The organism is Methylorubrum rhodinum (genome assembly GCF_014199935.1).
Lineage (GTDB): Bacteria > Pseudomonadota > Alphaproteobacteria > Rhizobiales > Beijerinckiaceae > Methylobacterium > Methylobacterium rhodinum.
Map to the genome: position 1 here is coordinate 225,991 of NZ_JACHOP010000002.1, position 54,877 is coordinate 280,867.

At 72.1% G+C, this 54,877-nt stretch carries 60 protein-coding genes and 1 riboswitch (2 of these 61 running past the window's edge); of the genes, 50 read left to right on the forward strand and 10 right to left on the reverse strand.

Annotated features, from left to right (window positions below; genetic code table 11):
* The 3 genes from HNR00_RS03345 to HNR00_RS03355 all read left to right on the forward strand — a co-directional run.
* On the forward strand, positions 1–1,161 hold the final stretch of the coding sequence (locus HNR00_RS03345; RefSeq protein ID WP_183564872.1) for a hybrid sensor histidine kinase/response regulator. It extends 2,136 nt beyond the left edge of the window; the window shows 1,161 of its 3,297 coding nt (coding positions 2,137–3,297); the start codon falls outside the window, past its left edge; it ends in the stop codon at positions 1,159–1,161.
* 93 nt (positions 1,162–1,254) lie between these two features.
* Positions 1,255–1,476, forward strand: coding sequence for a hypothetical protein (locus HNR00_RS03350; protein WP_183564877.1), 222 nt, complete (start codon positions 1,255–1,257; stop codon positions 1,474–1,476).
* Between the two features lie 3 nt (positions 1,477–1,479).
* A complete protein-coding gene (locus HNR00_RS03355) occupies positions 1,480–1,908 on the forward strand; it encodes a type II toxin-antitoxin system VapC family toxin (RefSeq protein WP_183564881.1) in 429 nt (142 codons plus the stop codon).
* A gap of 15 nt (positions 1,909–1,923) precedes the next feature.
* Here the strand turns inward: HNR00_RS03355 and HNR00_RS03360 are convergent, their stop codons facing one another.
* Positions 1,924–3,105 (reverse strand): YeeE/YedE family protein, encoded by a 1,182-nt coding sequence (locus HNR00_RS03360; RefSeq protein ID WP_183565464.1) that lies wholly within the window; start codon positions 3,103–3,105, stop codon positions 1,924–1,926.
* Positions 3,106–3,229: 124 nt separating this feature from the next.
* Positions 3,230–4,195, reverse strand: a complete 966-nt coding sequence (locus HNR00_RS03365) for a sulfurtransferase (RefSeq protein ID WP_376770348.1) — start codon at positions 4,193–4,195, stop codon at positions 3,230–3,232.
* 448 nt (positions 4,196–4,643) lie between these two features.
* Between HNR00_RS03365 and HNR00_RS03370 the strand changes: the two genes are divergently transcribed.
* Positions 4,644–5,090, forward strand: coding sequence for a hypothetical protein (locus tag HNR00_RS03370; RefSeq protein ID WP_183564884.1), 447 nt, complete (start codon positions 4,644–4,646; stop codon positions 5,088–5,090).
* Between the two features lie 4 nt (positions 5,091–5,094).
* Here the strand turns inward: HNR00_RS03370 and HNR00_RS03375 are convergent, their stop codons facing one another.
* Positions 5,095–5,328, reverse strand: a complete 234-nt coding sequence (locus tag HNR00_RS03375) for a hypothetical protein (protein WP_183564887.1) — start codon at positions 5,326–5,328, stop codon at positions 5,095–5,097.
* A gap of 181 nt (positions 5,329–5,509) precedes the next feature.
* On the opposite strand from HNR00_RS03375, the gene fae reads away from it, so the two are divergent.
* Positions 5,510–6,049 carry a formaldehyde-activating enzyme gene (fae, locus tag HNR00_RS03380; protein WP_183564890.1) on the forward strand — a complete coding sequence of 180 codons (540 nt, stop codon included), beginning with the start codon at positions 5,510–5,512 and terminating at the stop codon, positions 6,047–6,049.
* Between the two features lie 69 nt (positions 6,050–6,118).
* Here the strand turns inward: fae and HNR00_RS03385 are convergent, their stop codons facing one another.
* The 4 genes from HNR00_RS03385 to cobU all read right to left on the reverse strand — a co-directional run bounded on the left by HNR00_RS03385 (position 6,119) and on the right by cobU (position 8,904).
* Positions 6,119–7,351, reverse strand: coding sequence for a type II toxin-antitoxin system HipA family toxin (locus tag HNR00_RS03385; protein WP_183564893.1), 1,233 nt, complete (start codon positions 7,349–7,351; stop codon positions 6,119–6,121).
* Entirely contained in the window at positions 7,338–7,676 is a 339-nt protein-coding gene (locus HNR00_RS03390; protein ID WP_183564896.1) for a helix-turn-helix domain-containing protein, read from the reverse strand. The genes HNR00_RS03385 and HNR00_RS03390 overlap by 14 nt, the downstream gene beginning before the upstream one ends.
* A 98-nt stretch (positions 7,677–7,774) precedes the next feature.
* Positions 7,775–8,374: a cob(I)yrinic acid a,c-diamide adenosyltransferase gene (gene cobO / locus HNR00_RS03395; protein ID WP_183564898.1), complete on the reverse strand. Its 600-nt coding sequence runs from the start codon at positions 8,372–8,374 to the stop codon at positions 7,775–7,777.
* Between the two features lie 8 nt (positions 8,375–8,382).
* Entirely contained in the window at positions 8,383–8,904 is a 522-nt protein-coding gene (gene cobU / locus HNR00_RS03400; protein WP_183565470.1) for a bifunctional adenosylcobinamide kinase/adenosylcobinamide-phosphate guanylyltransferase, read from the reverse strand.
* Positions 8,905–8,995: 91 nt separating this feature from the next.
* A riboswitch (cobalamin riboswitch) is annotated at positions 8,996–9,223 on the forward strand.
* A gap of 41 nt (positions 9,224–9,264) precedes the next feature.
* Between cobU and HNR00_RS03405 the strand changes: the two genes are divergently transcribed.
* The 15 genes from HNR00_RS03405 (at position 9,265) to HNR00_RS03475 (ending at position 24,538) form a co-directional block, all read left to right on the forward strand.
* A complete protein-coding gene (locus HNR00_RS03405; protein ID WP_183564901.1) occupies positions 9,265–9,441 on the forward strand; it encodes a CbtB domain-containing protein in 177 nt (58 codons plus the stop codon).
* Between the two features lie 28 nt (positions 9,442–9,469).
* Entirely contained in the window at positions 9,470–10,228 is a 759-nt protein-coding gene (locus HNR00_RS03410; RefSeq protein ID WP_183564903.1) for a CbtA family protein, read from the forward strand.
* Positions 10,221–10,625 (forward strand): DUF1636 family protein, encoded by a 405-nt coding sequence (locus HNR00_RS03415; RefSeq protein WP_183564906.1) that lies wholly within the window; start codon positions 10,221–10,223, stop codon positions 10,623–10,625. The genes HNR00_RS03410 and HNR00_RS03415 overlap by 8 nt, the downstream gene beginning before the upstream one ends.
* Before the next feature lie 4 nt (positions 10,626–10,629).
* On the forward strand, positions 10,630–11,664 hold the full coding sequence (gene cobW / locus HNR00_RS03420; RefSeq protein ID WP_183564909.1) for a cobalamin biosynthesis protein CobW: 1,035 nt from the start codon (positions 10,630–10,632) through the stop codon (positions 11,662–11,664).
* Between the two features lie 41 nt (positions 11,665–11,705).
* Positions 11,706–12,587: a DUF4349 domain-containing protein gene (locus tag HNR00_RS03425; protein WP_183564912.1), complete on the forward strand. Its 882-nt coding sequence runs from the start codon at positions 11,706–11,708 to the stop codon at positions 12,585–12,587.
* 13 nt (positions 12,588–12,600) lie between these two features.
* The gene (gene cobN, locus HNR00_RS03430) at positions 12,601–16,116 is read left to right on the forward strand and encodes a cobaltochelatase subunit CobN (RefSeq protein WP_183564915.1); all 3,516 of its coding nucleotides are present in this window, start codon (positions 12,601–12,603) and stop codon (positions 16,114–16,116) included.
* On the forward strand, positions 16,113–17,396 hold the full coding sequence (gene cobG / locus HNR00_RS03435; protein ID WP_183564918.1) for a precorrin-3B synthase: 1,284 nt from the start codon (positions 16,113–16,115) through the stop codon (positions 17,394–17,396). Before cobN ends, cobG begins: the two co-directional genes overlap by 4 nt.
* A complete protein-coding gene (locus HNR00_RS03440) occupies positions 17,393–18,025 on the forward strand; it encodes a precorrin-8X methylmutase (protein ID WP_183564921.1) in 633 nt (210 codons plus the stop codon). Before cobG ends, HNR00_RS03440 begins: the two co-directional genes overlap by 4 nt.
* Positions 18,025–18,819 carry a precorrin-2 C(20)-methyltransferase gene (locus HNR00_RS03445; RefSeq protein ID WP_183564924.1) on the forward strand — a complete coding sequence of 265 codons (795 nt, stop codon included), beginning with the start codon at positions 18,025–18,027 and terminating at the stop codon, positions 18,817–18,819. The genes HNR00_RS03440 and HNR00_RS03445 overlap by 1 nt, the downstream gene beginning before the upstream one ends.
* Positions 18,816–19,589, forward strand: a complete 774-nt coding sequence (cobJ, locus tag HNR00_RS03450; RefSeq protein WP_183564927.1) for a precorrin-3B C(17)-methyltransferase — start codon at positions 18,816–18,818, stop codon at positions 19,587–19,589. The genes HNR00_RS03445 and cobJ overlap by 4 nt, the downstream gene beginning before the upstream one ends.
* 278 nt (positions 19,590–19,867) lie before the next feature.
* Positions 19,868–20,263: a hypothetical protein gene (locus HNR00_RS03455; RefSeq protein WP_183564930.1), complete on the forward strand. Its 396-nt coding sequence runs from the start codon at positions 19,868–19,870 to the stop codon at positions 20,261–20,263.
* On the forward strand, positions 20,187–21,491 hold the full coding sequence (locus HNR00_RS03460; protein WP_183564933.1) for a DNA-packaging protein: 1,305 nt from the start codon (positions 20,187–20,189) through the stop codon (positions 21,489–21,491). Before HNR00_RS03455 ends, HNR00_RS03460 begins: the two co-directional genes overlap by 77 nt.
* A 60-nt stretch (positions 21,492–21,551) precedes the next feature.
* Positions 21,552–22,712: a phage portal protein gene (locus HNR00_RS03465; RefSeq protein WP_183564936.1), complete on the forward strand. Its 1,161-nt coding sequence runs from the start codon at positions 21,552–21,554 to the stop codon at positions 22,710–22,712.
* Positions 22,713–22,768: 56 nt separating this feature from the next.
* Entirely contained in the window at positions 22,769–23,239 is a 471-nt protein-coding gene (locus HNR00_RS03470) for an HK97 family phage prohead protease (protein WP_183564939.1), read from the forward strand.
* 33 nt (positions 23,240–23,272) lie between these two features.
* A complete protein-coding gene (locus HNR00_RS03475) occupies positions 23,273–24,538 on the forward strand; it encodes a phage major capsid protein (RefSeq protein ID WP_183564942.1) in 1,266 nt (421 codons plus the stop codon).
* Between the two features lie 69 nt (positions 24,539–24,607).
* On the opposite strand, the gene HNR00_RS03480 is transcribed toward HNR00_RS03475, so the two are convergent.
* The gene (locus HNR00_RS03480; protein WP_183564945.1) at positions 24,608–25,453 is read right to left on the reverse strand and encodes a S1 family peptidase; all 846 of its coding nucleotides are present in this window, start codon (positions 25,451–25,453) and stop codon (positions 24,608–24,610) included.
* A gap of 133 nt (positions 25,454–25,586) precedes the next feature.
* Positions 25,587–26,342 carry a trypsin-like serine protease gene (locus HNR00_RS03485; protein WP_183564948.1) on the reverse strand — a complete coding sequence of 252 codons (756 nt, stop codon included), beginning with the start codon at positions 26,340–26,342 and terminating at the stop codon, positions 25,587–25,589.
* Between the two features lie 32 nt (positions 26,343–26,374).
* Here HNR00_RS03485 and HNR00_RS03490 point away from each other — a divergent pair, with 32 nt between their 5' ends.
* The 29 genes from HNR00_RS03490 (at position 26,375) to HNR00_RS03630 (ending at position 53,811) form a co-directional block, all read left to right on the forward strand.
* Entirely contained in the window at positions 26,375–26,947 is a 573-nt protein-coding gene (locus HNR00_RS03490) for a head-tail connector protein (RefSeq protein ID WP_183564951.1), read from the forward strand.
* Between the two features lie 164 nt (positions 26,948–27,111).
* Positions 27,112–29,679, forward strand: a complete 2,568-nt coding sequence (locus tag HNR00_RS03495; protein ID WP_183564954.1) for a hypothetical protein — start codon at positions 27,112–27,114, stop codon at positions 29,677–29,679.
* An 85-nt stretch (positions 29,680–29,764) separates the two neighbouring features.
* The gene (locus HNR00_RS03500) at positions 29,765–30,109 is read left to right on the forward strand and encodes a hypothetical protein (protein WP_183564957.1); all 345 of its coding nucleotides are present in this window, start codon (positions 29,765–29,767) and stop codon (positions 30,107–30,109) included.
* 114 nt (positions 30,110–30,223) lie between these two features.
* Positions 30,224–30,559, forward strand: coding sequence for a head-tail adaptor protein (locus tag HNR00_RS03505; protein ID WP_183564960.1), 336 nt, complete (start codon positions 30,224–30,226; stop codon positions 30,557–30,559).
* Positions 30,556–30,984, forward strand: coding sequence for a DUF3168 domain-containing protein (locus HNR00_RS03510; protein ID WP_183564963.1), 429 nt, complete (start codon positions 30,556–30,558; stop codon positions 30,982–30,984). Before HNR00_RS03505 ends, HNR00_RS03510 begins: the two co-directional genes overlap by 4 nt.
* Before the next feature lie 34 nt (positions 30,985–31,018).
* On the forward strand, positions 31,019–31,429 hold the full coding sequence (locus tag HNR00_RS03515; RefSeq protein ID WP_183564966.1) for a phage major tail protein, TP901-1 family: 411 nt from the start codon (positions 31,019–31,021) through the stop codon (positions 31,427–31,429).
* Between the two features lie 4 nt (positions 31,430–31,433).
* Positions 31,434–31,760 (forward strand): gene transfer agent family protein, encoded by a 327-nt coding sequence (locus HNR00_RS03520; protein WP_183564969.1) that lies wholly within the window; start codon positions 31,434–31,436, stop codon positions 31,758–31,760.
* Positions 31,757–31,993, forward strand: coding sequence for a phage tail assembly chaperone (locus HNR00_RS03525; RefSeq protein ID WP_183564973.1), 237 nt, complete (start codon positions 31,757–31,759; stop codon positions 31,991–31,993). Before HNR00_RS03520 ends, HNR00_RS03525 begins: the two co-directional genes overlap by 4 nt.
* Positions 31,990–32,583 (forward strand): phage tail tape measure protein, encoded by a 594-nt coding sequence (locus tag HNR00_RS03530; protein ID WP_183564976.1) that lies wholly within the window; start codon positions 31,990–31,992, stop codon positions 32,581–32,583. The genes HNR00_RS03525 and HNR00_RS03530 overlap by 4 nt, the downstream gene beginning before the upstream one ends.
* Positions 32,584–32,714: 131 nt before the next feature.
* Positions 32,715–33,350: a DUF2460 domain-containing protein gene (locus HNR00_RS03535; protein ID WP_183564979.1), complete on the forward strand. Its 636-nt coding sequence runs from the start codon at positions 32,715–32,717 to the stop codon at positions 33,348–33,350.
* 10 nt (positions 33,351–33,360) lie between these two features.
* On the forward strand, positions 33,361–34,254 hold the full coding sequence (locus tag HNR00_RS03540) for a phage/gene transfer agent baseplate hub protein (RefSeq protein ID WP_183564982.1): 894 nt from the start codon (positions 33,361–33,363) through the stop codon (positions 34,252–34,254).
* 10 nt (positions 34,255–34,264) lie between these two features.
* Complete coding sequence (locus HNR00_RS03545; protein WP_183564985.1) at positions 34,265–34,717, forward strand: NlpC/P60 family protein; 453 nt, start codon at positions 34,265–34,267, stop codon at positions 34,715–34,717.
* 301 nt (positions 34,718–35,018) lie between these two features.
* Positions 35,019–38,909 (forward strand): baseplate multidomain protein megatron, encoded by a 3,891-nt coding sequence (locus HNR00_RS03550; protein ID WP_183564988.1) that lies wholly within the window; start codon positions 35,019–35,021, stop codon positions 38,907–38,909.
* A 43-nt stretch (positions 38,910–38,952) separates the two neighbouring features.
* Positions 38,953–40,476, forward strand: a complete 1,524-nt coding sequence (locus tag HNR00_RS25760; protein ID WP_281383223.1) for a DUF2793 domain-containing protein — start codon at positions 38,953–38,955, stop codon at positions 40,474–40,476.
* Positions 40,477–40,524: 48 nt separating this feature from the next.
* Positions 40,525–41,118, forward strand: coding sequence for a lysozyme (locus HNR00_RS03560; protein WP_183564991.1), 594 nt, complete (start codon positions 40,525–40,527; stop codon positions 41,116–41,118).
* A gap of 36 nt (positions 41,119–41,154) precedes the next feature.
* Entirely contained in the window at positions 41,155–41,712 is a 558-nt protein-coding gene (locus HNR00_RS03565) for a hypothetical protein (RefSeq protein ID WP_183564995.1), read from the forward strand.
* A gap of 55 nt (positions 41,713–41,767) precedes the next feature.
* The gene (locus tag HNR00_RS03570) at positions 41,768–42,121 is read left to right on the forward strand and encodes a hypothetical protein (RefSeq protein WP_183564999.1); all 354 of its coding nucleotides are present in this window, start codon (positions 41,768–41,770) and stop codon (positions 42,119–42,121) included.
* A gap of 85 nt (positions 42,122–42,206) precedes the next feature.
* The gene (locus tag HNR00_RS03575; RefSeq protein ID WP_183565002.1) at positions 42,207–42,431 is read left to right on the forward strand and encodes a hypothetical protein; all 225 of its coding nucleotides are present in this window, start codon (positions 42,207–42,209) and stop codon (positions 42,429–42,431) included.
* A 173-nt stretch (positions 42,432–42,604) separates the two neighbouring features.
* The gene (locus tag HNR00_RS03580) at positions 42,605–42,976 is read left to right on the forward strand and encodes a PepSY domain-containing protein (protein WP_183565005.1); all 372 of its coding nucleotides are present in this window, start codon (positions 42,605–42,607) and stop codon (positions 42,974–42,976) included.
* Between the two features lie 81 nt (positions 42,977–43,057).
* Complete coding sequence (locus tag HNR00_RS03585; protein WP_091943659.1) at positions 43,058–43,735, forward strand: response regulator transcription factor; 678 nt, start codon at positions 43,058–43,060, stop codon at positions 43,733–43,735.
* Between the two features lie 418 nt (positions 43,736–44,153).
* Positions 44,154–44,717, forward strand: a complete 564-nt coding sequence (locus HNR00_RS03590; protein WP_183565009.1) for a GNAT family N-acetyltransferase — start codon at positions 44,154–44,156, stop codon at positions 44,715–44,717.
* Positions 44,718–44,745: 28 nt separating this feature from the next.
* A complete protein-coding gene (locus HNR00_RS03595; RefSeq protein WP_183565012.1) occupies positions 44,746–46,161 on the forward strand; it encodes an ATP-binding protein in 1,416 nt (471 codons plus the stop codon).
* 145 nt (positions 46,162–46,306) lie between these two features.
* Complete coding sequence (gene ccmI / locus HNR00_RS03600) at positions 46,307–47,866, forward strand: c-type cytochrome biogenesis protein CcmI (protein ID WP_183565015.1); 1,560 nt, start codon at positions 46,307–46,309, stop codon at positions 47,864–47,866.
* A gap of 216 nt (positions 47,867–48,082) precedes the next feature.
* A complete protein-coding gene (gene ccmE / locus HNR00_RS03605; RefSeq protein ID WP_183565018.1) occupies positions 48,083–48,601 on the forward strand; it encodes a cytochrome c maturation protein CcmE in 519 nt (172 codons plus the stop codon).
* Between the two features lie 46 nt (positions 48,602–48,647).
* Positions 48,648–50,648, forward strand: a complete 2,001-nt coding sequence (locus tag HNR00_RS03610) for a heme lyase CcmF/NrfE family subunit (protein ID WP_183565021.1) — start codon at positions 48,648–48,650, stop codon at positions 50,646–50,648.
* Between the two features lie 200 nt (positions 50,649–50,848).
* Positions 50,849–51,268: a cytochrome c-type biogenesis protein gene (locus tag HNR00_RS03615; RefSeq protein ID WP_246390235.1), complete on the forward strand. Its 420-nt coding sequence runs from the start codon at positions 50,849–50,851 to the stop codon at positions 51,266–51,268.
* Between the two features lie 80 nt (positions 51,269–51,348).
* Positions 51,349–52,011: a DUF1007 family protein gene (locus HNR00_RS03620; RefSeq protein WP_183565024.1), complete on the forward strand. Its 663-nt coding sequence runs from the start codon at positions 51,349–51,351 to the stop codon at positions 52,009–52,011.
* Complete coding sequence (locus tag HNR00_RS03625) at positions 52,002–53,015, forward strand: nickel/cobalt transporter (RefSeq protein WP_183565027.1); 1,014 nt, start codon at positions 52,002–52,004, stop codon at positions 53,013–53,015. The genes HNR00_RS03620 and HNR00_RS03625 overlap by 10 nt, the downstream gene beginning before the upstream one ends.
* A 67-nt stretch (positions 53,016–53,082) precedes the next feature.
* Complete coding sequence (locus HNR00_RS03630) at positions 53,083–53,811, forward strand: hypothetical protein (RefSeq protein ID WP_183565030.1); 729 nt, start codon at positions 53,083–53,085, stop codon at positions 53,809–53,811.
* On the opposite strand, the gene HNR00_RS03635 is transcribed toward HNR00_RS03630, so the two are convergent.
* Positions 53,802–54,395: a histidine phosphatase family protein gene (locus tag HNR00_RS03635; RefSeq protein WP_183565033.1), complete on the reverse strand. Its 594-nt coding sequence runs from the start codon at positions 54,393–54,395 to the stop codon at positions 53,802–53,804. The two genes, HNR00_RS03630 and HNR00_RS03635, sit on opposite strands and share 10 nt — an antisense overlap.
* Positions 54,396–54,637: 242 nt before the next feature.
* Between HNR00_RS03635 and HNR00_RS03640 the strand changes: the two genes are divergently transcribed.
* Positions 54,638–54,877, forward strand: the start of a protein-coding gene (locus tag HNR00_RS03640) for a marine proteobacterial sortase target protein (protein ID WP_183565038.1). The gene runs 1,890 nt beyond the window's last position; only the first 240 of its 2,130 coding nucleotides appear in the window; it begins with the start codon at positions 54,638–54,640; its stop codon lies beyond the right edge, outside the window.

Sequence of the window (54,877 nt, forward strand, 5' to 3'; positions counted from 1 at the left end):
ACCGAGGAGGCGCTGCGCCAGTCGCAGAAGATGGAGGCGGTGGGCCAGCTCACCGGCGGCATCGCCCACGACTTCAACAACTTGCTCGCCGGCATCTCCGGCTCGCTCGAACTGATGCAGACCCGCATCGGCCAGGGCCGGCTCAAGGACGTCGATCGCTACATGGGGGCCGCGCAAGGGGCGGCCAAGCGCGCCGCCGCGCTGACCCACCGCCTGCTCGCCTTCTCCCGCCGCCAGACGCTCGACCCCAAGCCCACCGACGTGAACCGCCTCGTCTTCGGCATGGAGGAACTGATCCGCCGCACGGTCGGGCCGACCGTGACGATCGAGGTCGTCGGCGCCGCCGGGCTCTGGCCGGCGCTGGTCGATCCGCCGCAGCTCGAGAACGCGCTGCTGAACCTCTGCATCAACGCCCGCGACGCGATGCCGGAGGGCGGGCGCATCACCATCGAGACCGCCAACAAGTGGCTCGACCCGGCCGCCGCCCGCACCCACGACATGCCGCCCGGCCCCTACCTGTCGCTGTGCGTGACCGACACCGGCACCGGCATGAGCCCGGACGTCCAGGCCAAGGCCTTCGATCCGTTCTTCACGACGAAGCCCACCGGCCAGGGCACGGGCCTCGGGCTGTCGATGATCTACGGCTTCGCCAAGCAATCGGGCGGGCAGGTGCGGATCTATTCGGAACTCGGCCAGGGCACGACGATGTGCCTCTACCTGCCGCGCCATCACGGGGCGGCGACCGAGCCCGATGCCCACGCCCCCCTGGTCGATGCGCCCCGCGCCGAGCAGGGCGAGACGGTGCTGGTCGTCGACGACGAGCCGACGGTGCGGATGCTGGTCACGGAGGTGCTGGAAGACCTCGGCTACACCGCGATCGAGGCCGCCGACAGCGCCTCGGGCCTCAAGGTGCTGCAATCGGACGTGCGCATCGACCTGCTGATCACCGATGTCGGCCTGCCGGGCGGCATGAACGGCCGCCAGATGGCCGATGCGGGCCGCGTTTCGCGGCCCGAACTGAAGATCCTGTTCATCACCGGCTACGCCGAGAACGCCGCGGTCGGCAACGGCCAGCTGGAGCCCGGCATGGCGGTGCTGACCAAGCCGTTCGTGGTCGAGACGCTGGGCCTGCGGATCCGGGAGATGATCGCGCGGGGGTAGGGGAATGTTTCCCCCCTCGTGTCGGCCCGGTGTCCGATGTGCCTTTCCGATGACGGCTCGAAACCAAATCGCCGGCCTGCTACGATGAGCCCCATGGCAAAGACCCGTTCGACAGCACCCCAGAACCCGAAGGCGAAGCGGGCGCCGGCCGCGACGAAGGTCGTGCGCGACGCGCAGACGGGGGCGTTCGTGACCGTGAAGGGGTTCGAAGCCCTCAAGGGTAGCGATCTCAAGCTCGGCACGGGAATCGACCTTCTGAAGCCGATCGCCGAGCAAGCGTTCACCCCACGACGCGGCCAGCGGACAGACCCGTAGCCGTTGACGGGCGTTCTTCTCGATACGCATGCCCTCTACTGGCTCGTCGGAGGCGCAGAGCCGCTCACCGAGGCAGCCCTTTTCGCCATCGGTGAAAGTCAGGCGGCGGGCCGGCTCTTCGTGTCTCCGATCACGGCATGGGAGTTGTCGATCGCGGCGCAGAAGCCGCCGCACCGGGACCCTCCGCAACTGAACGGTGGCGTATCAGACTGGTTTCGGGCAGCCGTTCGGGCGACGTCTGCCAAGATCGTACCGATCCGGCAGACCATCGCGATCGAGGCGGCGCAGGTTCCGGTCGCGACCGGGCACAGAGACCCTGGTGACTGCTTTCTGATCGCGACGGCCCGCGTGCGGAAGGTCCCGATCGTGACCCGCGACGCGATCCTATGCCGCTTGGCGTCGGAGACTTACCTTGAAGTGATCGTCTGCTGAGGTGCCAGCGCCCTTCTATGCCAGCACCCCCGCCCGCCGCCCGAGCCACAGCGTGCCCGCAGCACCCGCGAACATCGCGACTCCGAAAACCCAGCCCGAGACCGCGCCGGCCATGATGCCGGACAGCAGCGTGCCGACGCTGCAGCCGAGCCCCGTCATCGCGCCCCATCCGAGCAGCAGGCCGCCGGTGAGGCCGCGGACGACCTGTCCCGGATTCGGCAGGGCCGGGCGGAACTGGCCGGCCACCAGCGCTGCGGCGAAGGAGGCCAGCACGAGGCCGCCGACGAACAGACCGTTGGGCGTGAGAGCCGCGTCGCGGACGGCGGTGGCGCAGCCGCGGAAGGTGTCGAGGCCTTCCAGCCGGTCCGGCAGCCACCCGAGCGAGCCCGCCGCCTGCCGCGTGCGGCCGCCGATCTCGGCGGTGACGCCGAGCGGGCCGACCCGGAGATAGGCCAGCGTCCCGAGCGCCCCGACCGCGAGCCCGCCGAGCCAGACCGGCCAGCGCGCCACGAACACGGCGTGCAGCGGATCGGGCCGGGCGGCCGGCGCCGGTGCGGGCAGGCGGCGCAGCAGCGGCCAAGCCAGCGCCGCGAGCAGCGCCAGCGACAGGGCGAGGGTGCCGGCATAGCCGAGATGGCGCGGCAGCCACAGAACCGGCGCCTCCGAGAGGCTGGCGAGGTAGAGCGGGTTCCACGTCAGGAAGCCGAGCACGAAGCCCAGCGCCGTGCCCAGAAGTGCGAACGGCGCCGTCGGCGAGCCCTCGCCGAGGCGATAGAGGTGGGCGCTGATGCAGGAGCCCGACAGGGCCATGCCGGCCCCGAAGGCGAGCCCGGCCAGCACCAGCACCGGCCCGACGGGCCCGATATGCGCGTCCGGGGCCAGCCGCGTGCCCGACGGGTCGGGCATCCAGGCGCCGAGCACCACCGCGTAGCCGGCGACGCCGATGGCGAGCGCGGCCAGGATGCCGAGCATGCCCCGCGGATCGCCGAGAACGAGAAAATCGCGCCACTGGCAGTAGAAGCAGAAGCGGCTGCGCTGGAGCACGAGGCCGAACAGCGCGCCGAAGACGAGGGAGAGGGCGAGCCGGGTGCCGCCCGCCTCGCCCGAGAGCCGCCACGCAAGGGCGGCGAGCCCGGCAACGATGATGCCTGCGAGAGCCGCCCGCACGGGCAGGAAGCGGGCGACCGCGCCGGGCACCGGCGGGCTCGCCGCCAGGGCCGGGACGACGGCCGCCGCCAGGGGCCGGGCCGGCTGGGCGGCGAAACCGACGAAGCCGACCGGCTCCGCCAGGCCGTCGGGAGGCGTCACTTGCTGCTCCGGTTCACTTGCCGCCCCAGACCGTGCCGGCGAGGTTGACCACCGGCACGCCGACCGCGTTGCCGTACTCGGTCCACGAGCCGTCGTAGTTGCGGGCGTCGTAGCCCAGCACGCGGCTCAGCACGAACCACGAATGGCTGGAGCGCTCGCCGATGCGGCAGGTGGTGATGATCGGCCTCGCACCGTCGATGCCGGCCGCCGCGTAGAGCGCCTTCAGCTCGTCCTTGGACTTCAGGGTGCCGTCCGGATTCACCGCCTTGGCCCAGGGGATGTTGACCGAGCCGGGGATGTGGCCGGCGCGGATCGCCAGCTCCTGGATGCCGGCGGGCGCGATGATCTTGCCGCTGAACTCGTCGGGGGAGCGGATGTCGAGGATCTGCTCGTCGCGCTCCTTCTTCGCCACCGCCAGCACGTCGGCGAAGCGGGCGCGGAGCTTGCCCGAGGGCGCCTGCGCCGTGAAGGTCGAGACGGGCACTTCGGCGGTGCGGGTGTCGAGCGGGCGCTTCTCGGCCTCCCACTTCTTGCGCCCGCCGTCGAGCAGCTTGACGTTCTCGGTCAGGCCGTACTGGGCGAACACCCAGGCGCCCCAGGCGGCGAACCAGTTGTTGTTGTCGCCGTAGAGCACGATTGTGGTGTCGCGGTCGACGCCGAGGCGGCGCGCCAGCGCCGTGAACTTGTCCGGGCCGGCGATGTCGCGGCTCACCGTCTCGACGAGGTCGGTGTGCCACGCGACGTTCTGAGCGTTCGGGATATGGCCGCGCTCGAACACGCCCGGCTCGACGCTGACCTCGACGATCCGGACTTTTTTGGAATCGAGGTTCTTTTCCAGCCACTCGGTGGAGACGAGCGGGCTGTCTTGCGCAGCTTTCTCCTTCACGGATCTGGCGGCCGGCTCCTGCGCGGCGGCCGGAGCGGCGGGCAGGAGGAGGGCCGCGGCGGCGGCGAACAGGAAGGCGGATGGGCGCAGCACGAAAAAGCTCCGGAAGGGCAGCAGCGATCGTTCGGAGCGGCCTTGCGCCGCCCCGTCGGGGTCTCGCTTCAGGGAATTGGGCAGATCCGGCGCCGTCCCGGCCGCTCCCCGAAGCCTTCGCTTCCCGGTGGGAACCTTTTTCGGAGAGGGCCGGGTGGGACCGGACCGCGCCCCAATCTCGCTGCCCGGGAGGCGTCCGGTCAACGGAATAATCGTCCGTTGTTCAAGAGCTTAGGCGAGGTTGCTTCTCCCCGCGGCCGCGCTTTCACGAAGGATTATCCCGGGGCGCTCAGCCGTATGGCGGCCACGCCGATCCGCCCCGCGTGCCGGATGCGCCGGGGACACGGTGGGGACATCTCTTGTTCGCACCAGCTTGACCGCACAAGCTCAGCTGTTTCAATGCGCGGGCCCTGCCCTCCGGCCGGGGACGAGGCGCGCGAGGCGGCAGATGGCGACGACGGTCCGGTGGTTCGCGCTTCCGCTCGCTCTCGGCCTCGGCCTCACGGCGTCCGGCTGCACGGGCTTCGCCTACATCTCCAAGACCTACGTCGCCCAGGTGCCGCAGGTCGTCACCATCGGCTGCAACGAGCCCTACGAGATCTACGACAACCGCCAGAAGCGGCGGGTGTTGGTGGTCTCGAACGCTCTGCGCGAGGTGACCGGCTGCGACGTCGGCCGCCTCGGCGCGGGCCGCCCGCCCGCCGAGACGCGGGCCACCCGCTTCCGCACGGCGGCCCGCACCTATCTCGACGAGACCGTGCGCGAGGATTGCACGATCACCGGCGAGACCGTGTTCAGCGATCTCCAGGCGGAGTTCGTCTATGCCTGCGACGCGCCGATCGAGCCGCGCGGCACCCCGGTGCCCCGCCTGCCGGGCCGGCGGCTGTATCGCTGATCGTTCAGGACTCCGCCGGGCCGACGAAGGTCCGCTCGGTCGCATCGCCCGCCGCCGCCAGCAGCGCCCGCGCGAAGGCCCGCGCCTCGCTCCGCTCCAGGCTCAGGACCGCGGTGACGGGGCGCCCGCCGAGATCGGGCAGGCCGAGTTCGAGCCGCACGCCCTCGCCCTCCGCGGTCGCGGACAGGCTCCAGCCGCGCTTGTCGGCGGATGAGCTCCCTTGGCCGGACTCGCTCATCGGGACGAATCCTCCTCACGTTCCAAAGCCTTCACATGGTCGGTTTTCGCAGCCCAGACCAGAGGCTCCCGCCGGGCAGGAGCGCGGAAGGCGCGATTGACGGCTGCCGCGGGGGATGATGTCTCACGCGGCGACCCGCCCGCGGGGCAGGATGTTTCAAGAGAGAGCAGGGACGACCGACATGTCCGAGATCTGGTTCCGCACCGGCGAGGCGACGGTGCTCGCCGCCGACGGGCAGTACACCGATGCGATGCCGGAGGTGCTGATCGGCTCCGTCCGCGGCCCTGTGGGGCAAGCCTTCGCCGGCATGCTCGGCCAAGTGCAGGGCCACACCCGCATGTTCGTGGTGCGCGACCTCAACCAGCTGGTCCGCCCCTCCACCATCATGACCACCAAGGTCACGATCCACACCGCCGAATACGCGGAACTCCTCGGCGGCGTCGTGCAGGCGGCCACGGGTGATGCCATCGTCGATTGCGTGATCGAGGGCATCCTGCCGAAGGACGGCCTCGACGAGCTGTGCATGATCATCACGATCTGGCTCGACGAGCGCTGCGGCAGCCACGAAGACCTCGACCGCAAGGACCTCTACCGCACCAACTACGAGGCGACGAAGCTCGCCATCGGCCGGGCGATGCGCGGCGAGCCGACGATCGACGAGCTGATCGCCAACCGCAAGACGGTGAAGCACTACGCGCTCGAGGGCATCGTCGAGTATTGATTTTTTTGGCTGTTCGGGGCGCGGCTCAGGCCGCGTCCTTGGTGTCAGAACTTCGTCAGCAGTGCCACTTCAGAGCGCGGACGGCCGGTCGAGATCCTTCGAGAAGGCGCGCGCGAGCTGCCCGATCGACGCATCATCGACGCCGTCCGCAGCAAAATCCTGCCGCCAGAGCCGCATGCGGGCGGTGAGGTCGGCGACGATCGCTCGGGCATCGTCCGGCGAGAGGTCGAAATCCCGGGCTCGCGTCAGGCAGTTGCCGGTCGTCGGGTAGCTCCCGGACCGGCCGACCCCGATGGCTTGCTGGGGATCCATATCCGGCTGGGGGACCACGTCGAAGGCCGGGGACAGGCGCCATCCGCCATCACGTCTGAGGAAGGCGTGGTTCTTGAGATGATCGTCCCGGTTGCCGCACAGGACGTTGAACACCATGCGGCGAAACAGTTCGCGGCGGTCGGACACGTGCCGCGCGCCGTGCCGCAGCAGGAACAGGGCAAGATCGGGATAGGAGCCGGAGGCGGACGTCTCGTCCAGTCCAAGCACGGTCAATCCGCTGATGTAATGGCAGGTCGGCGTGTGCGTGGCCGGATCGCGGTCGAAGCGCTTCACCAAGACGACCTTGCGAGGCCCGACGGTGAGCAGATTGGTCTCGGCGGCGTCGATCCCGCACCGGGAGGCGAGGCGCAGGGCCGCGTGCTCGGCGCCGCACTGGTCGTAGGTGTCGTCCCGCCTTTGGAACTTGGCGATCCACAGGGCGCCCTCGTGGGTCACGACCGCCTTCGGCCGGGCGCCGCCCATGCTCGCGCCCGCGCCCCAGAGGCGGGCCGCGAGCCCTTCGACCGCTTCGCCCCGGTCCAGGCGCTCGAATCCGTCCGCGATGTCGTCGAGGTCGGCCTCGGCCGCGTAACTCGGACGCAGCGGTGGCAAGGCCGGGGTCTCGGAGAAGGCAAGGCAGCCGACGCGCTCGTCGCTGGTGGCGAGCAGCCAGTCGCACGCCGTCATCAGGGGACGGCCGGGAGGCCGCCGATATTCGATGAGCCGCCGGCCCCAGCGATCCGGGGTGGTATCGGCCAGGACACCCGGAAGCCGACCGCGGCCGGTGCTTCGGAAGGGACCTTGCTGAAGCGGCAGGTGGTCCGGGTCGAGGGCGAAGGCCCGGCCGTGATCGTTCCTCCGCCAGGACCCGACATAGACGAACTCGCCGTAGGACGACCCGGCCGCCGAAGCGACGAGCCGATACCGGCCGACCAAGTCCGTGGCGCCGTCCGCGTGGCGGGCGTGGATGTAGACCTCAGAGATCGTCAAGGTTCACCTCGCGCGGGCGACGCGCGCGGCTCGGCAAACGACCGGTCTCGATGGCGGCGGCCAAGCGGTCGTTCTCGGGACTGACCGCATCGCGGACGGCCGGAAACAGGCCGAGAACCCAGACGGCCCTGGCGAAGACGCCCCATGAGACCGTCGGATCGCCGTTCTCGAGCTTGCGCAGGGTCGGGAGGGAGACGCCCACGCGGGAGGCGAGGTCGGAGGCCGGCTGGCGTCGGCGCAGGCGCGCGGCCCGGATGGCCTGCCCCATCTCGCGAAGCCCATCCGAGACCTCGAAGGGCGTATGGACCGCTCGCTCGCTCGTCATGCAAGCATCATTGCATGCAGGTCGCCTTATGTGAAAGCAGAGTTTCTCCTTTCAGGTCGCGGTCTTCATCGAAAGGGAATCGTGATGGCGAGGCGCCGTCAAAACTCGATCCCCTCCTGCGCCTTTACCCCCGCCGAAAAATGGTGCTTCACGCTGCCCATCTCGGTGACGAGGTCGGCGGCCTCGATCAGGGCCGGCTTGGCGTTGCGGCCGGTGACGACGACGTGGAGGTCCGGTCGGCGCGCCTGCAACTCGGCGACGACGGCGTCGAGGTCGAGATAGTCGTAGCGCAGCGCGATGTTCAGCTCGTCGAGGACGAGGAGGCGGATGCTCGCGTCCGCCATCAGGGCACGGGCCTGCTCCCAGGCGTTGCGGCAGGCGGCGATGTCGCGGGCCTTGTCCTGGGTCTCCCAGGTGAAGCCCTCGCCCAAAGCGTGCCACGCGATCCGGTCGCCGAAAGTTTTCAGCGCGCGGGCCTCGCCGGTGTCCCAGGCGCCCTTGATGAACTGCACCACGCCGACCCGGTGGCCGCGCCCGAGCATGCGCAGCACGAGGCCGAGCGCGGCGGTCGTCTTGCCCTTGCCGGGGCCGGTATGGACGATGAGCAGGCCCTTCTCGATGTTTTTGGACGCGACCTCGGCGTCCTGCACCGCCTTGCGCTTGGCCATCTTTTCGCGGTGACGGTCGTCGTCGCTCATTGTCGAGGTCATGGGCGGTGTCCCGGATTGTCTGGAGAGGGTTTCACCGTCAGCGGCAGGCCGGCGACGGTGAGGACCACGCGGTCGGCCTCGCGCGCGAGCCGCTGGTGCAGGCGCCCGGCCGCGTCGCGAAAACGGCGGGCGAGCGCGTTGTCCGGCACGATGCCGAGCCCGACCTCGTTCCCCACCAGCACCAGCGGCCCCGGCGCGGCGGCGCAGGCGCGGGCCAGGGCCTCGGTGGCCGTGTCGCAATCGGCCTCGGCGAGCAGCAGGTTGGTGACCCAGAGCGTCAGGCAATCGACCAGAATCGGCCCGGTCGAGGCCGCGACCGCCTCCGGCAGCGCCGTCGGCACGTCGAGCGTCCGCCACCCGGCGGAGCGCCGCGCCTGGTGCTCGTGGATGCGCGCGCGCATCTCGTCGTCCCAGGCCTGCGCGGTGGCCAGATACAGCCAGGGCGCTGGGCAGGCCTCGATCAGCCGCTCGGCATAGGCGCTCTTGCCCGAGCGGGCGCCGCCGAGCACCAGCGTCATCCGGTCGGGAGAGCGGGCATCCATGCGCGCCGGTTTGCACCGGGCGCGCCCGATCACGCAATGGCGCTTTGCAAGGGAGGCCCGCCCGCGTTAGAAGCGGAGAAAGGACGGTGCCCCGGCGACGGGGTGAAAAGGGAATGCGGTGAGGGGAGACCCGAAACCGCAGCTGCCCCCGCAACTGTGAGCGGCGAGTTCCTGCCGAGAGCCACCGGGACCCCTCGGGAAGGCGGCAGGCGCGAATGAGCGTTCTCATCGAACCTGTTCGATGGGGTGCTCGGCAGCCGCGAGCCAGGAGACCTGCCGTCCGGCAAGAAAGTGTCCTCGAACGCCGCCGGTGGGGCGGCCGGAGCCCGTGACCCGATGACGACCGCGACCCTTCAGACCTCCGCCATCCGCTCCGGCGAGGGCGCTCGCGCCCTGCTCGTCGCCGCCTTCCTCGGCCTCGGGCTCGTCTTCCTGGCGGGCTTCGCCCCGGCGAGCGTGCTGCACAACGCGGCGCACGACTTCCGCCACGCACAGAACTTCCCCTGCCACTGATCGCTTTCCGACACCCGAAAGCGGTTCCATGATCATCCGGTTGTTGTCGGCGGCGCTCGTCGCCGGCTTCCTCGCGTCCGTCGTCGCGACGGGCCTCCAGCTCGCCCTGACCTCGCCCTTGATCCTCCAGGCCGAGACCTTCGAGGGCGGGCATTCGCATGCCCACGCGCCCGTCTCGCTCACGCCTGCCTCGCTGATTGTGCCGGCCCACGCGCACGGCCACGGCGAGGCCGGCACGGACGGCGAAAAGTCCGACGCGTGGCAGCCGGCAGAAGGCTTCCAGCGCATGGCCTTCACCGGGCTGGCCACGCTGATCGGCGGCGTCGGCTACGCGCTGCTGCTCGCCGCGGTGATGCTGGCGTTGCGCCGCGAGCCGACCCCGCGTGGCGGCCTTGCCGTCGGCATCGCGGGCTTCCTCGCGGTGGCGCTGGCCCCGGCCATCGGCCTGCCGCCGGAACTGCCCGGCATGGGCGCCGCGCCGCTGGTCCTGCGTCAGACGTGGTGGGTGATGACGGTCGCGGCGACCGGGATCGGCCTCTACCTGATCGCCGTGCGGCGGGTGCCGATCACCATCCTCGGCGGCCTCGTCCTGATCGTCGCCCCGCATCTCGCGGGCGCGCCGCAATCGATCGACACGGTGAGTTCGCAGGTGCCGCCCGCGGTCGCCGCGCAGTTCGTGGCGCGCTCGCTCGCCATCGGCTTCGTGTTCTGGGCGCTGATCGGGCTGGCCTATGGCTGGGCCTGGGGCCTGTTCGGCCGCGAAGCCGGCAGCCGCGCGCATGCCTGAGGAAGCACCCGAGACCGTCCTCTCCGTCTGCACCACCTGCCGGGCGGCGGGCGATACCACCGAGCCGCGGGCCGGCGCCCGGCTGCTGGCCGCCCTGACGGCGGAAGCCGAGCGCGAGCCGGTGCCGGGTCTGCGGATCGAGGGGGCCGAGTGCCTCTCGGTCTGCAAGCGGCCCTGCACGGTGGCGGTGGCGTCAGTGGGACGCTGGACCTACGTCTACGGCGACTTCGACGCGCTGGAGCGCGCGGACGAATCCGCCCGCACCATCCTGGCGGGCCTGCGCCGCTATCAAGAGACCCCTGACGGGATCGTGCCCTGGCGCGAGCGCCCGGAGGCGTTCCGCAAGGGCGTCGTCGCCCGCATCCCGCCGCTGACTCCGACACGAGCGGAATCCTGACTCCATGGCCATCCTCCAAAAAATCCCCTGCACCATCGTCACCGGCTTCCTCGGGGCCGGCAAGACGACGCTGGTGCGCCACACCCTCGAACAGGCCCGCGGCCGGCGGCTCGCCGTCATCGTCAACGAGTTCGGCGATCTCGGCTTCGACGGCTCGTTCCTGGCCTCCTGCGGCGTCGAGGGCTGCGACGAGAACTCCGTGGTGGAGCTGCCCAACGGCTGCATCTGCTGCACAGTGGCCGACGACTTCGTGCCCGCGCTGACCAAGCTGCTCGACCGGCCGGAGCCGCCGGAGCACATCCTGATCGAGACCTCCGGCCTCGCGCTCCCGAAGCCCCTGGTGCAGGCGTTCCAGTGGCCGTCGATCCGCTCGCGGGTGACGGTGGACGGCGTCGTCGCCGTGGTGGACGGCCCGGCGGTCGCCTCAGGTCTCTTCGCCGACGACCCCGACGCGCTCGCCAACCAGCGCGCCGCCGACCAAGCGGTCGATCACGACAACCCGCTGGAAGAGGTGTTCGAGGACCAGATCCTCTGCGCCGACCTCGTGGTGCTCAACAAGTCCGACCTGCTCGACGCGGCGGCCCAGGACAAGGTCCGCGCCGACATCGAGGCGCATCTGCCGCGCGCCGTCGAGATCGTCGCGACCGAGCACGGCCGCCTCGACCCGCGGGTGCTGCTCGGGATCGCCGCAGCGGCCGAGGACGACCTCGACGCCCGCCCCTCGCATCACGGCGAGGGCGAGGACCACGACCACGACGACTTCGAATCGGTCGCGCTCCCCGTCGGCATCGCCGGCAGCCCGGAAGACCTCGCCGCCCGCGTCGAGAAGGCCGCGGAGACCGAGGGCGTGCTGCGCATCAAGGGTTTTGCGGAAGTGAAGGGAAAGCCCATGCGCCTCGTGGTGCAGGGTGTCGGCCGCCGCGTCGCCCACCATTACGACCGCCCGTGGGGGGCTTCCGAGCCCCGCGACGGCCGCCTCGTCGTCATCGGTCTCAAGGGCTTCGATCAGGACGCGGTCGCCGCCGCGCTGAGGGGATGATCTTTTTCGCAGGGCTGCAGGCGCGCCGGCAAGGCAGGCCCATGATGGGCCGGCAACGCCTCGCCTGCGCCTTGCTCCCCGCCTTCGTGCTGCTGGCCGGCTGCTCCGGGTCCGAGCGCAACCGCGCGGAGGGTCCTCCGCCGGCCGCACCCTTCGCCGAGGTCGCCCGGCAGGATGCCAGGGCGCAGGTGAACGGCCCCAAACTCGCCTATCGCCACGACCTCACCGTCGCGCTGGCGCCCGAGCGCGTCGCGCCCCATTTCGCGGCGGCGCGCGACCGCTGCCTCACCGATGCGGCCCTGACCTGCACGCTGCTGCAATCCTCGATCCGCGGCGGCAGCGGCACGAGCCAGCCGCAGGCGATGGTGCAGGTACGCTTAGCCCACGCCTCGGTCGCCGCCTTCGTCGCCGCCGCCACCGCGCCGTTGCCGGGGGAGAGTGCGGACGAGGTCGTGTTGCAGGATCAGGCGACCCGCGCCGAGGACCTGACCCGGGCGCTCGCCGACACCGTGCGGCGCCTCGCCCAGCTCAACGATTACCGCACCCGCCTCACGGCCCTGTCAGAGAAATCCGACAACCGCGCCGAAGACCTCATCAAGATCGCGAGCGAACTGGCGCAGGTCCAGAGCCAGATCGAGGAGGTGGACGGCGAGCGCCGCGGCCTCGACGAGCGCGTGGACACCGAGATCGTCACGGTCAATTACCGCGCCACGCGGGCGCAGGCCGGCGCCTTGGCGCCGGTGCAGGCGGTGTGGGCGCGCAGCGGCCCGATCCTCGGCGAGAGCGCGGCCTCGGCCCTGCGCTTCGCCGTTGCCAGCTTGCCCTGGCTGCCGGTCGCCCTCGTGGCTCTGCTGCTCCTGCGCTTGGTCTGGCGCTTCCGGCGCCGGCGGCGGCGCCCGGCCCGCCTGCGCATCGAGCCGTGAGGGTGCGCGCGCCATGCACCTGATCCGCATCGACACGGTTTCCCTCGACGAGGGCGAGGCGGCGATCGATCTCGGCCAGACCCCCGGCGAGATCGTTTTCTTGTCGTTCACCGATACGGATCTCGCGGCGATCGCGCGGGCCCATGCCTCGGAGCCCGCCCTGCCGTCGCTGCGGCTCGCCAAGATGGCGCAGCTGCGCCATCCGATGTCGGTCGATCTCTACGTCGAGGCCGTGATCGCGCGGGCGAAGGTCTGCGTCATCCGCTGCCTCGGCGGGCTCGATTACTGGCGCTACGGCATCGAGCGCGCGAGCGCCGCCGCCCGCGCCCACGGGGTGCGCCTCGCGGTGCTGCCCGGCGACGACAGGCCCGATTCGCGCCTCGACGCGTTCTCGACCCTGCCGCCGGAGACCTGCGCCACCCTCGACGCGTATTTCCGCGCGGGCGGGCCGGACAATCTCAAGAATCTGCTGCGCCGCCTCGCCGTGGAGGCCGGCCATGCGCTGGCGCCCGAGCCGCCGCTCGCGTTGCCGCGGGGTTTCGCGTGGTGCGCGGGCTGCGGACCGGTCCCGGTCGAGCGGGCCGTGGCGGCCGCCGGGCCGGGGCCGCTGGCGCTGCTCCTCGTCTACCGCTCCGCCGTGCTCTCGGGCGAGACCGCCCCGGCCCTCCAACTTGCCGCAGCCTTGCGCGAGCGCGGGATCGGCTGCCTGACGCTTGCCGTGTCGAGCCTCAAGGACCCGGGGGCGGTCGCCGTCCTGCGCGAAGCGCTCGCCGCCTGCCGGCCCGACATCGTGCTCGCGGCCACCGCCTTCTCGGCCCGCGACGATGCCGGCTTCGTCCTCGACGCCGCCGATTGCCCGGTGCTCCAGGCCTACACGGTCGGCGCCCCGCGCGCCGCCTGGGCCGCCTCGGGCCGCGGTATGAACGCCTCCGACCTCGCCATGCAGGTGGCGCTGCCGGAGTTCGACGGGCGGCTCTCGGGTTTCCCGGTGTCGTTCAAGGAGGAGGGAGAGGCGGTCGAGGGGTTTTCCGAGCGCCGTGCCGTGCCGGACGCGGCCGGGATCGCCGCGCTCGCCGACCGCGCCGCCGCCTGGATTTTTTTGCGCCGCACGCCGCGAGCCGAGCGGCGGCTCGCAATGGTGCTGTCCGATTATCCTGCGCGCGGGGGACGGGTTGGCTACGCGGTCGGCCTCGACACGCCGGAGAGCGCACGCGCCATCGCGGCCGATCTCGCGGCGGCGGGATTCTCGGTGGGTGACCTGCCGGAGGCCGGGGCGCTGATGACGGCCCTGACCGAGGGCGAGGCGGGTTTTTGCGTGCCGCTCGCCGAATACGCGGCGTGGTTCTCGGGGTTGCCGGAGGAACGGCAGGCGGAACTGACCGAGCGCTGGGGCGCGCCGGAGGCCGATCCGCATTGCCGCGACGGTGCATTCCGGTTCCGGATGTCGCGCGCGGCTGCCCTTGCCACCCCCTCTCCCCGCACGCGGGGAGAGGGTCGCGGCGACCTTGTCGTCGTCGCGACAAGCGGTAGCGGGGGTGAGGGGCCTTCGACGAAAGTGGCTTCCCCGCCGAGGCCCCCTCACCATCGGCTGCCGCCTCGCTTCGGCGACGACAAGGTCGCCGAAGCCCTCTCCCCGCACGCGGGGAGAGGGGATGCGCGTGACAGGTCGCGCCGAGACGGCGGCTTGGCCCTCTTCCTTCAACCCGACCGCGGCCGCGCGGCCGACCGCAAGGCCGGCTACCACGATCCCGACGAGCCGCCGACGCACGCCTATCTCGCCTTCTACCTCGGCCTGCGCAAAAATTTCGACGCGCTGATCCATCTCGGCACCCACGGCACCACCGAGTGGCTGCCGGGCAAGGCGGTCGCGCTGTCTCCGACCTGCTGGCCGGCGCTGAGCGTCGGCGCGCTGCCCGTGGTCTATCCCTTCATCGTCGACGATCCGGGCGAGGCCGCCCCCTTGAAGCGCCGCCTCGGTGGCGTCGCGCTCGGGCATCTCACCCCCACCGTCGAGGCCGCCGGGCTGACGCCGGAGGCCGCGGCGCTCCGCGAACTGGTCGAAGAATATTCGGCCGCGAGCGTCCTCGATCCGCGTCGCGCGGGCCTGATCGCCAGCGCGATCCTCGACGAGGCCGCCTCCGCCGGGTTGCTCGCGGGCGCGGGCATCGCGGCCGACACGCCGATGGCCGACGCCCTGACCGCACTCGACGCGCATCTGTGCGACCTCGGCGAGACGCCGATGCGCGACGGCCTGCACGTGTTCGGCCGCGCGGCCGAAGACGCCTCCGAAGCGGTGCGGGCCTCGGCCGAAGCCGAGCGCGCGGCGCTTGTCGCGGCGCTCGACGGCCGCTTCGTCGCGCCGGGCCCCGCCGGCTCCCCCTCGCGCGGGCGCGCCGACGTGCTACCGACGGGGCGCAACCTCACGACGCTGGATCCCCGCGCGCTGCCGACCCGCGCGGCGACGATGCTCGGCGCCAAGGCGGCCGACGCCGTGGTGCGCCGCTACCTGCAGGACGAGGGCGAGTATCCCGCCCGCATCGTCATGGATCTCTGGGCCTCGCCGACGCTGCGCACCGGCGGCGAGGACGTGGCGCACGCCCTCAGCCTGATGGGCGTCCGCCCGGTCTGGGACCACGCCTCGACCCGCGTCACCGGCTTCGAGGTGCTGCCGCTGGCCCTGCTCGACCGGCCGCGCATCGACGTGACCTGCCGCGTCTCCGGCGCGTTCCGCGACACGTTTCCCGAAACCCTGGCGCTCCTCGACCGCGCCGCCCGCGCGGTGGCCGCCCGCGAGGAGGAGGACGAGGACAATCCGCTGGCCGCCGCCCGCCGCCGGGGCGAATCCGCCGCCCGCATCTACGGCGCGGCGCCGGGCCGCTACGGCGCGGGCGCGGCCGAGCAGGCGCTCGACGGGGCCTGGGAAGCGCGGGCCGATCTCGGCGCGGCCTATCTCGCCACCACCACCCATGCCTACGGCGATGCGGAAGGCGAAGACGCGAACTTCGCCGCCCGCGTCGCGGCGGCGGACGCCTACGTCCACGCCTTCGACGTGGCCGAGCGCGACCTTCTGGACGGGGACGCCGCCGCCGACGCCATGGGCGGTTTTTTTGCCGCGGCCGCCGCCGACGGACATACGCCCGCCCTCTACAGCCTCGACGTCTCGAACCCCGAGGCGCCGCGCACCCGCACCGCCCGCGAGGACGTGGCCCGGCTGATCCGGGGCCGGCTCGGCAACCCGCGCTGGATCGCGGCGCAGCTCCGCCACGGCTATCGCGGCGCCCAGGAATTCGCCCAAGGGATCGACGCCGTGTTCGTGCTCGCCGCGGCGACCGACGCGGTCGCGAGCGCCGACCTCGACCGGCTCTACGGCGCCTGGATCGCCGATTCTGAGACCTTCGAAGCCCTGCGCGCCGCCAACCCCGAGGCGACCCGCGCCATCCTCGAACGCTTCGAGGATTTGCGCGCCCGCAACCTCTGGCACAGCCGCCGCAACGCGGCGCCGGCCGACGAACTGATGGCCGCCGAATGAGCGCCCGCCGCCCGCTGCCCGAGGGCGCCCGCCGCGGCTGGTGCCCGTCGCTCGCCCGGCCGATGCCGACCGGCGACGGCCTGCTCGCCCGCGTCCACCCGCCGCTCGGGCGCCTCACCCCCGACCAGATGCGGGCGGTGGCCGAGGGCGCGCGGACCCACGGCAACGGCCATATCGACGTGACGGCCCGCGGCAACCTCCAGATCCGCGGCGTCAGCGAGGCCAGCGCCCCGCGCCTCGCCTGCGCGCTGGCGCAAGCCGGCCTCGGCGACACCCGCGACGACGGCGGCCCGCAGCGCCTGACGCTGACTGCGCCGCTCGCCGGTCTCGAAAGTGAGAACATCGACGTGCCGGCGCTCGCCCGTGCGGTCGAGGCGGCGGGCCTCGCCGTGCCGGGGTTGCCGCCCAAGACGCTTGTGGCGGTCGACGGCGGCGGCGCCTTCGGCCTCGGGCCCGTCGAGGCCGATTTTTTCCTGTTCGCCACGGGCCGGGCCCAGGTCGCCTTCGGTCTCGCAACGGCGGACGGGCCTCTGCGCTGCGGCCTGCTGCCGGAACTCGGCGCCGCCGGGGCGCTCGGCCTCGCGCTCGCGGCCTTCGCCGGAACGGGCAAGCGCCGGATGCGCGACCTCGATCCGTCCGAGCGCGCCCTCGTCGCGGCAGCGGCCGGCTTCCATCCGCTCGCACCGACGCCGCTCGCCCCCGCGCCGTCACCCGCCGCGCCGGGGCTCTCGCCCCTGCCCGAGGGCCGCGCCGCGATTCTGGTCCAGGCGCCGTTCGGGCGCTGCACCGCGGATCGGCTGGAGCGGGTCGCGGCGCTGGCCGGGCCGGAGGGCGCGCGCCTCAGCCCGGAACGCGGCCTCGCCCTCGTTGCGCCCGCGGGCGACACCGTCGCCCTCCAGGCGGCGCTGTCCGAGGCCGGCTTCATCGTCAGCCCCGACGATCCCCGCCGCGCGGTCTTCGCCTGCCCCGGCGCGCCGGCCTGCCGCTCCGGCACCACGCCGGTGCCGGACCACGCCGCCCGGCTGGCCGAGGCGCTGGCGCCGCTCGCCGGCCTCGTGACCGCGCATGTCTCGGGCTGCCACAAGGGCTGCGCCCATCCGGGCCCCGCCGACCTGACGCTGGTGGCCCGCGAGGGCGCCTACGATGTGGTCCCTCGCGGCGAGCCCGGCGGTGAGCCGGCCACGCGTCTCGCTTTCGAGGCGGCGCTGGACCGGATAAGGAAGGCCGCCGCGGCCGGTCGCCCGGCGCTGGATTCGGTTTTTGGAAACGACCTGAGATGAGTGCCCGGCACGACTACATCCGCGACGGCGGCGCGATCTACGCCCGCTCCTTCGCGATGATCCGCGCCGAATCCGACCTCGCGCGCTGGTCGGGCGCGGCCGAGCGCGTCGTCGTGCGGATGATCCACGCCTGCGGCATGACCGACCTGCCCAAGGACGTCGAGATGTCCGAAAACTTCGCCGAGGCCGGCGAGGCGGCGCTGAAGGCCGGCGCGCCGATCCTGTGCGATGTCCGCATGGTCGCCGACGGCGTCACCCGCACGCGGCTGCCGGCCAAGAACGAAGTCGTCTGCACGCTGGGCGATCCCCGCGTGCCGGGCTTGGCGGAAAAACTCGGCACCACCCGTTCGGCCGCCGCGATGGAATTGTGGCGCGAGCATCTGCCCGGCAGCGTGGTGGCCGTCGGCAACGCGCCGACCGCCCTGTTTCGCCTGCTCGAACTCTTGGACGAGGGCGTCGCGCCGCCCGCGGCCGTCATCGGCATTCCCGTAGGCTTCGTCGGCGCGGCGGAATCCAAGGAAGCGCTGGCGCGGGACGGGCGGGTGCCCTTCGTCGTGGTCCATGGCCGCCGCGGCGGCAGCGCCATGACGGCGGCGGCGGTCAACGCGCTCGCCAACGAGGTCGAGTGATGGAGGGCAGCGTGCGCGTGGACGCCCCGGCCGACCCGGACGGCGCGGGCGAGGCCGTCGTCAGCCAAAAAACCGGCACGCTCTACGGCGTCGGCATGGGGCCGGGCGATCCCGATTACCTCACCGTCAAGGCGATGCGCGTGTTGGAGCGGGCGCCAGTGCTCGTCCATTTCTGCAAGCGGGGCAAGCGCGGCAATGCCCGCACCATCGCCGACGCGGTGATGCGCGACCCCGCCCGCGAGTTTCCGCTGGCTTATCCCTACACCACCGAGCTGCCGCCCGATCACCCGGACTACGTTGCCGCACTCGCGGGCTTCTACGACGAGGCCTCCGACCGGCTCGCCGACCATCTCGGCGCCGGCCGGGATGTCGCGATCCTGTCGGAGGGCGATCCGTTCTTCTACGGCTCGTTCATGCATCTGTGGCGGCGGCTGAAGGACCGCTTCCCCGTCGAGGTGATCCCCGGCGTCACCGGCATGTCGGGCTGCTGGACGCGCGCCGGCACGCCGATCACCTGGGGCGACGACGTGCTCACCATCCTGCCCGCGACCCTGCCGCGGGCGGCCCTCGTCGAGCGCCTGAAGGGCACGGATGCCGCCGTCATCATGAAGCTCGGCCGCCACCTGCCGAAGGTACGCGGCGTGCTCGCCGAGACCGGCTTTCTCGACCGCGCAGTCTATGTCGAGCGCGGCACCATGGCGGGCGAGCGGGTGATCCCGCTGGCGCAGAAGCCCGACGATTCCGCCCCCTATTTCTCGATGGTGCTGGTGCCCGGCGAAGGCCGCCGGCCGTGAATCGGACAGATTCCGGGGGAAGCGTCACGGTCGTCGGCCTCGGCCCCGGCGACCCGCGCCTGCTGACCGAATCCGCCCGCGCCGCGTTGGACGCCGCGCAGGACCTGATCGGCTACCACCCCTACGTCGCCCGCGTGCCCGAGCGCGACGGGCTGGTCCGCCATTCCACCGACAACCGGGTCGAGCTCGACCGCGCCCGCCACGCCCTCGAACTCGCGATGTCCGGCCGGCACGTCGCGGTGGTGTCGGGGGGCGATCCCGGCGTGTTCGCCATGGCGGCGGCTCTCTTCGAGGCCGTCGAACACGGTCCGCTTGAGTGGCGCGCCCTCGACATCCGGGTCGAGCCCGGCATCACCGCCATGCTCGCCGCCGCCGCCCGGCTCGGCGCGCCGCTCGGGGGCGATTTCTGCGCGCTCTCGCTCTCGGACAACCTCAAACCCTGGGAGGTCGTGACCGCGCGGCTGGAGGCGGTGTTTCGCGCCGGCTTCGCGGTCGCCCTCTACAACCCGATTTCGTCCGCGCGGCCGTGGCAGCTCGGGCGCGCATTGGCGCTCGCCGCCGAGATCCTGCCCGCCACCACCCCGGTCATCTTCGCCCGCGCCGTGACCCGGCCCGACGAATCGGTGCGCGTCCTGACGCTGGCGGAAGCCCGCACCGCGCCCGCCGACATGGCGACGATGATTTTGATTGGGACTTCGACGACGCGGCTGATCGAGCGGGAGGGTGGGGTGCCGTTCGTCTACACGCCGCGCAGCGTGGCCGGGGCCTGACCTTCGGCCCGTTCGATCCGTCCTGATTCCAATCAAAACCCCTCATCCAGAGGTGCGAAGCGTAGCGAAGCCCCGAAGGAGGGCCCCAGGTCGCGCTCGATCCGCTGGAACCCTCCTTCGAGGCCGCCGACGCGGCACCTCAAGGATGAGGGTGAGGGTTGGACGAACGACCACAGCCTCGGGCATATTTCCCTTCGATAGGAATTTTAGCGTTGACAGCGCGACGCTCCTGAGCTAGAGATATCCCACGCTCAAGAAGTGTGGATGGAGACCCCGCGATGTCGCGACGCTCCGAACCGCAACATGAGCCCGCGGCCGAGCCGCCTCCCAGCCCCAAGCCACGAAAGAAACCGGCTCCGACCGCCAAGCGGCTGCGGGCGCGGTTTCTGTCCCATGTGGAACGCCAGATCGACCGGTTCGATGCCGCCCTCGATGCCGAGGTGACGCCGACGGGGTTCGACTCGGCCAAGGTGCTGCGGGACCTGCGCGGGCTCAAGACCCTGCTCGACGAATTGCGGATGGAGGAGGCGACCGGTCATGGAGCGGGCGGTCCTCTCCTCGACCTCGTGGCGATCCGCGCGGACATCGCGCGCCGCTATGCGGCGTTCGAGGCTGCGGAACCGGACGACGACGTTCCTGGCCACTTTGCCACCGACGTATCTGAAGGCGCTTGAGGGCGATTGGCTCCACTGCGCCCGCAACGACCAGCTTCCCCCGCCGGGCGATTGGACCACCTGGGCGGTGATCGGCGGGCGCGGCTCCGGAAAGACCCGCACCGGTGCCGAGTGGGTGCGGGGGCTGGCGCACTGCGATCCGGTCTTCACCGACGCCGCCGTGGGGCGCATCGCGCTGATCGGCGAGACCTTTGCCGACGTGCGCGACGTGATGATCGAGGGGCCGTCCGGCCTGCTCGGCCTGCCCTCGCTCGGTCACGTGCCGCCCTCGTGGCAGCCGTCGCGGCGGCGGCTGGTGTTCGACAACGGAGCGGTGGCCCTCGCCTTCTCCGCGGAGGAACCGGATTCCCTGCGCGGGCCGCAGTTCGGGGCCGCGTGGTCCGACGAGGTCGCCAAGTGGCGTGAGGCGGAAGCCGCCTACGACATGATCCAATTCGGGCTGCGGCTGGGCCGGCGCCCCCGCGGTCTCGTCACGACGACGCCGCGGCCGGTGCCCCTGGTCCGGCGGCTCCTGTCCGATCCGCGCACGGCGGTGACGCGCTCGCGCACCGCCGACAACGCGGAGAACCTCGCGCCGGCCTTCCTGGAGGAGGTGGTCGGCCGCTATGCCGGCACAAGGCTCGGGCGGCAGGAACTCGACGGCGAGCTGATCGAGGATCGGCCGGATGCGCTCTGGACCCGCGAGGGGATCGAGCGCGCCCGCGTTGCAGCAGCGCCCGTGCTGCAACGGATCGCGGTCGCGGTCGATCCGCCGGCCTCGTCGCGGGCCGGGGCCGATGCCTGCGGGATCGTCGCGGCCGGGTTGGCGGCCGACGGCACCGCCTACGTGCTGGCCGACGCGACCCTGGAACGCGCAAGCCCCGCCGCCTGGGCGCGGGCGGCTTTGGCGCTCTATCACCGGCTGGAGGCCGACGCCCTGGTGGCGGAGGTCAACCAGGGCGGCGAGATGGTCACCGCCGTCCTGGCCGAGGCGGACGCCAACGTGCCGGTGCTGCCGGTGCGCGCCACCCGCGGAAAGATGATCCGGGCCGAGCCGGTGTCGCTGCTCTACGCGCAGGGCCGCGTCCGCCATGTCGGGCCGTTGCCCGCGCTCGAAGACGAGATGTGCGATTTCGGTGCCGGCGGCCTGTCCGGCGGAGGCTCGCCGGATCGGCTCGACGCGCTGGTCTGGGCGCTCACGCACCTGATGCTGGCGCCGACCTTCGAACCGCGAGTGCGCCGCCTGTAACCGCGGTTCTGGCCGCCATGGTTAATTTCACGTGAAACATTCGCTGCCCGGAGAAGACCCATGGCCGGCCTGATCGCACGCCTCGCCCGCTTCGCCGGCTACGCGCCGGCCCAGAAGGCGGCGCCGGTGCTGGCCCTATACGGAGAGGGGAGGGCGGTGTGGACGCCGCGGGACTACGCGGCGCTCGCCCGCGAGGGCTTTCAGCGCAACGCCGTGGTCCACCGCGCGGTGCGGCTGGTGGCGGAGGCTGCGGCCACGCTGCCGCTGACGCTGGCGGGCGCCGACGACGCGCATCCGCTCACAGCCCTGCTCGCCCGGCCGAACCCGCGCGAGGGCGGCGCCGGCTTCCTCGACCGGGTCTACGGGCACCTGCTCGTCTCAGGGAACGCCTATCTCGAAGCGGCCGCCATCGACGACGTGCCGCGCGAACTCTTCTGCCTGCGCCCCGACCGGATGCGGGTGGTGGCCGGGGGCGACGGCTGGCCGGTGGCCTACGAATACAGCGTCGGCGGGCGCGCGGTCCGCTACGAGCAGGACGGCGCGGTGCCGCCGATCCTGCACCTGACCCTGTTCAACCCGCTCGACGACCATTACGGCCTCTCGCCGATGGAAGCGGCGGCGGTGCCGCTCGACATCCACAACGCGGCCGGGGTCTGGAACAAGGCGCTGCTCGACAACGCCGCGCGCCCCTCCGGCGCCCTGGTCTTCGCGCCGTCGACGGGCGCTTCGCTCAGCGACACGCAGTTCACCCGCCTCAAGGCGGAACTGGAGACGAGCTACCAGGGCGCAGGCAATGCCGGCCGCCCGCTGCTGCTCGACGGCGGGCTCGATTGGCGCCCGCTCTCACTCTCGCCGAAGGAGATGGATTTCGTCGAGGCCAAGGCGGCGGCCGCCCGCGAGATCGCGCTGGCCTTCGGCGTGCCGCCGCTGCTGCTGGGGCTCCCCGGCGACAACACTCACGCGAACTACGCGGAAGCCAACCGCGCCTTCTACCGCCAGACGGTGATTCCGCTGGTGCGCCGCACCGCCGATTCCATCGCCCGCTGGCTGGAGCCGTCGCTGGGCCCGGTCCGGCTGGAACCCGACCTCGACGGCGTCGAGGCGCTGGCGACCGAGCGGGAATCGCTCTGGCGCCGCGTTCAGTCGGCCGATTTCCTGTCGGTGGCCGAGAAGCGCACGGCTGTCGGCTACCCGGCGGAAGTCCCGGGGTCCGGGGCCTGAGGCCCCGGCGGGATTCGGGCGGAGCCCGTACTTTCCCCTTTGTCTGAGGTCCTTCGATGGATGGCCATTTCACCGGCTACGCCAGCCTGTTCGGCGTGCCCGATCTCGGTCGCGACACGGTCGCACCCGGCGCCTTTGCCGCGAGCCTCGCCCGGCGCGGTCCGGGCGGGGTGCGGATGCTCTGGCAGCACGATCCGGCCGAGCCGATCGGCACGTGGCTCTCGCTACAGGAGGATACCCGAGGCCTTCGGGTCACGGGCCGCCTCAACCTCGCGGTCCAGCGCGCCCGCGAACTCGACGCGCTGATGCGCGAGCGGGCGCTCGACGGCCTGTCGATCGGCTTCCGCGCCGTGCGCGCGGTGCCGGAGCGCGGCGGGCGGCGGCTCGTCACCGTCGATCTGTGGGAGGTTTCGCTGGTGACCTTCCCGCTCCAGCCCGGCGCGCGGATCGCGCACGCCTCGCGTCCGCGCCTCGCCCGGCCGCTGCCACGCCTGCGCCCCTCCGGGCCCGTGCGCGCCTGCGCCTGACACCCCCTTCACCTTTGCTTCGAGAGGATGACCATGACCGAGACGCGTTTCGAGACCAAGGCCCCGGCGGGCCTGCCCGAGAACAAGGCCGTGCCGATGGGCCACGAGGCCGTGGTCGAGGAGTTCTCCCGCGCCTTCGAGGCGTTCAAGGAGACGAACGACGCCCGGCTCGCCGAGATCGAGGATCGCCTGACCGCCGACGTGGTCACCGAAGAAAAACTCGCCCGCATCGACGCGGCCCTCGACCACGCCAAGAACCGCCTCGACCGGATCAGCCTCGACCGCGCCCGGCCGCACCTCGGCGGAGCGGAGCCGGCGCGGGATGCGTCCGTCACCGAGCACAAGGCGGCGTTCGACCTTTACGTCCGGGCCGGCGAGAGCGGCGGCCTCAAGCGGCTGGAGGAGAAGGCACTCTCGGCGGGCTCCGGCCCGGACGGTGGCTATCTCGTGCCGCCAACCATCGAGCGCGAGGTGCTGCGCCGGCTGGCCGAAATCTCGCCGATCCGCTCCATCGCCACCGTGCGCGTGGTGTCGGGCGGCCAGTACAAACGGGCGGTGAGCGTCAACGGCCCCGCCTCCGGCTGGGTCGCCGAGACTGCGCCGCGGCCGCAGACCGACGCGCCGAGCCTGTCCGAGCTGAGCTTCCCGGCGATGGAACTCTACGCCATGCCGGCGGCGACCCAGACGTTGCTCGACGATGCCGTGCTCGACATCGATGCGTGGCTCGCCGAAGAGGTCGAGACGGCGTTTGCCGAGCAGGAGAGCGTCGCCTTCGTCACCGGCAACGGCGTCGCCCGTCCCAAGGGCTTCCTGACCTACGACACCGTCGCGAACGGCTCGTGGGTGCCGGGCAAGCTCGGCTTCGTCGCGACCGGGGCGGCCGGTGCCTTCCCGGCGAGCAACCCGACCGACATCCTGTTCGACCTGATCTACGCGCTGCGTGCGGGATACCGGCAAGGCGCGAACTTCGTGATGAACCGCCGGGTCCAGAGCGCGATCCGCAAGTTCAAGGATGCGGACGGCAACTACCTCTGGCAGCCGCCGCTCGCCGCCGACCGGGCCGCCACCCTGATGGGTTTCCCCGTGGTCGAGGCCGAGGCGATGCCCGACATCACCGCGGGCAGTCTCTCGATCGCCTTCGGCGATTTCCGCCGCGGCTATCTCGTGGTCGACCGGGCGGGCCTGCGGACCCTGCGCGACCCCTACTCGGCCAAGCCCTACGTGCTGTTCTACACGACGAAGCGCGTCGGCGGCGGGGTGCAGGACTTCGACGCGATCAAGCTCTTGAAGTTCAGCTGATCGCGAAACGAAGAGGGCGGACCCGCTCGCCTCGGGCCCGCCCTCTCATCGTCAAAGAGTGCTTTGCGTTCAGCGCGCCGAGCGTCGTCCCGGCCGGGCGACCCAGCGGGTCTCGCCGGTCTGGGCCGCCACGTCGGCGGGCAGGGCTTCCAGTTCGGCGGCACGGTTGGAGATCCAGCTTGAATGCTCGGCGGTCGGCGTCACGGCGGTGAAGCCGCCGCAGGCGGTGCGGGCGCGCCGGTCCTGGCGCATGGCGCCGCTCGACCAGCTCACCACGCCGACCATCTGGCCGCCGCGCAGGATCGGGCCGCCGGAATCGCCCAGGCACGCGCCCGCGCCCGCGGTCTCGGCCATCCGCCGCGCGTCGGTGACGACGGTGACGCGGTTGGCGACCTGCAGCGAGCCGATCGAGACGAGTTGCGCGGTGCGCAAGGTTCGGGCGGTGCCGCGGCGGTTCTCCGCCAGAACGCCGTAGCCGGCGATGTCGACGGAATCACCCGTGCCGATCGCGCCGCCGCGGGGATCGAGCGGGCGGTAGCCGGCGCCGACCGGGCGCTCCAGCTTCAGCATCGCCAGATCGATGCCGGGCTGCTCCTCCGGCGTGGTGCCGGGGACGAATTCGGGATGCATGGAGGCCGCGACCACGCGCAGGCGGCGCTGGCGGAAATCGGGATCGACGACGTAGACGGTGTAGCTCGCCTTGCGCATCACGCAGTGGGCGGCGGTGAGCACCAGATCCTGCCCGATCAGCGTGCCCGAGCAGATCTCGCCCTGGCTGCTCTCGACGCGCACCACCGAGGCGCGCAGGCCGGAGGGATCGCGGCTGGTATGGCCTTCGACCACGGCCTGGGCCGAGAGCGGCACCAGCCCGATCAGGGCTCCGAGCAGGCAGGCATGCAGGGGGCTCGAAGCCATCGAGATTCTCCGAAGATCCGGGCGTTCGACGCCGGACGCAACTGAAGCGTATCCGAACGCAATTCGCCGGCCAAGGTCCGGTTCCCGGGTAGATCGTACGCAGCGATCAACTTCCGCTCATGAGAGCGTCCCCTCACCATCGCGCGGATGCGCCCCAGGCGGCGAGCGTCCGGTCGATCCAGTCGCGCTGGGGGCCGAGCAGGATGGCCTGGGTGAGCCCGCCGCAGGCATCCTTGACCCAGGCGGCGACCGCCACGACGGCGCCGCCGTCGAGGACCGGGCCACCGGAATCGCCGTTGCAGCCGCCCGCTCGCGGGGCCTGCAGCCAGAGCAGGATGCGGCTTGGCCCGTAGGGCTCGACCACGGAGAGCGTCGCGCCGCGATACCGGCCGATCGAGCGCCGGTCGTTGCCCCGCGCCGCGCCGTAGCCCGCAAGCGTCAGCGCGGCGCCGGCCCGCGGCATCGCCGGGCTCAAGGCGGCCGGCTCGAAGCGGGCCGGCAGGGCCGCGCGGGTGCGCAGCAGGGCGAGGTCGATGGAGCGCGTGCGCCCGCGGATCGCGTCGCCGTCGTAGGCCGGGTGCAGCTGGCGCGAGGCGACCTCCGCCAGCACGGGCTGCCCCGCCTCGTCGCGATAATGGACGCGGTTCTGCGCGATCCCCGCCACGCAGTGGCCGGCGGTCAGAACGGCGTCGGGGGCGACGACGATGCCGGTGCAGACCCCGCCGCCCGCGGTCAGCACCATCACGGCGGAGCGCCCGCCGGGCAGATCCCCGCCCTCGCTGCCGCCGACGATGGCCGCGGCCGGCGAGGCGAGGAAGGCGAGGGCCGCGAGCGCGCACCGGGTGCCCCTCGGTGGGGCGCGGCGGATGGGCGGGTGCGGCGCGGTCATCGGATCAGAAACTTGGCTTCAGGGAGAGCGGCATGACCCCGATACGCGTGGCGGACCTCGGCGTCGAGCCGGTCACCCTGGCCGAGATGCGCGCCGTCCTGCGCCTCGGCTCCGACGAGACCGCCGAGGACGCGCTCGTGCTCGCCCTGATCGCGAGCGCCCGCGCCGCGGTCGAGGCGTCCTCCCGCCGCCTGCTGCGGCCCGCCCGCTTCCGGGTGCTGCTGCTCGGCTGGCCCGCCGACGGCCTGGTGCCGCTGCCGCTGAGTCCGCTGGTGGCGGTCGAGCGGGTTGGGTTGATCGAATCGAACGGTGCCGTGACACCGATCGCCGCGCCGGTCGCTCTCGGTCCCGATCCCTGGGACGCGCCCTGGCTGACGATCGGACGCGACCGGCCCGCTCTGGAGGGCCGCACCATCCTCGTCGAGGTGATCGCCGGCTGCGGCGGCGATGGCCCGCCGGTGCCTGAGCCCCTGGCGCAGGCGGTGCGCCTGACGGTCGCCGACGGGTTCGAGAACCGCGGCGACACCCCCGAGGCCGGCCCACCCCGCGCCCTTCCGTCCACCGCCGCCGGCCTCTGCGCCGCCTGCCGACGGATGCGGCTGTAGTGGTCGCAAACCATTCCGGACAACGGGAGCTCTCCCTCTCGACGGGCTCTCGATCAGTATTGTGCATAATTCAATACTTTATTCATTGCGTATTTCAGTGAAGCATATTGCGCTTCCCGAAAAACAATCGACATCGAAAATATATATCAGATGTGAGGTCAAAAATGAGTGGTAGTCAACAGCCGGGCGGCTTGCGCGTCCTATCGCAGGGCGATCCGGCCATGCCGAATCGTGCCGCCGTCGACAACTATACCGGTCCGAGGGGCGAGCCGCTCTTCGATGGCGATTCTCTACGGTTGCACAACGGTGTCACCAAGGGCGGCATCCAGCTCCTGACGTCCGCGCTCCTCGGCTCTGCGGCGATCCTGCCCGACGGCGCCACCGTGACCTCCGAGGTTTCAGACCTGTTCGGCCGCACGCTGACGGTGCTCGATCGTGGCGCTCGACGGAACGCAACCGTCAACGCGAAAACGGGCGCGGTCGGCAGCACTGACGGGTTCGACAACTCGGCCGTGTTCAATGCCGTCGCGCAACACTGTCTCGACAACGACATCGTGATGGTGGTTCCGCCGGGGGATTATTTCTGTCGGGCGGGAATCACGATCCGATGCGCCTACATGGGCGCTGGCGCTCGACTAGTGTTCCCGAACAACCAGTCGCCTGCCAATAAGGTGACGATCGATATTTTGCCGGGCGACGAAACCTCAATCCATATCGACGAGGTCAAGCAATGGACGGGCTGGACCCGCCGCTCCCGCACGCTCGGCAACCTCGGCGTCGGCTATCCGAAAAAGGATGCCTCGGGCAATATCGTCAAGGATAGCTTAGGCGAACCTGAGATGGTGCCCGGACACGGAAGCCGTAAGGGGCAGTACATCACGGTCGATACTACAGAACAACAGATCATGCCGCGTGTTAGAGAAACCGGCAACACCTCTCTTCAGTTCGGCGAAGGCTTTTATGTCGCCACGGATGCAGGTGGCCTCGCGCACATGCTCTCGGGCAATGCCACTAATGCGAGCTGGACGAGCGCGTCGGCCCTCGCCAAAACGGTTCGCGAGCGCATCACAATCGAGGGTCTGCAAGTCGTCATCGGCGACGACGGGGCCACTACGACTGGCGGGTCGGCTATCGTGAACAAGCGCCCGAACACCACGTTCAGGAACTGCGAAATCAACGTCATTTCGACGAGGGAAATCGAGCAAGGTTTTTCTGACGAAAGAACTTGTTTCGTCACGCACGAAGATGGGCGTGTGACAGGTATTAAGGTTTTCGATACGAACTACGGGTGGAATGCGAATTTATGCGCCGGTATGGTCTATAGAAAGCCCCATGCCACGCACGTCCGGCGTGGTATCGACGCGCATCGTTCGAAGCATATCGATATCGAAAGCCCTCATCTGCCGGACGGGTGGGGCGCTCACTATGCATGGTGGATGGGCTCACGCGGCGGCCTCGTCGGTGCCTCGACCTCGTCCAACCCGCAGGCCCTCAATCTCGCTGGCGGCGGGTTCTCGTGTGTCGACGCGGATATGCCGATCACGGCCGCCGCGAGTTCAGTGGTGCGCGGTCGCGCCGACATGATGGAAATGGGCGACAGCGTCGTTCTTCGTGGCAACCGTATCGTGCTCGACAACGACGGTGACGCTTTCCGTCTGTTCGATCTCCAGGGGTCGACCAGAGGACCGGATAACGGGCGCACGGTCGAGTTTCCGCGCCTCGTGAGCTTCACCGACAATACCGTGACGATCCATGGCGCGGACAAGGTTGTCAGCGTCGTCTTCTGGGGTTACTCGCACAACGCGACGACGTACCCCAAAGGCAATGAAACGAACTCGCACTGGCATTTCGCCGGCAATAAATGGATATTCAGGGACGGGAATCACCTTGATGGTGGCTTCCCTCGTCTTCAAGTCAAATACAACAAGAACGCGACGGCGTTCGGGGATGGCGTGAGTGCTTACTTCGCCGATTTCCCATCGCTGTTCGTGCAAACACTGCACAATACGGGCGGCCATAACAAGGCGGCCCGGTTCTCCGCGGTCATCGAGCGAATCGAGGACTTGGCGTCGATTCGCTACAGCCGCGGTGCGGCGCGGGAGATCGTCGCCGATGCGCCCCGTGTCGACATGGCAGAGAACCCCTACAGCACGAGCCTAGCGTTGCTCGGAGGCGAGTATTTCGCGCCGCGGATTACGTCCCGCCTCGGAATCACGCCCTCTCGTTTCGAGGTCAACCTCGACGGCGGAACCCCGCTCGTCGTGTCCGACGTGGCGAACGTGGTCAACCGGGTGCAACTCACCGGCGGCGTCGCGGGCGCGGGCCCGAAGTTCCAGGCGACGGGGTCCGACTCCAACATTCCGATGGAGTTCGGCACCCGCGGCTCGGGCGCGCACCTGTTCCACACGTCGTTCACGACGCGGCAGTTCGCGATCCTCCACACGAGCGGGGCGGTCAACTACCCGACCGTGTCCGGCGGCGCGGAGGGCGCTGAGTGTACGCTGGGCGTCACCGGAACCGGCACGACCGGCCACCTCGCGCTCACGGCGCGCGGGCCGGCCTCGTCGATCCGGTCCAACCGGCCGCACATGCTGTTTCCCTGCACCTTCAGCACGGTCCCGAGCGCCTCGACGTTCGCGGGCTGTTCGGTCCGCATCGTCGATCGCCAGCATCGCACGGCCGTCTCGGACGGTGGCACGTGGCGCTGGAACGACGGCAACGCGATCAACTGAGTCTTGCCCGCCCGGCGCTCCCGCCGGGCGGGCTTCTCACCGCGCGTGCAGCCGGCAACCGTTCCTCAGAACAAGCGAGATGGCTATGAAAAGCAAAACCGTTCCCTACGAACTGCTCGTGCGCTGGAATGCGGACGGCATCCTCGTCGGCGCGTCCTTCGCCACCCGCACGGTCTACTCGGACGCGAACGAGATCCTCTTCGATAAGATCGCCGATCCAGTCCCCGTCGGCCTCGACGCGGACGCCGACCGTTCGGTGGCGGACGTGCTCACGCCTGAAAACCTCGACGTGATCCGTTCGGTCAACCTGATCGCCGGCGAGCGGGACCAGCTGGCCCGGATGCTGTCGTCGGTCTCTGCGGAACTGGATGCCCTGCGCCGTCAGGCATTTCCCATGCGTGGGGCGCCGATCGCTCTCGACCCCCGATAGGCGGACGATGCCGTGTCGTCGGCTCGAAGCGGTGCTGCGCAATGCACCGACCGCCCGATTCCCGCTCCGCGTCACCGGAGGCGCGGACATCCGCGTCCCTATGGAGCCTCCGCAATGGGCCGACTCACGACAACCCACGTGCCTCTCGGCGCGCGGCGGCGGCGCCTCGTGCTCGAACGGCCGGTGGACGAGCCCGACGGGTTCGGCGGGCGCTTACGCCGCTACGTCGCCGGGCCGGTCCTGTGGGGCGCCCTGGAACCGCTGGGCGCGTCCGCGGGGAGCAATGGGCGCTACCGGGTCCGCCTGCGCTACCGGCCGGGCGTCGCCCCAGCCATGCGGCTCGCCGACGGGGCGCGCCGCTTTTCCATCCGCTCCGCCGACGACCCCGACGGGGCCCGCCGCGCCCTCGTCTGCGAGGTCGAGGAAGTGATCGAGGATTCCTCCGCATGAGCGCCGCCCTGAGCCCATTGCTGGCCCTGCGCGCCGGCATCCTCGCGCGCTTGGGCGGCGACGCCGCGCTGGCCGCGCTGATGGGCGGCGTGGTGCGGCTCTACGACGAGCCGCCGCGCGGCGCGGCGCCGGTCTACGCCCTGTTCGGCGACGGCGAAGTCCGCGACGATTCCGTTCAAGGCGCGCGGCGCTACCGCCACGCTCTGGCGCTCCACGTGATCGCCAAGCCCGGCTCGACCCGCACCGCGCTGGACGCCGCCGAGCGCATCGCCGCCCTCCTCGACGACGCGGCGCTGAGCCTGACCGGCCACGCCCTCGTCCTCCTGCGCCTCGGCACGCTCACTGCGGCCCGCGACGAGCGCACCGGCGAGGCCCGCGCCACGCTCCGCTTCGAGGCCGTGACCGAAGTGATGGCCGCGGCCTGACCCCGAAACAACCCAGACCGAACCGGAGCCGACCATGAGCGCACAGAAGGGCAAGGATTTGCTGATCCGGGTCAGCGACGGGCAGAACGGCTTCATCGCCGTCGCCGGCCTGCGCGCCCGCCAGATCGCCTTCAACGCCGAGGCCGTGGACGTCACCAACGCCGATTCCGCCGGGCGCTGGCGCGAGCTGCTGGACGGGGCGGGCGTGCGCCGCGCCGCGATCAGTGGGGCCGGCGTGTTCCGCGACGAGGCCTCCGACGCGCGGCTGCGGCAGATGTTCTTCGACGGCACGATCGGGCGCTTCCAGATCGTGGTGCCGGCCTTCGGCACCATCGAGGGCCTGTTTCAGATCTCCAGCCTCGAATACCGCGGCGACCATGCGGGCGAGGTGACCTACGACATGGCCCTCGATTCCGCCGGGGCCCTCGGCTTCACGGCGGGCTGAGACGATGGCGAATCGCAGACGCGGCGAGGTGCCGCTGATCCTGGGCGCCGAGCGCTACACCCTTTGCCTGACCCTCGGTGCGCTGGCCGAACTGGAGGACGCCTTCGCGGCCGGCGACCTCGCCGGGCTCGCCGAGCGGTTCGAGGGAGGGCGCCTGAGCGCCCGCGACCTCATCGTGCTGCTCGGCGCGGCTCTGCGCGGCGGCGGCCACGCCTTCGACGATGCGGCGGTGGCGGCCCTGCCGTTGGCGGGCGGCTTGCCCGCCGTGACCGCGGCGCTCGGCGAGGCGCTCGCCGCCGCCTTCGGCGAGGTCACGTCAGCAAACCCTTGAGCCCCACGGGCGGGACGGCGCCGGAGGCGCAGGCCTCCGCCTTCCCGTGGGACGCCGCGATGGCGCTCGGCCTGTCCGTACTGCGCTGGTGCCCGCGCGACTTCTGGGCCGCCACGCCCCGCGAGATCGCCGCCGCGGCGGGGCTCGGGTCCCGGCACTCCGGCGACGCCCTCGGCCGGGCCGACTTCGAGCGCCTCGTCGCCGCCCACCCCGATCCGGAGACCGCCCGATGAGCGAGACCGACCGCAGCACCGCCGAGCGCGCCAGGCAGCTCGAAACCCTCGACCGGCTCGCCCAGAAGTTCGGGCAGAGCCTGTCGGCGGCGTTCAATCAGAACCTCAATGCCGGGCGCCAGCTCGACGGCCTGCTCGGCACGCTGGCGACCAAGCTCGCGGGCGTGGCGGCGAAAGCCGCGCTCGATCCGCTGAAGGCCGGCGTGAAGGGGCTGGTCGAGACGCTGCTGAGTTCGACCGCCGGCTCGTCGAGCGGCCCCACGGCCTTCGCACGCGGCGGCGTGCTCGACGGGCTTGGACCGGGCGGTCCCCGTGTGCGGCCGTTCGCGGGCGGAGGGATCGTCGCCGCCCCGACCTATTTCCCGATGGGCGGCGATCTCGGCCTGATGGGCGAGGCCGGGCCGGAGGCGATCCTGCCGCTGAGGCGCGGCAGCGACGGGCGGCTGGGCGTCGCCGCGGGCGGGCCTGAGCGCCCGGTCGCCGTCACCGTCAACATCGCCACCCCCGACATCGAGGGTTTTCGCCGCTCCGAGGCCCAGGTCGCCGCCCGCCTCGCCCGCGCGGTCGCCCGCGGCCGCCGCGCACTTTGATCCTGATGCGGTCCGCCCAAGCGGAGGTCGGCCGCACCGCGCCCGGCGGACGACCGCCGCCCTGCCGTCGCAGGGGCCACCTCGCGGGGGTCGCGAGGCTGGTCCGATCCGCCGTGAGAGGGATTGTCCGCATGCCGTCCGACTTCCACGAGGTGCGCTTCCCCCTCGACGTGGCCCTGCGCGGCAGCGGCGGGCCGGTGCGGCGCACCGAGATCGTCACGCTGGCCTCCGGCCGCGAGCACCGCAACAGCCGCTGGGCGGATTCGCGCCGCCGCTACGATGCGGGCCTCGGCATCCGCACCCTCGACGCGCTGCATGCCGTGCTGGCCTTCTTCGAGGAACGGCGCGGGCGCCTCTACGGCTTCCGCTACCGCGACCGGGTCGATCACCGCTCCGGTCCGCCCTCAACGGCGATCACCCCGACCGACCAGCGCATCGGCATCGGCGACGGCACCACCCGGGTCTTCGCGCTCGCCAAGACCTACGGCGACGGCCCGGCGCCCTACCGCCGCATCATCGCCAAGCCGGTGGCCGGCTCGGTGCGGATCGCGCTCGGCGGCGTCGAGGTGGCGGCAGCGCAGGCTGCCTGTGATGCCGCGACCGGCCTCGTCACCTTCGCCGCGCCGCCGCCGGTCGGCGCGTCCGTCACCGCCGGCTTCGAGTTCGACGTGCCGGTCCGCTTCGACACCGACGAGCTGTCCATCGATCTGGCCGCCTTCACCGCGGGCGAGGTGCCGCGGGTGCCGCTGGTCGAGATCGTACCGTGAGGCCACACTGATGCGCACCATCCCCGCCGCCCTCGCCGCCCGGCTCGAAGGCGGTGCCACCACCCTGTGCCGCTGCTGGGCGCTGCACCGCCGCGACGGCGTCAGCTTCGGCTTCACCGACCACGACCGCGATCTCACCTTCGGCGGCCTCACCTACGAGGCCCGCACCGGGCTGGAGGCGGCCGAGGCCTCCGCCGAACTCGGCTTCGCCGTCGGCGGCGGCGAAGTGGCCGGCGCGCTGACCTCGACCGGCCTCACCGAGGTCGACGTGGCCGCCGGCCTCTACGACGGGGCCGGCATCGAGACCTGGCTGGTCGATTGGACGTTGCCCGACGCCCGCCTGCTCCTCGACGTCGCGAGCCTCGGCGAGCTGCGCCGGGCCGGCGGGGCGTTCGTCGCGGAGTTGCGCGGGCTGATGCACCGCCTCGACGTGCCGACCGGCCGCACCTTCCGGGCGACCTGCGACGCCGATCTCGGTGACGCGCGCTGCGGAATCGACCTGACCGATCCGCGCTACCGCACCACCGGCACGGTGCTCGCCGTGCCGGAGCCCGGCCGCATCGCCGTCACGCTCGCGGGCAGCTTCGCCCCCGGCTGGTTCGGGGGCGGACGCCTCGCCTGGACGAGCGGCGCCAACACGGGAGGCACCGCCGATCTTCGCGGCGAGAGCCGCGACGGCGCGAGCCTCGTCCTCGACCTGTGGGAGCCGCCGCCCCGGCCGGCGATGCCGGGCGATGGCCTTCGGCTCACGGCGGGCTGCGACAAGCGGCTGGCCACCTGCCGCGACCGCTTCGCCAACGCCCTCAACTTTCAGGGCTTCCCGCACATGCCGGGCAACGACTTCGTGCTGCGCGGCGTCGAGGGCGGTGCGGCCCGCCTCGACGGCGCCAGCCTGTTCCGATGAGGAGGCGGCGATGGAACCCCCGTTGGCGGACAGGATCGTGGCGGAGGCCCGCAGCTGGGCCGGCACACCCTACCGGCATCAGGCCTCGCTGAAGGGCGTGGGCTGCGACTGCCTCGGGCTGCTGCGCGGCGTGTGGCGCGGCGTGCTCGGGCCCGAGCCGGAGGAGGCGCCGCCCTATGCCGCCTCCTGGGCCGAATCCGCCGCGGGCGACGACCCCCTGGCGGAGGCGGCCCGCCGCCATCTCGTGCCGGTGCCGACACCGCTGCCGGCCTACGTCCCGCAGGCCGGCGACGTGCTGCTCTTCGCTTTCCGCGCCCATTTGCCGGCAAAGCACTGCGCCATCGCCACCGGTCCGGCGGCGATGATCCACGCCCATGACGGCGCGGCGGTGACCGAAGTCGCTGTCACGCCGTGGTGGCGCCGCCACCTCGTCTACGCCTTCCGCTTTCCAGACGCCGATTGATCCGACGCAAACCGCTTCCGGTTGATTGCTTCGGTGCCCGACGCATTCCCTCGCCCCGCCGTGCGGGGAGAGGGCTTCGGCGACCCTGTCGTCGCCGAAGCGAGGCGGCAGCCGAAGGTGAGGGGGCGGTTCAGGACGAGTCTCTTCCGGAATCGCCCCCTCACCGCCGCTCCGGCTTCGCCTCCGCTACCCGCAGGCACGACAGGGTGCCCGCGGGCCTCTCCCCGCGTGCGGGGAGAGGGGGACCCGGCGGCGCCTGGAAATACCGAAAAATGCTTACACGCCGCACGGAGGACCCGCCATGACGACGATCGTCCTTCAGACGGCCGGCGAGGCGGTCGGCAGCGCGCTCGGCGGGCCCATCGGCGGGATGATCGGCCGCGTCGTCGGCGCGGCGGGCGGCGCCGCGCTCGACAATGCCCTGTTCGGCGGGGCCAGCGGCGCCCGCCTCATCGAGGGGCCGCGCCTCACCGATGTCGCCGGGCTCACCTCGACCGAAGGCGCGCCGGTGCCGCGGGTCTACGGCCGGGTGCGCATCGGCGGCACGCTGATCTGGGCGACGCGCCCGCTCGAGGTCGCCAACACCACGGTGGAACGCTCGCGCTCCGGCGCCAAGGGCGGCGGGGGCGGGAGCAAGACCGTGCGCACCGCCTACAGCTACTTCGCCGACCTCGCAGTCGGCCTCTGCGCGGGCGAGATCGCTCTCGTGCGCCGCATCTGGGCCGATGGAACCGAGCTCGACCTGACGACGCTGAACTATCGCATCCACACCGGCAGCGCGTCGCAGGCCCCTGACCCGCTCATCGTCGCCAAGGAGGGGCCTGAGAACGCGCCGGCCTATCGCGGCCTCGCCTACGTGGTGTTGGAGGGCCTGCCGCTCGCCGCGTTCGGCAACCGCATCCCGCAATTCGCCTTCGAGGTGATCCGCCCGGTCGAGGGGCTGGCGCAGCAGGTCCGCGCCGTCTGCCTGATCCCCGGCTCGACCGAGTTCGGGCTCGATCCGCTGCCCGTCAGCGAGGATGCGGGCTTCGGCGCGACGAAGCCCGCCAACCGCTTCCAGTTCCAGGGCGCGAGCGACGTGCTCGCCTCCCTCGACGCGCTGCAGGCGCTCTGCCCGAACCTCGTGCGGGTCTCGGTGGTGGCGAGCTGGTTCGGCGACGACCTGCGCGTCGGTCACTGCACCGTGACGCCGCGGGTCGATTCCGCCGCCAAGGCGACCAAGGGCGCGGACTGGGCGGTCGCCGGCCGCACGCGGGCCAGCGCCACCGCCGTCTCGCGCTCCGGCGACGTGGCGGCCTATGGCGGCACGCCCGCCGACGCCGGCCTGACCCGCCTCGTGGCCGAACTGACCCGCCGTGGGCTGGCCACCGTGCTCTACCCGTTCGTGATGATGGACGTGGCGGCGGGCAACACCCTGCCGGACCCGCGCAATCCGTCCGGCACGCAGCCGCCTTACCCCTGGCGCGGGCGCATCACCTGCGATCCCGCCCCCGGCCTGCCCGGCAGCCCCGACGGGACGCAAGGCGCGGCCGATCAGGTCGCCGCCTTCTTCGACGGGCCACAGGGCTACCGGGCGATGATCCTGCACTATGCGGGCCTCGCCGCCGGCTGGGCCGCGGCGGGCACGCCGCTCGCCGGCTTCATCCTCGGCAGCGAGTTCGCGAGCCTCACCCGCGTGCGCGGGGCGAACGGCCTGTATCCGGCGGTCGAACGGTTCCGCACGCTCGCGGGCGAGGTCCGCGCGCTTCTCGGCCCAAGCGCCGCCCTCGTCTACGCCGCCGACTGGACCGAGTACGGCGCCCATGTCCGCGAGGGCGGCGCCTCCGTGCGCTTCCCCCTCGATCCGCTCTTCGCCGATCCGGCGATCAGCGCGGTCGGCATCGACTACTACCCGCCGATCTCCGACTGGCGCGACGGCACCGGCCACCGGGACGCCGCGGAGGCCGGAAGCGTCTACGACCGCGCCTATCTCAAGAACCGCCTCGGCGCGGGCGAAGCGTTCGACTGGTTCTATGCCAGCCCTGAGGATCGCTCCGCGCAGGTGCGCACGTCGATCACCGACGGCGCCTATGGCAAGCCGTGGATCTACCGGGCCAAGGATCTGGTCGCGTGGTGGTCGAACCCGCATGTCGAGCGGGCGAACGGCGTCGAGACCGGCCCGACCGCCTGGGTGCCGAAATCGAAGCCGATCTGGCTCACCGAGATCGGGGTTCCGGCGGTCGATCGCGGCACCAACGGCCCGAACGTCTTCCCCGACCCGAAATCCTCGGAGAACGCCGCGCCGCCCTTCTCCCGCGGCCTCCGCGACGACCTGATCCAGACCCGCGGCCTGGAAGCGATTCTTTCGCGGTTCGACCCAACTGCACCGAACTTCGAGCCGGCTCACAATCCGGTCTCACCGCTCTATGGCGGCCGGATGATCGCGCCCGAGGACGTGTTCGTCTGGGCCTGGGACGCGCGGCCGTTTCCCGCCTTCCCGGATTTCCGCAGCGTTTGGTCGGACGCCGAGAACTGGGCGCTCGGTCACTGGATCACGGGACGCATCGAGGGGCTCGACCTCGAGCGACTGGTCGCCGCGATCCTGGCCGATCTCGGCATCGACGCGCCGGCCGCGATCGAGGCCGCCGGCTTCCTCGACGGCTACGTCCTCGACCGGCCGCTCTCGGCCCGCGAGGCTTTGGAGCCCCTCGCCCGGCTCTACGGCCTCGACGTCTCGGTCTCCGCCGGCACCCTGCGGATCGGCGGGCCCGAAGGCCGGCCGCCCGTGACCATCGCGGCGGACGACCTCGTCCTGGCCGAGCGCGACGACGCCCCGCTTCGGCTCGTGCGGGCCGAGGAGAGCGCGCTGCCCCGCGCCGTCGAGATCGGCTTCTCCGACGGCGAGAGCGCGGAATACCGCCGCGCGTCCGCTGCCGCCCAGCGCCCCGGCGTCGCCCGGCGTCGGGAGGTCCGCGTCGAGGCGGCGGTCGTGACGCGGCGCGACGCGGCCCAGGATCTCGCCGAGGCGCTGCTCGACGCGAGCCTCGCCGGGCGCGAGACCGCGGCCTTGGCCCTGAGCCCGCGCCGGCTCGACCTGGAGCCCGGCGACCGCCTGCGCCTGCCCGGCGGCGCCCTGCACCGGATCGCCCGCATCGACGATTCGCCGGAAGGCCGCCGGTTCGAGACGCAAGGCGTGCCGGCCGCGGGCCGCGATGCCCGCCCCGCCCGCACGGCCGCCCCGCCTGCGCGGACGCCGCCTTCCCTGCCCGGCCCGGTCTTCGCCCGCGCCCTCGACCTGCCGGTGACGCGGGGCGAGCCGGCCCCGCTCTCCTACCTCGCGGTCGCCGCCGGGCCCTGGCCCGGCGCGGTCGCGGTCTGGCGCTCGGCCGGGGAGGGGGCGCCGTTCGCGCTCCACCGCCTCGTCGATCATCCGGCCTGCCTCGGGCAGACCCTTTCGGTGCTGCCGCCCGGCCCGCTCTGGCGGTTCGACCGCAACACCCGGCTCGACGTGAGACTGCGCCACGCGGAAGGCTTCGGTGCGGTCACGGAGCCGGCGGCGTTCTCGGGCGCCAACCTGTTCGCCCTGCTGGGACCGGACGGCATGGCCGAAATCCTCTCGGCGGCCGGTGCGACGCTGACCGGGCCGGACACGTGGCGGCTGACGACGCTGCTGCGCGGGCTCGCCGGCAGCGAGGCCGCCGCAGACCGTGCGGTGCCTGCGGGCAGCCTGATCGTGCGGCTCGACGACGGCGCGGTCGTGCCCCTGGTCGAGCGCCTGGACGAGGCCGGACGCCGCTTCCTCTACCGGATCGGGCCGGCCGACCGCGACCCGGCCGATCCGGCCTTCGTCGGCCTGGAGGCGACAGCGAGCCTCATCGCCTTCGTCCCCTTGAGACCCGTCCACCTGCGGGCGCGGCGGGAGGCCGGCGGCCTGCGGCTGAGCTGGACCCGCCGGGCCCGGCGCGACGCCGATGCCTGGGAGTCGGCGGACGTGCCGCTCGACGAAGCGTCCGAGGCTTACGCCGTCGACATTCTCGGACCCGACGGCGCGCTCCGGCGCAGCCTCACCGCCACCGGCCCGAGCCTGCTCTACGCGCAGGAGACGGCCGATTTCGGCGGCCCCGTCACCGAGATCGACCTCGCGGTGGCGCAGGTCGGCACCGTCGGCGGGCGCGGTCCCGCGTGCCGGGCGCGGGTGAGCGTGCGGACCTGATCCCTCGCCTGATCCCTGGCCTGATCCTTCACGGAGCCGACCCATGGCCGACACCACCCCGAGCCTCGCCCTGCCGCTGATCGCGGGCGGGCAGGCGCAGAAGCACGTCACCCACAACGAGGCGCTGGCGCTCCTCGACGCCCTGGTCCAGCTCGCGGTGATCGACCGGGATCTGGCCGTCCCGCCCGCCAACCCGGCGGAGGGCGACCGCTACATCGTCGCCGCCAACCCGTCGGGCGCCTGGGCCGGCTGGGCCGGGCGCATCGCCCGCTATCAGGACGGGGCGTGGCTCTCGCTGGTGCCGCATCCGGGCTGGCTCGCCTTCGTCGCCGACGAGGCGGAGATCCACGCGTATGCCGGCGGTGCCTGGGTTCCGTTCCGCTCCACCATCACGGCGCTCCAGAGCCTGACGCGCCTGGGGCTCGGCACCGCGGCCGACGCCCAGAACCCGTTCGCGGCCAAGCTCAACAAGGCGCTCTGGACCGCGCTCACCACGAGCGAGGGCGGCGACGGGCATCTGCGCTACACCCTCAACAAGCAGGCGGCGGGCAACGTGCTGTCGCTCCTGCTGCAATCGGGGTTTTCCGGCCGCGCCGAGATCGGGCTCGTCGGCGGCGACAACCTCAGCCTGCGCGTGAGCCCGGACGGCGGCACGTGGACCAACGTGTTCACCGTGGAGCGCACCACCGGCGCGGCGACCTTCGACAAGGGGGTCCTGCGGGAGGAACTCGCGGTCTTCACCGCCTCGGGCACGTGGACGAAGCCCGACTGGGCCCGCACCGTCACGGTCACCGCCATGGGCGGCGGCGGCGGAGGCGGCGGCGCCCGCCGCGGCGCGGCCGGCACGGTCCGCAACGGCGGCGGCGGGGGTGGGGCCGGGGCGCTCAACAGCGAGACCTTCTCGGCCGCCGAGATCGGCGCGACGCTGACCGTGACGGTCGGGGCGGGCGGCGCCGGCGCGCCCGCCATCACCGTGGACGACACCGGCGGCGTGGCCGGCACGGCGGGCGGCGCCAGCATCGTCAACGACGGATCGGCCTACGACCTCGTGCGCGCCTTCGGCGGCGGGGCGGGCGGCGGCGGCACCAACAGCGTGGCGGGCGGCGGCGGCACCGCGGGCGGCGGCGTGTCCCTCGAAGCCGTCGGCGCGGGCGGTGCGGGCGGAAGCAACGGGGCCCTCGGCGCGAGCGGCACGACGAGCCTGCGCGGCTCGGGCGGTGGCGGCTCGGGCGGCGGCCTCACCGCGGCCAACGTCGCCTCCACCGGCCGCAACGCGGGGGCCGGCTACGCCGTCGGCAACGGGCGCGATTCCAACGGCGGCGTTCTCGGCGCGGTCGGGGCCAACGGCACCGCGGGCCAGAGCAAGCGCTGGATCCGCGGTGCGGCCGGCGGCGGCGGCGGCGGCGGGGCCGGCGCGGCGGACGGCTCGAGCGGCGGCGGCAACGGTGGCGCGGCCGGCCTTCCCGGCGGGGGTGGGGGCGGAGCCGGCGCCGCGCTCAACGGCATGCCGACCGGCGCCGGCGGCAATGGCGGGCGCGGCGAGGTCTGGATCCTCGCCCGCGGCTGACGCCCGGCCCGCCCCATCCCTTCCACTGGAACTTCGGGAGATTCCGCCATGGACCTCAGCCCCATCGGCCGCGCCGTGCTCATCGACCGCGAAGGGCGCCGCCTCGAAGCCTACCGCGACAGCGTCGGCATCTGGACGATCGGCGTCGGCCACACCGCCGCCGCCGGTCCGCCGCTGCCGCGGGCGGGCCTGCGCCTCACGGCGGCCGAGTGCGACGCGATCTTCGCCCGCGACGTCGCCCGCTTCGTCCGCACCGTCGCCCAGGCGCTGCCCGAGCCGCTGCCGCAGCACGCCTTCGACGCGCTGGTCTCGCTTGCCTTCAACATCGGCCCGGCGGCCTTCCTGCGCTCCACCGTCCTGCGCCGCCTGCGTGCCGGCGACCGGGAGGGCGCCGCCGACGCCATGCTGATGTGGAACCGCCCCGCCGTGCTGATCCCGCGGCGTCAGGCCGAATTCGACCAGTTCCGCACCTCCTACGAGACCGCCCTGCCGCGGGCGCGACGCGGCGATCCGCAGCCGGTCGCCGCGCCCGTCGTGCCGCCTCCGGTCCGGCCGGCTGCGCCCGCCGAGACGCCGCCGGCTGCCATGCCGACGCCCGGCTGGCTCGCCCGCCTGCGGGCGTGGCTCGGCGCCGGCCGCTGACACCCGCTTCCCCCTCATGAAAAGGATCACTCCCCCATGACCGTGACCGAACCCGCCCCGCTTCCCTCCGCCATGGGCCTGCGGGGGATGCTGCTCGCCTGCGCCCTCCTGCTCGTCGCACCCGAGACCTGCACCCCGGCCCACGCCACGGACGCCGCCGCGATCGTGCTGCCGTGGGGGGACGGGCTCGTCGCGCTCGCTCAGGCGCTCACCGCGCTGACGACGCCGGTGCTCGCGGCCATCGTCGCCGCGGGGATCGCCCGCGTCGCCGGTCCCTTGCGCCTTCTCGTCACAGACGCCCTGGTCGAGCGGCTCGTGCGCAACGCCACCGACTACGCCCTCAACGCGGTCTCCGGCGCGGTCAGGGGACGCACCCTGACGGTCTCCCTCGGCTCGGCGGTGATCGCGCGGGCGGTGCAGCGGGCGCTCGACGAGGCGCCGGGCTGGCTGATCCGCGCGGCGGGCGGCGGCGAGGGCGTCGCCGCCAAGGTGTTTCGCGCCCTGCCGCTGGAGGCGGAGGCGACCGCCGCCAACACGCTGCGCCCCGCCCTGGAGCGCGTCCTGGACCCGACTGGAATCCGGCCGCCGGCCTGAGCCCGCGGGCGGGCCGCCGACGCGCCCGCCCCGACAGCCGCTCCGGAGCCGAGCCGTGGACAAGATCGCCATCGAAGCCGCCCGCCTGCTGTTCTCCGACGGCGGCGCCGGCTGGATCGTTTCGGTGCTGCTCGGCCTCGCCTGCCTGCATCTCTACCGCGACGGCCTGCGCACCCTGGAGGCACGCATCGAGGAGACCGGCGCCACGGCCGCCGCCCTGGAGCGGGCCTCGCAGACCAACGCCGCGGTGGCCGCCGCCCTGGAGAGCCGCACCCGTGTGCTGGAGGACCTCACCCGGCTCTCCGGCGAGATCGCCCGTGAGGTCGAGCGCAGCGACGCCCGTGCCCGCGAGAAGCTCGAAGAAATCCTCCGGCGCCTGGGCGAACTCCAGCACCGCCCGCGGGCATGACCGAAGCGCTTTCCGACGAAGTGGACACCGGTTCGTCGAAAGAAAGCGCGTCAAGACAAAGATCCGGCGAATCAGGGGAAGCCTCATGTGTCCAAGCCTGTCCCGGATGGGCGCCGCTTGGCGCCCCGCCAGCGCCCGGCGCCGCAGCCGGGCCGCCACCGGCCGCCTGGAGGCCGCGCTCCGCGGCTTCGAGCGCTCGATCGTGGCGCTCCGCACCGCCGCTCTCGACCATGTCGACAGCCAGGATCTGGCGAGCCTGACCCTGCGCGCCCTCCTCGACCGCCGCTCCGGGCGGGAAAGGACGGCGTGAGCCCCGCCGGGGAACCGCCGCTGCGGCCCGGGCTTATCCGGCACCGAACCTCGCCCGCGACCATGGCATTCGACCGGAAATCCGCCGCCAGTCTTCCCGGCAATCCTGCCCGTCGGTGGCGCGTCCCGAACATTCAGGACGCATTCAGTGCACCGGCGCGAATGTCCTTGCCGATGCGCCAAGCTTTCGCCCTGTTGATCGTCGTCTCGACCGCCGCGGTTCTCGCGGCGGGCGCGGTCGGCCCCCTCGCCGAGGAGACCGGCGCCCTCGCGCCGGTCCCCGCATTGCGAGAGCCGATGAACCGCGGCGACGATTGCCTGTCGCCCGCCGACCTGCGCGAGGCGGTGGCCGAGAAGCGCGTGGTGCCGCCGATCGCCGCGATCCGCGCGGCCCGCCAGGCGATTCCCCGGGCCGAGATCCAGCGCGCCCGCCTGTGCCGCCACGATGCCGGGCTCGTCTACCTGCTCACCGCTCTGCGCCGGGACGGGCAGTTCGTCCAGGTGATGGTCGACGGCCAGTCGGGGCAGGTCAGCGGGCAGTGGTAGACCCGTGCATGAGGATTTAAAGACATCGTCGTAGAGATCGTATTCGCGACGACGATTCCGATGATCGAGGAGTGACCGACCGTGCGTCTGCTCGTGGTCGAGGACGACCGTGACATCAACCGACAGGTGGTGACCGCGCTGGAGGAGGCCGGCTACGTCGCCGACAAGGCGTTCGACGGCGAGGAGGGCGGCTATCTCGGCGAGAACGAGCCCTACGACGCCATCATCCTCGACATGGGCCTGCCCAAGGCCGACGGCGTCACCGTCCTGCAGAACTGGCGCCGGGCCGGGGTGAAGACGCCGGTCATCATCCTCACCGCCCGCGACCGCTGGTCCGACAAGGTCGACGGCTTCGACGCGGGTGCCGACGACTACGTCACCAAGCCCTTCCACATGGAAGAGCTGATGGCCCGCGTGCGCGCCATCCTTCGCCGCGCGGCGGGGCATGCCAGCAGTCAGATCGCCTGCGGCCCCGTCACCCTCGACACCCGCTCCGGCCGCGTCTTCGTCGACGGCAACCCGGTCAAGCTGACGAGCCACGAATACCGCCTGCTCTCCTACCTGATGCACCACACCGGCCGCGTCGTCTCCCGCGCCGAACTCACCGAGCACCTCTACGACCAAGATTTCGACCGCGATTCCAACACCATCGAGGTGTTCGTCGGGCGCCTGCGGAAGAAGCTCGCAGTGGATCTGATCCAGACCGTGCGGGGGCTGGGATATCTGGTCGATCCGAACCAGCCGGGGGGGAAGGGTTGAGCGGCGGGCGGCGCGATGACCCGGAGGGCGGTGCCAGCCGTCTCAGCCGTTTCTTCTCCGGCTTGGGCGCCTTGGCTTCGATTTGGCCGCCACCGGAATCGTCCGATCTGCCTTATCCGCATCGCGATGAGGCCAACGCCTTGCTCGCCGACGGCTGGAAAGTCGGAGAGGACATGCGCGTCGTGTTCGAGCGTGGACGGCCTCAGGCCGGGACGGAAATAGCTTGACGGCTTGGCAAGCGGAGCCAGACGATCCGAGAAGCTTTGGTCGTCACCGACCGCCTCTTTTGAAGCAGGCCCGAGCCCGGTTTCGAAGAGCGCCTTCGGGATAAGCGTCCGAGCTGTTCGATCGTGTGAAATTCTGTTGGGGTAGCGAGCGGTTATTCGCCATCCGCTCCTTTTTGTCCTGGGCAGTCACGATGGCATCCGCCCCTCCCGACCTTCAAGGCGTACGTATTCGACTTCGCCAGCCGATTTCTGATGACATCGAGACGCGCTGGTCGATCGGACAACACAAGGACATTGTCGAAGGGTACGGTGGCACGTTCGATCCTGATGCTCCCTTCTCGCGCTCGGGGGCCGAGCAGGCGATCCGGTTCATCCGTGATCAGCCCTGCGCCTGGGTCATCGATGCGGGCCGCTTCATCGGGCATGTGCGATTCCATGGGCATGTGCCGCAGGATCGGCGCGCCAACCTTGCGATCGGCATCGACGACCCGGCTTTCCTCGGCCGAGGCTATGGGACCGAGGCGATCCGGTTGGCATTGGGACACGTCTTCGGAAGCGGGCTGCATCGTGTGTCGCTGCGCGTGCTCGCGACCAACACGCGTGCCATAGCCTGCTATCGCAAGTGCGGCTTCATCGACGAGGGGCGGGAAAGAGAGGCGGCGCTGATCGATGGCCGTTGGTACGACGACGTCGTCATGGGACTGCTCGCCAGGGAGTTCTATGCCGGACACGACAATCCGAACCGGCTAAGCTGATGGGCTTTCGATCTCAGACACCGTCCCGATGACCGACCGCCTCGCCTGGCTCCCCCTGCGTCGCCGCTCCATCGCGGTCCGGCTCGCGGTCTCCTCGTTTCTGTCGAGCACCGCGATCCTCGTCATCGCGGCCTTCATCCTCACCACGCTGTATCGCGAGAACACCGAGCGCGCCTTCGACAGTCGCCTCCTCGTCTTCGCCAACAACCTCGCCACCGACCTCGTCTCGCCGAACGATCCCGAGACGCGCTCGTTCTCGCTCGGCGATCCGCGCTTCGACCTGCCGCTGTCGGGCTGGTACTGGCAGGTCGGGCGGCCGGACGCGAAGCCGCGGGACCTGCGCACCTCGCGTTCCCTGGTCGGCGTGCCGCTCAAAGGCCCCGATCAGGCCGGCACCGCGACGATCGGCCAGATCCGCCAGGGCTACGGCCGCGGCCAGGACGACCGGACGCTGCGCATCGTCGAGCGCGACGTCGATGTCGGGCAGGAGGGGCGCTACACCGTGCGGGTCGCCGGGCCCGCCGACGAGATCGTGAACGACGTCGAGCGCTTCCGCTTCTCGCTGTTCATGACCTTCGGCCTGCTCGGTTTCTCGCTCGCGGCGACCGCGCTCCTGCAGATCCGCTTCGGCCTCGCGCCGCTGCGGGCCCTGCGCACGGCGCTCGGCACCATCCGCCGCGGCGAGGCCGACCGGATCGACGGGCAGTATCCGCGCGACATCGCGCCGCTCGCGGGCGAGATCAACCTGTTGATCGAGACCAACCGCGAGATCCTGGAGCGCGCCCGCACCCAGGTCGGCAACCTCGCGCATGCGCTCAAGACCCCGCTCTCGATCATCGTCAACGAGGTCGGCTCGAGCGAGGCCCCGCCGGAGCTCTCGGAAAAAATCCGCGAGCAGGCCGCGGTGATGCGCGATCAGGTGAACTACCATCTCGACCGGGCCCGCGCCGCCGCGCTCGCCGGCACGCTCGGCGCCTCGACCGAGGTCGAGCCGGCGCTCGCCGGTCTCGTGCGCACCTTCGGAAAAATCTACCGCGACAAGGACATCGCCTACGAGGTCCACGTGCCGCCGGGCCTGCGCTTCCGCGGCGAGAAGCAGGATTTCGAGGAGATGATCGGCAACCTCGTCGACAACGCCTCGAAATGGGCCCAAGGGCGCGTCTCGATCTCGGCGGCGCCCGTCGGCGCGGACGATTATCCCCACCTCATCGTCGCGGTGGAGGACGACGGTCCCGGCCTGCCCGAGGAGGACCGCGCGGCGGTGCTCAAGCGCGGGCGGCGCCTCGACGAGACCAAGCCGGGCTCGGGCCTGGGCCTCTCCATCGTCGCGGATCTGGCCGCGCTCTATCGCGGCCGCTTCCGCCTGGAGGCCGCGGGCCTCGGGGGCCTGCGCGCGGTGATCGAGGTGCCCGGCGACGGGCCCGCCGGGGCGGGACAGCGCTGAAGCGTGATCCAAGGCCAAGGTTACGCCGGGCCCCGCCTATGCTAAGGCGCATGCCTCGCTTCGCGTGACGACGTGTCGCCCGAGGGCGCAGTCGTGCGGGCTCCGCTCGGGCACTACACGGGGCCGAGTGATCTCTCGGGGGCCAATGACGGCGATCTGGTTCATTCTGGCGGCCATGACCGCGGCAGCCGTGTTCGCGCTGCTCTGGCCGATGTCGCGCCGCCGCCGTCAGGAGGCGGCGGAAGCGGAGCTGTCGACCGAGGCCGGCTTCTACGAGGACCAGCTCGCCGAGATCGAGCGCGACCTCGCCCGCGGGCTGATCGCGCCCGCCGAGGCCGAGGCCGCCCGCACGGAAGCCGCCCGCCGGCTGCTGCGGGCGAGCCGCGAGGAGAGCGCGGCGAAATCCGCCGTTGCGCCTTTGGCCGAGCCGCACCTGCGCCAGCGCCGCGCGGCCTCCGCCTTCGCGCTCTCGACGATCCCGCTGGTCGCCCTCGTGGTCTACGGCCTCTACGGCTCGCCGAACCTCCCCTCGCAGACCGAGGCCGACCGCAGCGCCAGCCGGGCCGGGGCGCAGGACATGATGACCGCCATCGGCCAGATCGAGGCGCGGCTCGCCAGCCACCCCGACGACGTCCGCGGCTGGAGCGTGCTCGCCCCCGTCTACATGCGGCTCGGGCGCTACGACGACGCGGCCCGCGCCTACGCGGCGGTGGTGCGCCTCAAGGGCGAGGACGCCTCCGCCCTGTCCGACTGGGGCGAGGCCCTGGTGGTCGCGGCCGAGGGCGCGGTCTCGCCGGAGGCCCGCAAGGTGCTGAACCGGGCCGCCGCCGCCGATCCGAAGGCCCCGAAGGCCCAGTTCTATCTCGCTCGCGGCGACGAGCAGTCCGGCGACGTGGCCGGCGCGATCCGCCGTCTCTCCGGGCTCGCCGAGGGCGCCCCCGCCGACGCGCCCTGGCTTCCCACAGTGCGCGACACGCTGGCCCGCCTCAAGGGTGAGACCGCCCCGGCGGCCACCGCTGAGGGCGGCCCCAAGCCCGAGGCGCCCGCGGGCGGCGCGGCATCCGGTGGCTCCTCCGTCGCGGGGCCTGCGGCCAACATCCAGGCGCTGCCGCCCTCCGAGCGGATCGACGCGATCCGCGGCATGGTCGAGGGGCTGGAGCGGCGCTTGGCCAAGCAGGGCGGCACCGCCGACGAGTGGCTGCGCCTCGTGCGCTCCCACGCGGTGCTCGGCGAGCGCGACAAGGCCCTCGACGCGCTACGCCGCGCGCACGAGGCGCTGAAGGGCGACGAGCCGGGCCGCGCCCGCCTCGACGCCCAGGCGCGCGAACTCGGCCTCGCCGAGGGCAAGCCGGGCGGATCGGCCGAGGCGACGCCCGATGCCAAGCCGGAGGCCGGTGCCTCGGAGGCGAAGCCCGCGGGCGGCATGGAATCCGACGCCGCCGCCAACGCCATCCGGACGATGCCGCCCGCCGAGCGCGAGGCGGCGATCCGCGGCATGGTCGCGACCCTCGACCGGCGGCTGGCGGCCAAGGGCGGCAGCCCCGACGAGTGGATGCGGCTCGTGCGCTCCTACGGCGTGCTCGGTGACCGCGCCGCCGCGGTCCAGGCGCTCGACCGGGCCAGGATGGCGCTCGCCGCCAACCCCGGCGCGGTGGAGCGGCTCGACGCGCTGGGCCGGGAACTCGACCTCGCCACGAAGCCGTGACGCGCTTTCCGACGAAGTGGATGCCGGTTCGTCGAAAGAAGGCGCGTCGAACCGAGGACCGGGGATGGCCTCTGACAATCGGTCCCGCCCGCGCAACCTTGACCCGAAGGGCGTGGGGGCCGAAACCGTTGTAGAGAACGAGTCTAAAAGACGTCAGGCCGCCTTCCGCGCGTCGCGCGACGGACGAGAACGCGCCGACGAACAGGGACGGACCCTTTGACCCGCAAGAGCCGCCGCCTCATCCTCATCGCCTGCTGCGGGGCCGTGCTGGCCCTGGCGCTGGGGCTGATCCTGTCGGCGATGACCGGCTCGATCGTGTTCTTCCGCTCCCCCGCGGAGGTCGCCGCCAACGCCGTGGCGCCGGGCACCCGCTTCCGCCTCGGCGGCCTCGTGACGGAAGGCTCGCTCAAGCGCGGCCCCGACCAGAACGTCGAGTTCTCGGTGACGGACACCGGCGCGACGGTTCCGGTGCAGTATCGTGGCCAGCTGCCGGACCTCTTTCGCGAGGGCCAGGGCATCGTCGCCGAGGGCAAGCTCGATGTCGGCGGCGTGTTCCGCGCCGACACGGTGCTGGCCAAGCACGACGAGAACTACATGCCCCGCGAGGTCGCCGACGCCCTCAAGGCGCAGGGGCGCTGGCAGGAGGGCGAGGGCAAGGCGGCACCCAAGGACGCTGCCAAGGAACCTCCGAAGCCGGCGGCCGACGCAACCCTCGGCCAGCGCAGCGAGCGTTGAGAGCCATGACCACCAACCGGTTTGACACCGCGCGGGAGAGCCATTCGTGATCGTCGAACTCGGCCATTACGCCCTGGCGCTCGCGCTGGCCCTGTCCCTCGTCCAGGCGGTGATGCCGGCCTGGGCCGCCCGCTCGGGCGATGCGGCGCTCCGCGAGGTCGCGGTGCCGGCAGCACTCGGCACCTTCGCCTGCCTGCTGTTCGCGTTCTGCGCGCTCACCTACGCGCACGTGATGTCGGACTTCTCGGTCCAGAACGTCGTCGAGAACTCGCACACCGCCAAGCCCCTGATCTACAAGATCTCCGGCGTGTGGGGGAACCACGAGGGCTCGATGCTGCTCTGGGTGCTGATCCTCGCCCTGTTCGGGGCCTGGGTCGCCACCGCGAAGAACTCGGTGCCGCCGGTCCTGCGCACCAACACCCTGATGGTGCAGGCCTCGATCACCTTCGTGTTCGTGCTGTTCATCATCATGACCTCGAACCCGTTCAGCCGCGTGGCGCCGGCGCCGCTGGAGGGCAACGATCTCAACCCGCTGCTCCAGGATCTCGGCCTCGCGATCCATCCGCCGCTGCTCTATCTCGGCTATGTCGGCTTCTCGATCACCTTCGCCTTCGCGGTCGCCGCGCTGATCGAGGGGCGCATCGACGCCGTCTGGGCGCGGGCCGTGCGGCCCTGGACGCTGATTGCCTGGAGCTTCCTGACGCTCGGCATCGCCATGGGCTCGTACTGGGCCTATTACGAGCTCGGCTGGGGCGGCTGGTGGTTCTGGGACCCGGTCGAGAACGCCTCGCTGATGCCGTGGATCGCCGGCACGGCGCTGCTGCATTCCACCGTCGTGATGGAGAAGCGCGACGCGCTGAAGGTCTGGACGGTGCTGCTCGCCATCCTGACCTTCTCGCTCTCGCTGGTCGGCACCTTCATCGTCCGCTCGGGGCTGCTCACTTCGGTCCACAGCTTCGCGTCCGACCCGAGCCGCGGCGTGTTCATCCTCGGCATCCTCGCGCTCTTCATCGGCGGCTCGCTCAGCCTGTTCGCGTGGCGCGCGCCGACCTTACGCCAGGGCGGCCTGTTCGCGCCGATCTCCCGCGAGGGCGCGCTGGTGATGAACAACCTGTTCCTGGTCGCGGCCTGTGCGACCGTGTTCGTCGGCACGCTCTACCCGCTGCTCCTGGAGATGCTGACCGGAGACAAGATCTCGGTCGGGCCGCCCTTCTTCAACTGGACCTTCATTCCGCTGGCGTTGCCGCTGCTGTTCATCGTCCCCTTCGGGCAGGGTCTCGCCTGGAAGCGCGGTGACGCGGCGGCGGCCGCCCAGCGCCTGATCGCCGCCTTCGCGGTGGCCCTCGTCGTCGGCCTCGCGGCCGCCGCGCTGACCTGGGGCGGCCCGGTCATGGCCCCGGTCGGCGTCGGCATCGGCGCCTACCTGATCGTCGGATCGGCGCTGGAAATCTGGGCCCGCGCGCGCGGCACCAGCCAGAGCCGCAGCCGCGACCTCGGCACCACCTGGCGCCGCGCCGTCGGCCTGCCGCGCTCGGCCTGGGGTACGGCTTTGGCGCATGCCGGCGTCGGCGTCGCGGTGCTCGGCATCGCAGCCCAAGGCTGGGCCACGGAGGGCCTCGGCACCATCCGCCCCGGCGGGCAGGTGACGGCCGGCCCCTACACCGCCACCCTCGACCGGGTCGGCCCGAAGAAGGGCGAGAACTACGAGGAGACCGCCGCCTTCCTGACGCTACGCAACAAGGCGGGCGATTTCGTCGGCACGGTCGAGACCGGCAAACGCTTCTACCCCTCCCGCCGGATGACGGTGACCGAGGCCGGCCTGAAGACGGTGGGGATGAGCCAGATCTACGCCAGCGTCGGCGAGGTGATGCCCGACGGCTCGATCGGCCTGCGGCTCTACCACAAGCCGTTCATCCTGCTGATCTGGATCGGCGCGCTGATCATGGCCGCGGGCGGCGGCCTGTCGCTCACCGACCGGCGCATGCGCGTCGGCGCCCCGGTCAAGGCCCGGGCCAAGCTGCCGCCCTCCGCGGTGCCGGCGGAGTGAGTCCGATGCGAGTTTTGCTGGCACCGAACGTGCCGACGGGCGTCCCCTCCTCCTTGCGGGGAGGGGTTCGGGGTGGGGGTGGTGCAGGAGGCACCGCTTCGCTCCATCCTGCACCACCCCCACCTCCTACCTCCTCCCCGCAAGGGGGAGGAGAGAGCGCGCGTCGGTGGCGGAGCCTCATCGGAAGCCTCGCGCTGCTCTTGACGCTGGCCGGCCCCGTCCTGGCGGTGCAGCCGGACGAGGTGCTGAAGGACCCGGGCCTGGAGGCGCGGGCGCGCGTCATCTCGGAGGGGCTGCGCTGCCTCGTCTGCCAGAACCAGTCGATCGACGATTCCGACGCGCCGCTCGCCAAGGATCTGCGCCTGCTCGTGCGCGAACGCCTCAAGGAGGGCGATTCCAACCATCAGGTCGTCGATTACGTGGTGGCCCGCTACGGCGAGTTCGTGCTGCTGCGGCCGACCTTCGGCTGGCACACGCTGCTGCTGTGGCTAAGCCCGCTGCTGGCGGTCGGGCTGGGCGCCGTCGGCATCTGGCGCCTGTCGCGCCGCCGCGCGCCGAAGGCGGAAGGGCTGTCCGCGGCCGAGGCCGCGGAGGTCGAGGCGCTGCTCAAGCGGCGCTGAGGGCGCGCCCTGCTTTCGCCCGATCAGGCGGGCAGGGAGGGGGCTCGAAGTCACTCCGCTCAAGCCCCGATCCGAGCGCCATGCCGATCGCCGCACCCCTTCGCCGCCTCCTCCTCGCGACAGCGGCCCTCGCCCTGCCCGCCGCGGCGCAGGCCCATCCCCATGTCTGGGTCACGGCCAAGGCCGAGGTCGCCTACGACGGCGGGCGCGTGGCCGGCATCCGCCACACGTGGCGCTTCGATGCGTCCTACTCGGCCTTCGTGACGCAGGGCCTCGACACCAACGGCGACGGCAAGCTCTCGCCGGAAGAGCTGCAGGGCCTCGCCACCGAGAACACCACGAATCTGGCCGAGTTCGCCTACTTCACCAAGCTCAAGGTCGCCGGGCGCGATCAGGCCTTCGCCGATCCGCGCGAGGCCCGCATGAACATGGACGGCGACCGCCTCACCCTGAGCTTCCTGCTGCCGCTCAAGGCGCCCGCGACGCAGGGCAAGGGCGTGGCGGCGCTCGAGGTCTACGATCCGACCTACTTCGTCTCCTTCAGCCTCGCCGAGGGCGCCGACGCCGTGCGCCTGCCCGGCGCGGCGGCCGGCTGCACCACCACCGTGACGCGGCCGAAGAACGCCGAGCCGGCGGTCGCGGAGGCCGGTAAGTCGATGAGCGAGGCGATGTTCGAAGCACTCACCTCGGCCTCGAATTACGGCGAGCAATTCGCCAACCGGGCGATCGTCGCATGTCCCTGACGGCGGCGCTCGCCCCGAAGGCGCGAGCGGCGAGCCGGCTCCCGTTGCGCCTCGCGCTCGCCGCCGGGGCGGTGCTCGCCGCAGCCGGCCTCCTCGCTGCGCTCGCCTGGATCGTCGGGCCGGTCGCGGCCCCGCCGCCGCGCTCGCCCTTCGGCATCGGCTTTCGCGAGGCCGCGCCTGCTGCAACCGGGCTCGGCGGCTGGCTGCTCGCCGTCCAATCCAATTTCTCGCGCAACCTGCAGGGCGCGGTCACGGCGCTGAAGGCGGGGGGCGGCTGGTGGCCGCTCGTCGCCATGGGCTTCGCCTACGGCGTCTTCCACGCCGCCGGGCCCGGCCACGGCAAGGCGGTGATTGCCGGCTACATCGTGGCGGGCGAGCGATCTTTACGCCGCGGTTTCTCGCTGAGCGCGGCGGCGGCGCTGCTCCAGGCGTGCGTCGCCATCGCCATCGTCTGCGTCGGCGCGCTGATCCTCAAGGCGACCGCGGGCGGCATGACGCGGGCCGGCACGCTGATCGAGACCGTCAGCTTCGCCCTCGTCGCGCTGCTCGGCGCCGCGGTGACGTGGCGCCAGGCCGGGCGGCTCGCGGCGCTCGCCACCGATACGCCGGCGGCCGCCTGCGCCCCCGGCTGCGGCCACACCCACCTCACCGACGCCGCGGCCCTCGACCGGCTGGGCCACTGGCGCGAGCGGGCCGGCGTGGTGCTCGCCGCCGGCAGCCGGCCCTGCGCCGGGGCGGTGCTGATCCTCGTCTTCGCGGCGAGCCAGGGCCTGCTGTGGGCCGGCATCGCCGCGACCCTCGCCATGGCTCTGGGCACCGCGCTCACCACCGGGGTATTGGCGAGCCTCGCGGTCTTCGCCAAGGCGCTGGCGCTCCGCCTCGCGGGCGGGCGCGGGCAAGCCGGGGCGCTGGCGGTCGGCGGGCTCGAACTCCTGGCCGCGGCCTTCGTGCTGGTGCTCGGCCTCGCCCTCGTCGCCGGGATCGCCGCGAGCGTCGGCGGCTGAACGTCCTCTCGCCAAGCGGTGCGGAGCCGTGGCAGGCTGCGCTTCCCGATTGGAGGAGAGCCCCCGCGTGAACGCACCCGGCGATGCCCTCGACGCCTTCGCGCCGATCCTGCACTGGCGCTTGCTGAAGGGCTCGCACGCCTTTCCGGGGCCGGACGGGGGCACCTGCATCAACGAGGCGGCGATCGTCGCGGCGGGCCTGCCCTACCGGACGATCCGGGCGACCGAGGATTGCCCGCCCTGCTTCTCGCAGCCCCTCGCGGCCTATGCGCTCGGCCTCAACGACGCGATGCCCGAGGCCGAGCGGCAGGGGCTGATGGCCTTCGTGCTGCGCCTCTCGGGCTCGGCCGATACGCCGGAGATCGAGGCGGCCCGCACGCAATTCCTCGCCGTCGAGAGCGTGCGCCGCATCCTGCCGCCGCTGCTCGACCGGGCCGGACTGCCTGCGCTCGCCGCCCGCTGCGAGACCGCGCCCGATGCCGAGGCCGCGCTCCTGGCGGCGAGGACCGCGGAAGGGCAGGGCGGGGCGCTCTCCCACGCCGCTGCGGGCCGGCGCGCCTGGGTGATCGGGGCGCACGCCTCGGCGGTCGCCCGCACCGCGACGGCGGCGATCCGGGCGTTTGCCGATCCGCGCTGCGCCGCGGAGGTGGCGGAGGGCGCCGCCCCCTTCGCGGACGGCATCTGGGGAAGCGCGCTCGGCATCCTCGACGGGGCGCTCGGCATCGGCCGGCAGGCCCCGTCGATCGATTGGGTCGACGCCCGCGACCGCTTGGAGCGCGCTCGCGCTCAGGCATAGGCGCGCGGGCGCGGCTCCTCGGCGAGGTCGATCTCCATCGACTCGCAGTTGGCGAGCCAGCGCCCGGTCAGGTGGTAGAAGAAGGTGCAGTGGCCCACCACCCCGATGGTCCGCTCCGGCCGGGCCCGCAGCCACGCGCGGAAACCCGCGACGCGCTCGTCGAACACCTCCCGCGGCTCGACGTGCCAGCCTTCGGGGCCGACGGCGCCGTGCGCGTACCACCACGTCTCGGGCAGGTGATCGACCCGGAAATCCGGGAACTCGCGGGCCAGTACGGAGGCCGCGCGGCCGATGTCGCAGCTGCTCTCCTGGCACTCGCGATGGAGCACCTCGACCAGCACCTGGGGCTTGGCCGGGTGATCGGAAAAGATGCCCGCGGTGGTCTGGAGCGCGCGGGTCAGCGGCGAGGTCACGACGAGCTCGAACGGCACGTCGCGTAAGCGATTGCGGGCGGCGGCGACCTGGGCGTGGCCGCGCTCGGACAGGCGGGCATCGATATGGCCGGGATCGCGCCCCGTCGCCTCGTGATGGGCGTTGAAGGTCGATTCGCCGTGGCGGATGCAGAGGATGCGGGTCGTGGACATGAGCGCGATGTAGGCGGGACGCCTCCGCGCACCACCCGCCGCGGCAGCGGGTCTCGCCTGCGCACGCAACCGGACGAAGCGTCACCGTTCGCCGCCGCTTGCGCCGGTTTCCGCACCGATGCGGCCGGGCCGGTGCGGTCTTCAGCCGAAGGTGGGCGAAGCATCCGGTGGCGAGAAGGTCCGGCGCGGAAGAGCTTGAGGACAACCGGCCCCGGCCGGCCCCGTCCTCAAGGAGCCTTCCGATGTCTCACCCTCCCATCCCCAGCCGAGGCCTGCCCCGCAACCTGCTGATCGGCCCGCTCGTCGCGGTCGTCGTCGCCTTCTTCGGCAGCCCGCCGGCCCGCGCCGAGGAACCGGGAAGCGGCGCGCTGGTGCTGCGCCGCGAGGGCGCGGCTCCAGTCGAGGCGCCGCGGCTGCGGGCGGACGCCGCCATCACGGTCAGCGGCCCAACCGCGCGCGCCACCATCACTCAGGCCTTCCGC

Coding starts and splice junctions, on each gene's coding strand:
- HNR00_RS03515 (WP_183564966.1), top strand. CDS start 31,019: ATGAGCGCACAGAAGGGCAAGGATTTGCTGATCCGGGTCAGCGACGGG.
- HNR00_RS03465 (WP_183564936.1), top strand. CDS start 21,552: ATGGCCGGCCTGATCGCACGCCTCGCCCGCTTCGCCGGCTACGCGCCG.
- HNR00_RS03375 (WP_183564887.1), bottom strand. CDS start 5,328: ATGAGCGAGTCCGGCCAAGGGAGCTCATCCGCCGACAAGCGCGGCTGG.
- HNR00_RS03520 (WP_183564969.1), top strand. CDS start 31,434: ATGGCGAATCGCAGACGCGGCGAGGTGCCGCTGATCCTGGGCGCCGAG.
- HNR00_RS03425 (WP_183564912.1), top strand. CDS start 11,706: ATGATGGGCCGGCAACGCCTCGCCTGCGCCTTGCTCCCCGCCTTCGTG.
- HNR00_RS03545 (WP_183564985.1), top strand. CDS start 34,265: ATGGAACCCCCGTTGGCGGACAGGATCGTGGCGGAGGCCCGCAGCTGG.
- HNR00_RS03460 (WP_183564933.1), top strand. CDS start 20,187: ATGCGGCGTTCGAGGCTGCGGAACCGGACGACGACGTTCCTGGCCACT.
- HNR00_RS03510 (WP_183564963.1), top strand. CDS start 30,556: ATGAGCGCCGCCCTGAGCCCATTGCTGGCCCTGCGCGCCGGCATCCTC.
- HNR00_RS03635 (WP_183565033.1), bottom strand. CDS start 54,395: ATGTCCACGACCCGCATCCTCTGCATCCGCCACGGCGAATCGACCTTC.
- HNR00_RS03625 (WP_183565027.1), top strand. CDS start 52,002: ATGTCCCTGACGGCGGCGCTCGCCCCGAAGGCGCGAGCGGCGAGCCGG.
- HNR00_RS03475 (WP_183564942.1), top strand. CDS start 23,273: ATGACCGAGACGCGTTTCGAGACCAAGGCCCCGGCGGGCCTGCCCGAG.
- HNR00_RS03370 (WP_183564884.1), top strand. CDS start 4,644: ATGGCGACGACGGTCCGGTGGTTCGCGCTTCCGCTCGCTCTCGGCCTC.
- HNR00_RS03535 (WP_183564979.1), top strand. CDS start 32,715: ATGCCGTCCGACTTCCACGAGGTGCGCTTCCCCCTCGACGTGGCCCTG.
- HNR00_RS03480 (WP_183564945.1), bottom strand. CDS start 25,453: ATGGCTTCGAGCCCCCTGCATGCCTGCCTGCTCGGAGCCCTGATCGGG.
- cobW (WP_183564909.1), top strand. CDS start 10,630: ATGGCCATCCTCCAAAAAATCCCCTGCACCATCGTCACCGGCTTCCTC.
- HNR00_RS03470 (WP_183564939.1), top strand. CDS start 22,769: ATGGATGGCCATTTCACCGGCTACGCCAGCCTGTTCGGCGTGCCCGAT.
- cobG (WP_183564918.1), top strand. CDS start 16,113: ATGAGCGCCCGCCGCCCGCTGCCCGAGGGCGCCCGCCGCGGCTGGTGC.
- HNR00_RS03350 (WP_183564877.1), top strand. CDS start 1,255: ATGGCAAAGACCCGTTCGACAGCACCCCAGAACCCGAAGGCGAAGCGG.
- HNR00_RS03500 (WP_183564957.1), top strand. CDS start 29,765: ATGAAAAGCAAAACCGTTCCCTACGAACTGCTCGTGCGCTGGAATGCG.
- HNR00_RS03415 (WP_183564906.1), top strand. CDS start 10,221: ATGCCTGAGGAAGCACCCGAGACCGTCCTCTCCGTCTGCACCACCTGC.
- HNR00_RS03550 (WP_183564988.1), top strand. CDS start 35,019: ATGACGACGATCGTCCTTCAGACGGCCGGCGAGGCGGTCGGCAGCGCG.
- HNR00_RS03495 (WP_183564954.1), top strand. CDS start 27,112: ATGAGTGGTAGTCAACAGCCGGGCGGCTTGCGCGTCCTATCGCAGGGC.
- HNR00_RS03565 (WP_183564995.1), top strand. CDS start 41,155: ATGACCGTGACCGAACCCGCCCCGCTTCCCTCCGCCATGGGCCTGCGG.
- fae (WP_183564890.1), top strand. CDS start 5,510: ATGTCCGAGATCTGGTTCCGCACCGGCGAGGCGACGGTGCTCGCCGCC.
- HNR00_RS03505 (WP_183564960.1), top strand. CDS start 30,224: ATGGGCCGACTCACGACAACCCACGTGCCTCTCGGCGCGCGGCGGCGG.
- HNR00_RS03580 (WP_183565005.1), top strand. CDS start 42,605: ATGCGCCAAGCTTTCGCCCTGTTGATCGTCGTCTCGACCGCCGCGGTT.
- HNR00_RS03530 (WP_183564976.1), top strand. CDS start 31,990: ATGAGCGAGACCGACCGCAGCACCGCCGAGCGCGCCAGGCAGCTCGAA.
- HNR00_RS03575 (WP_183565002.1), top strand. CDS start 42,207: ATGTGTCCAAGCCTGTCCCGGATGGGCGCCGCTTGGCGCCCCGCCAGC.
- HNR00_RS03405 (WP_183564901.1), top strand. CDS start 9,265: ATGACGACCGCGACCCTTCAGACCTCCGCCATCCGCTCCGGCGAGGGC.
- HNR00_RS03540 (WP_183564982.1), top strand. CDS start 33,361: ATGCGCACCATCCCCGCCGCCCTCGCCGCCCGGCTCGAAGGCGGTGCC.
- HNR00_RS03485 (WP_183564948.1), bottom strand. CDS start 26,342: ATGACCGCGCCGCACCCGCCCATCCGCCGCGCCCCACCGAGGGGCACC.
- HNR00_RS03440 (WP_183564921.1), top strand. CDS start 17,393: ATGAGTGCCCGGCACGACTACATCCGCGACGGCGGCGCGATCTACGCC.
- HNR00_RS03490 (WP_183564951.1), top strand. CDS start 26,375: ATGACCCCGATACGCGTGGCGGACCTCGGCGTCGAGCCGGTCACCCTG.
- HNR00_RS03455 (WP_183564930.1), top strand. CDS start 19,868: ATGTCGCGACGCTCCGAACCGCAACATGAGCCCGCGGCCGAGCCGCCT.
- HNR00_RS03445 (WP_183564924.1), top strand. CDS start 18,025: ATGGAGGGCAGCGTGCGCGTGGACGCCCCGGCCGACCCGGACGGCGCG.
- ccmI (WP_183565015.1), top strand. CDS start 46,307: ATGACGGCGATCTGGTTCATTCTGGCGGCCATGACCGCGGCAGCCGTG.
- cobO (WP_183564898.1), bottom strand. CDS start 8,374: ATGAGCGACGACGACCGTCACCGCGAAAAGATGGCCAAGCGCAAGGCG.
- HNR00_RS03590 (WP_183565009.1), top strand. CDS start 44,154: ATGGCATCCGCCCCTCCCGACCTTCAAGGCGTACGTATTCGACTTCGC.
- cobU (WP_183565470.1), bottom strand. CDS start 8,904: ATGACGCTGGTGCTCGGCGGCGCCCGCTCGGGCAAGAGCGCCTATGCC.
- HNR00_RS03620 (WP_183565024.1), top strand. CDS start 51,349: ATGCCGATCGCCGCACCCCTTCGCCGCCTCCTCCTCGCGACAGCGGCC.
- HNR00_RS03595 (WP_183565012.1), top strand. CDS start 44,746: ATGACCGACCGCCTCGCCTGGCTCCCCCTGCGTCGCCGCTCCATCGCG.
- HNR00_RS25760 (WP_281383223.1), top strand. CDS start 38,953: ATGGCCGACACCACCCCGAGCCTCGCCCTGCCGCTGATCGCGGGCGGG.
- HNR00_RS03560 (WP_183564991.1), top strand. CDS start 40,525: ATGGACCTCAGCCCCATCGGCCGCGCCGTGCTCATCGACCGCGAAGGG.
- HNR00_RS03390 (WP_183564896.1), bottom strand. CDS start 7,676: ATGACGAGCGAGCGAGCGGTCCATACGCCCTTCGAGGTCTCGGATGGG.
- HNR00_RS03410 (WP_183564903.1), top strand. CDS start 9,470: ATGATCATCCGGTTGTTGTCGGCGGCGCTCGTCGCCGGCTTCCTCGCG.
- cobN (WP_183564915.1), top strand. CDS start 12,601: ATGCACCTGATCCGCATCGACACGGTTTCCCTCGACGAGGGCGAGGCG.